This window comes from Erwinia sp. PME.40.26/001 (genome assembly GCF_055556675.1).
Genome location: NZ_JBVHNP010000013.1, coordinates 1 through 48,149, shown reverse-complemented (window position 1 = coordinate 48,149; position 48,149 = coordinate 1). Strand labels below are relative to the sequence as shown.

The following is a 48,149-nucleotide window of genomic DNA, read 5'->3' as shown; positions in this document are numbered from 1 at the left end:
GCGTTGGCTGCGCGTGCTCACCCCGGTCACTGACCGGTGTCAGCTCCCGGGGATCCTCGCGCTTGCCGCCTTCCTGCCGCAGGCATAAAAAAACCGGGCAACAGGCCCGGTTTTTTTACAGGTTTCAGCACTCAGGGATTGTTTTTCAGCGTCAGCAACAGTCCGTCACGGCGCATCGTTGCCGCTTCTTCCGGCTTGTGCTGCCGATCCAGCGTATCCGCCAGCCACGCATAGTCAAAGGCATCCGGGCGCTGCTGCAACGCCGCGCGGAAAGCTTCTTCTGCCTGCTCCCATTCGCCATGCTGCATCAGCAATTGTCCCAGGGTGCTGTGCAACAGCGGCGTCGCACCATGCTGTTTGATTTGCTGGCGCAGCGCTTTTTCCAGCTGCTCCGGGTTACCGGTTTTCAGTCGGGGCATCAGCAGTACCAGACGTTCATCGTACTGGCGCTTCAGACCTTCCAGTACAATCTGCTGCGCGGTATCGTGATCGTCGCAGACGATAAGATGATCCGCCATTGCCACCTGTAAAGCCGGCTCCTGTCGGGTTTTCCGGCTCTGATTCTGCCACCAGCGCTTAAGACCGTCGCTACCCTGATCGGCCATCGCCTGGCTCATCAGACCCAGCCAGGCCTGCTGTTGCAGACTGAGACGATGAGCTTCATCGCCAAGCCTGATTTTTTCCATCGCAGGAAGAATATCCAGTAAGGCACTCCAGGCATGCGTACGCAGATAGGCCTGTTCTGCCAGACGCAGGACTTCAGGATGACGCGGGGCAATTTCCAGCAGACGGTCGATACCGTGACGTGCCGCATGATCTTCATTGCGGGCCAGCTGAATGCGCACGCGGGTGATCTCCACCGGAAGCGGATCGCCCTTGTTCAGCTCGGTTGCACGCTCAAGGTGCTGATTGGCGCGGATCTCATCCCCGCGCTGCTGCGCGGCTTCTGCCGCCAGCAGATAGTTGACGACCGGTTGTTCCGCATGATCCGCATGGCGCGACAGCAGTTTCTCTACCTGCTGATAGTCACCTTCGGCCAGCTTGATAAGCGCGGCATTGGTCTGCTTGTGGGCGCTGCGGCGTTTACGCCCGTTAAACCAGCCACGGGTACGCGCTCCGGTACGGAAAAGGCGGCGCAAAAGCCACTCGATAGCCAGAATGACGATCATCGCCAGCACCATCATGATCACCATGGCCGTGACGCTGGTTTTGATATCCCAGTTATCGGTGCGGATCAGCACGTAACCCTGATGGCCTGCCATCAGCGGGCCAAGGACAATACCCGCCATACACAGCAGAAACAGAAGAAGAACTTTAAGCATCATTATTCTCCCTGTTGCTGGGATGTGGCAGACGGTGCCGCTGGCTGGGCCAGCAGGTTACGTACGCGGGTTTCCATCAGCTTATCCAGCAGCGGCTGGCTCTGCAGTGCTTCGGGCACATCCATCGATACACTTTGCTGGCTCAGCTCATCCAGCTGGCTGAGGAAGGCCCTGGTGCTGGCATCATTGCTGTCAAACCAGGCGCGTGTCCATGCGGATACGGTATCAATAGACTGTTTATAAATTTCATCCTGATGGCGGGGGACAGCCTGCGCTGCAATCAGCAGTCGCGAACGGATATTTTCACGCAGATAAATATCCTGATCGGGTGCCATCATCGGTTCGGCGGTAGCATCACGGCGACGGATAGTGATGAAATCGTCCATAAAGTTATGCCAGCTTTTAACCAGGTTCTGACGCCACTCACGTAAGGAGGAAGAGAGCTCTCCGCTGTCTGAATCCATCGGCGCATTATCACTGTCGTTATCGGCGATACGCAGATTATCTACGTCGTTGGACAGCTGATTCAGTTTCAGAATAATACCGTCATAGTCGACCTGACTGAGCGCCGACAGCGTACTGATATCCTGGGTCAGCGCCCGGCGGACGTCGATCAGGCTGGGATCGTTCATGTCGGCAAGGCTGGCATCCGCACTTTTCAGCAAGGCGGCGGCGGTGGTCACGTCCTGATCGCTCCACAGCTTGCGACCGGCCATTTTTACCAGATAATCAGCCTGTGCCAGCATCCAGGTTTGCGCATCGCTGCCGGAAATCGTCGCCACTTTCTGTTTCAGCTCATCCAATTGCTGACTCATCGCTGCCTGCTGCTGACGCGCAGTATCCAGCGCGCTGGTTTGCACCGCCAGTTGCTTAACCAGCGACTGGTTGTCGCTCACCGCTGACTGCTGCAGGTCAGAAAGTTGAGAGGCCAGGGCCTGGCTTGCCGCAGCCTGTTGTTGCGCCTGATGTTGTCCATACATATAGAGGCCAGCACCCACGGCCAGCGCAATAGCGATTGCCACAACACCCAGTACCGTTCCACTGTTCTTCGCTTTACGCGGTGGTTGTGGTTCAGGTGTTGAGGTATCGACCACGGGGGTAGTCTCTTCAACCATGGCGGAGGAATCTTTGTGTTCCGTCATAATGGTTCATCCCATATTAAGTGCGCGTAGTAACGCGTCATTATCGGCACCCCCGGCGACACCAATGTCCGCCCAGCCCAGGTTGCGGGCCAGAGTAGCCAAACGTTGACTGACGACAACCAGTCGACAGTGTAAAAGCCATTCATCCCGATCGACATCAGGAAAGAGGCTGTAAAGCTGCTGCAGCATTTCGCCACTGGTGACCACCAGGGTTTGAATACCGTAGTTACGCCAGCGCCGGCCTTCTTCTGCACCATGATAATTTTTTTCACAGCGCTGATAGCACTCAATAAATTCTACCTGCGCACCCCGGGCAAGCATAGTTTCTGCCAGCAACTCCCGTCCACCGTTACCGCGTAGAATAAGGGCGCGCTTACCGGCCACGGACTGAAGAGCCGGTATGCGGATCAGAACCTCGCTGGTTTCCTGCTCATGGGGCCACACCACCTCATGACCACTGACGGCGTGCAAAGCCAGCGCCGTGCTGCGACCTATAGCATAATAGTTCAGCCCAGCGGGCCATGTCATACCAGCGAGAGATAAAGCCGGGTGAGCGTAGTGGATGGCATGTTGAGACAGAATAAAAACCAGGTCTCCTGCGGTCAGAGTACTCAGTTTTGCAGGCAGGATGTCCAGCTGGGTTCCTGGAGTAAACTCAATCAGTGGGAACGCCCAGGCAACCTGTCCACGCGCGCGCAGACGGCTTACCAGCTCATCTCCAGCCGGTGACGGACGGGTTACCAGGATGCTCATGCGGGCGGATTCCCCTGATAAACCTCAGCCAGAATTTCACGGGCACCCTTATCCAGCAACTCTTCAGCCAGTGAGATACCCATCTTTTCGGCATCGGTGCGTGGGCCGCGTCGTTCGCCTTTAACCATCTGACTGCCGTCCGGAGAGCCTACCAGTCCCCGTAACCAGAGTTGATCGCCTTCCAGTACGGCATAGCTGCCGATCGGCACCTGGCAACCCCCTTCCAGTCGGGTATTCATTGCCCGTTCAGCCCTGACCCGGCAGGCCGTGTCGTCGTCGTTTAATGCGGACAGTAATCCGATGACCCAACTGTCGTCCAGCCGACACTCAATACCGACCGCGCCCTGTCCTACGGCGGGGAGTGACTCCTCTGCGGGCATGATCTGACGAATACGTTCTCCCAGACCCAGCCGCTTCAGCCCGGCAACGGCGAGAATAATGGCATCATATTCTCCCGCATCCAGTTTCCCCAAACGGGTACCGACGTTACCGCGCAGTGAGCGGATCACCAGGTCTGGTCGGCGGGCACTAATCTGGCACTGACGCCGCAGGCTGGAAGTCCCGACAATGGCACCCTGTGGCAAGGCATCCACTGATGCGTAATGATGGGACACAAAAGCATCATGTGGGTCTTCGCGCTCACAAATAGTGACTAATCCCAGCCCCTGAGGAAAAGCAACCGGCACATCTTTCATCGAGTGCACGGCAATATCGGCGCGATCTGAAAGCATCGCCTGTTCCAGTTCTTTAACGAACAGGCCCTTACCGCCAACCTTGGCCAGCGGCGTATCGAGGATCACATCACCGCGCGTCACCATAGGAACCAGCTCAACACGCAGGCCGGGGTGACAGCTGATTAAACGCTGTTGTACATATTCCGCCTGCCATAAAGCCAGGGGACTTTGACGGGTGGCAATTCTTAAAATTTTGTCTAACATGCTTGATACCGTTTTGATCGTTCACTGATTATCCTATCATTGAACCGGGAAGGCTGTCAGTTAAACGGCGGTACACGGACGTAATGCAGTGGGTTGGTCGTAAAATGTGCTAAACTGTTAACTGGCGCATCTTTCTTTACGGTCAATCTGCCAGGTGTTAGATTGATCACGTTTCCGACAATAATCTGCACGACTATTTTTAAAGCAAGCGGCAGATGTCGGATAGCGAACTTTTATATACCCTTATCAGTCAAAGAAGGGTGTAGGCACTGGGATAATCAGGCGAGACGTCTTGTACCTCTACATTGAGACACTGAAACAGAGACTGGATGCGATTAACCAGCTGCGCGTTGACCGCGCACTGGCTGCCATGGGGCCTGCTTTCCAACAGGTTTACAGTCTGCTGCCAACCTTATTACATTATCATCACCCTTTGATGCCCGGTTACTTTGCAGGTAACGTCCCCCATGGCATCAGCTTCTACACGCCTGATGATAACCAGATATCCTATCTTACTGATCTAGAAGATAAATCTGGATCGTTTGCCGCCATGCCTCCGCAGGGCGAAATGCCGATTACCGGTGTTTATTCAATGGGCAGTACCTCCTCCATCGGCCAGAACTTTACCTCCGATCTCGATATCTGGGTATGCCACCAGTCATGGCTGGATAATGATGAGCGGCTCAGCCTGCAAAAAAAATGCACGCTTTTGCAAAAGTGGTGTGCCTCGATGGGTGTTGAGGTGAGCTTCTTCCTGATTGATGAAAACCGCTTCCGCCATAATGAAAGCGGCAGCTTGGGAGGAGAGGACTGTGGTTCCACCCAGCACATCCTGCTGCTGGATGAGTTTTACCGCACGGCCGTGCGCATGGCCGGAAAACGTATTCTGTGGAATATGGTACCGCGCGAAGAGGAAGAGCACTACGACGACTACGTCATGTCGCTGTATCAGCAGGGCGTGCTGACGCCAAACGAATGGCTGGATCTGGGGGGCCTTGGTACGCTGTCAGCAGAAGAGTACTTCGGTGCCAGTCTGTGGCAGTTGTATAAAAGCATCGACTCCCCTTATAAAGCCGTTTTGAAGACGCTGCTGCTGGAAGCTTACTCCTGGGAGTATCCGGCGACGCATCTGCTGGCGATGGATATTAAACAGCGTCTGCACGACGGTGAGATTGTTTCTTACGGTCTCGATCCCTACTGCATGATGCTGGAGCGCGTTACTCATTATCTGACCAGCATTGATGACCATGCGCGTCTTGATCTGGTGCGCCGCTGCTTCTATCTGAAAGTCTGTGAAAAACTGTCGGTCAGCACGGAAGAGTCGGGCTGGCGTCGGGAGATCCTCAGCCAGCAGGTAAAAGAGTGGGGATGGGATCATGAGCGTCTGACGATGCTGGACAGCCGTGCAGACTGGAAAATCAGCCAGGTGCGTGAAGCGCACAATGAACTGCTGGACGCGATGATGCAGAGCTATCGCAACCTGATCCGCTTTGCCCGCCGTAACAATTTAAGCGTGAGTGCCAGCCCACAGGATATTGGGGTACTGACGCGTAAACTGTACGCTGCCTTTGAGGCGCTGCCGGGGAAAGTGACGCTGCTGAATCCGCAAATTTCCCCCGATCTTTCAGAATCGCATCTCACCTTTATCCATGTTCCTAACGGTCGCGCCAATCGCGCTGGATGGTATCTGTATAACCAGTCGCCGGATATGAGTTCGATCATCAGTCATCAGCCGCTGGAATATAATCGTTATCTGAATAAGCTGGTGGCCTGGGCATGGTTTAACGGCCTGCTGACCAGCAAAACGCGGCTGCATATCAAAGGAAATGACATTTGCGATCTGGCCCGCTTGCAGGAACTGGTCGCTGATGTCTCGCACCATTTCCCGCTGCGTCTGCCTTCACCGACGCCCAAGGCGCTTTACAGCCCGTGTGAGATCCGCCATCTGGCGATTATTGTTAACCTCGAATACGACCCGACGGCCGCGTTTCGTAATCAGGTGGTGCATTTTGATTTCCGCAAACTGGACGTGTTCAGCTTTGGCCAGCAGCAGCAGTGCCTGGTGGGCAGTATTGACCTGCTGTACCGCAATTCCTGGAATGAAGTGCGTACGCTGCACTTTAACGGCGAGCAGTCGATGATTGAGGCGCTGAAAACCATCCTCGGGAAAATGCATCAGGATGCCTCGCCGCCGGACTCTGTAGAGGTATTTTGCTACAGTCAGCACCTGCGCGGGTTGATCCGTACCCGTGTACAGCAGCTGGTCTCTGAATGTGTGGAGCTTCGACTCTCCAGCACCCGCCAGGAGCCGGGACGGTTCAAAGCACTGCGCGTAGCTGGCCAGACGTGGGGACTGTTCTTCGAACGTCTGAGTGTCTCCGTGCAGAGGCTGGAAAATGCCGTTGAGTTTTACGGGGCGATTTCAAATAACAAACTGCACGGCCTGTCGCTGAAGGTAGAAACGGATCAGGTCCGTCTGCCTGCTGTTGTTAATGGCTATGCCAGTGAAGGCATTATCCAGTTCTTCTTTGAAGATACGCTGGACGATCACGGTTTCAATATCTATATCCTCGACGAAACGAACCGCGTAGAGGTCTATCACCATTGTGAAGGCAGTAAAGAGGAGCTGGTAAGGGATGTCAGCCGTTTCTACTCCTCCTCCCATGACCGCTTCACCTACGGGTCGAGTTTCATCAATTTCAACCTGCCACAGTTCTATCAGATTGTGCAGGCGGATGAACGTTTCCAGGTGATCCCTTTCCGCAGTCAGACGCTGACCCAGCTCTGTGCCGCTCTACCGGATGATGCGGCCAGCGACGAGTATGCCCGACGCTATCAGATGCATTAGTATTTTTACGCTTCAATCTCATCGAAATAATATTATTGTGCGAACAACAGCATGGCGTTTACCTGACCGCATTATCGGGGGTAAACGTGACATGATAACTGGCCTGCCGACCTTCCTGATCCCCTGCCTGCATTCAGACGGCTGAATGAGAACGTACCAGCAGGGATTGCGCTTTTCCTGTTGCTTTTCGGACTTCACCTGCGATGATAGATGGCAACAGGTATCTTTAACGAGTAGAACAAGAATGAAGAAAAAACTTATCCAGCTGGCTCTGGTGTTGACGGCGGTCAGCCTGACGGGATGTGGCCTGAAAGGCCCGCTCTATTTCCCTAAAGATGAGCAGGCTAAACCGCAGGTGCAGCAGGCCACCCCAACAACGCCATCCGTCACGTCAGAGCAGACACCTGCTTCGACCCGTGGTCAGAGTGTGCAACCGGCCCAGTAATAAAACAATGACGCACCCGGCGGAGCAGAAAATGCAGTTCTCAAAAATGCACGGTCTCGGTAACGACTTCATGGTGGTTGATGCCGTCACGCAAAATGTCTATTTTTCCCCAGAGCTTATCCGTCGTCTGGCCGATCGTCATCTGGGGATCGGCTTTGATCAGCTCCTGATCGTAGAGCCGCCTTACGATCCGGATCTTGATTTTCATTACCGCATCTTTAACGCCGACGGCAGCGAAGTGTCGCAGTGCGGCAACGGGGCGCGTTGTTTTGCCCGTTTTGTTCGCCTGAAGGGGCTGACCAATAAAAGTGAAATTCGCGTCAGCACGCAAACGGGCCGCATGATCCTCAGCGTCGATCAGGATGAACTGGTGCGCGTGAATATGGGCGAACCTAATTTTGAACCTCAGCAGGTTCCGTTCCGTGCGAATAAAGCCGAAAATATCTATCTGATGCGCGCTGCCGAGCAAACTGTTATGTGCGGCGTCGTGTCGATGGGTAATCCACACTGCGTTTTACAGGTTGAAAGCGTTAAAACGGCCACGGTTGAAACGCTGGGCCCGGTGCTTGAGAGCCACGAACGCTTTCCCGAGCGTGTTAACGTTGGCTTCATGGAAGTCGTCAGTCGTGAGCACATCCGGCTGCGTGTTTATGAACGCGGGGCGGGTGAAACGCAGGCCTGTGGCAGTGGTGCCTGTGCCGCAGTGGCTGTGGGCATTCAGCAGACGCTGTTAAGTGAAAATGTGCGTGTTGATCTACCCGGTGGCACGTTAAATATCGCCTGGAAAGGGCTCGGTCATCCCCTGTATATGACCGGTCCTGCCACTCACGTCTATGACGGATTTATTCATCTATGAAAAATGTTGGAGAACAGCAGGAAGCGGGTGAGGTATTACTGGACGACCGAACGGTCAGCGAGTTCCTGCTGCAAAATCCAGACTTCTTTATTCGCAATGCCCGTCAGGTCGAGCAGATGGTGGTTCCGCATCCGGTACGTGGAGCGGTGTCGCTGGTGGAGTGGCAGTTAGCGCGCCAGCGCAATCACATTCAGCAGTTAGAAGAAGATATTACGCTGCTGATGGAGCAGGCCAGTGCGAATCAGCAGCTATTTGATCGCCTCTTTGCCCTGCAGGGACGACTGGCGGCGGCCACCAGCTTGCACGACATGCTTAATCGCCTGCACCGCTGGGCGCGAGAGTTTGGTCTGGCCGGGGCTAATATTCGCCTGTTCAGTGAAAAATGGCGCATTGGTGCCCCGTCCGACTTTACGCAGCTTGCCCTGTCGCGTCAGGCGTTTGAACCGGTACGTATTCAGCGTCTGGGTAAGCAAAACCACTATCTGGGCAGCCTCAACGGTCCTGAATTATTGCTACTGCTCCCTCAGGCCAGGGCCATCGGCTCGGTCGCGATGTCGTTGCTGGGCGAAGAGGGCGATCTGGGCGTGCTGATTTTCAGCAGCCGGGACAATCAGCATTATCAGTCCGGGATGGGTACCGTGCTGTTACAGCATCTCTCGCTGATGCTGCCACAGCTGCTGTCACGTTGGGTCGAACGGGCGTGAACAGTGAATCGCCCCTGCTGCCAGCCGTAGAGGGGTTTCTGCGTTACCTGAAGGTTGAGCGCCAGCTCAGTCCGCTGACGCTGACCAGCTATCACCGTCAGCTCAGTGCGGTCGTTACCCTGCTGGACGAACTGAAAGTGAGTGACTGGCCCCGGCTGGATGCAGCCCGGGTTCGCTCTCTGGCAGCCCGCAGCAGCCGCAGCGGGCTGAAGCCCGCCAGCCTGGCGCTTCGCCTTTCCGCATTACGCAGCTTCCTTGACTGGTTGATTAGCCAGGGCGTTATTCAGGCCAATCCGGCGAAAGGTGTTGCCACGCCGAGGGCCCCCCGGCACTTACCGAAAAATATTGATGTCGATGAAGTGAATAAACTGCTGGATATCGACCTCAACGATCCGCTGGCCGTTCGCGATCGCGCCATGCTGGAAGTGATGTACGGGGCGGGTTTGCGTTTGTCGGAGCTGGTGGGGATTGACCTTAATCATCTCGATCTGGACTCGGGAGAGGTGTGGGTCATCGGCAAGGGGAGCAAAGAGCGTCGCCTGCCGGTGGGTGGAACGGCCGTACGCTGGATCGGTCACTGGCTGGCGCTGCGTGAGTTGTTTGTACCGGATGATGAGGCGTTATTCCTGTCAAAGCAGGGCAAACGGATCTCGGCACGTAACGTACAAAAAAGGTTTGCCGAATGGGGTGTGAAACAGGGGCTGTCCAGCCACGTTCATCCCCACAAACTGCGCCATTCTTTCGCCACACATATGCTTGAATCGAGCGGGGATTTGCGGGCGGTACAGGAGCTGCTGGGGCATGCCAACCTGACCACCACGCAAATCTACACCCATCTTGACTTTCAACACCTGGCGTCGGTTTACGATGCCGCCCATCCCCGTGCAAAACGAGGAAAATCCTGATGCACTTCTACCGACCTTTACGCCCTGTCGCGGCCATGACCTTCGATCTTGATGACACCTTGTATGATAACCTCCCGGTAATCCGCCGCACCACCGAGGAGTCCCACAGCGCACTACAGGCGTATCATCCTGCTCTGAACGACTTCAGCGTGCTGCAGTATCAGCAGGTGCGTGACCGCCTGCTGGCGGCTGAACCCGACATTTACCACGACGTCAGCGAATGGCGGCGTCGTGCCGTAGAACAGTCGATGCTGGATGTGGGTCTCACCTCCGCGCAGGCGGTGGAAGGTTCCCGTGACGTGATGGCCGTGTTTGCCCGCTGGCGCAGCGAGATCGACATTCCCCAAGAGACGCACGCGACGCTGGCGGCGCTGGCACAGCGTATTCCCCTGGTGGCCATCACCAACGGTAACGCGGAACCGCACCTGTGTGGCCTGGATCAGTACTTCCGTTTCACCCTGCGGGCCGGGCCGGATGGCCGCGCCAAGCCCTATCAGGATATGTATCAGGCCGCCGCCGGGCGGTTAAACCTGGCACCAGAGCACATTCTGCACGTCGGGGATGACCTTATCACCGACGTCGCGGGGGCCATACGCTGTGGGATGCAGGCGTGCTGGATTAACCCGCATCGGGCTAACCTGATGCAGAGCAAAGATTCCCGCCTGCTGCCGACGCTGGAAATTTCGCAGTTGGCATCGCTGACTGCGCTGATATAATAAGCTGGTTAAATATCCAGTGGGCGGCCTGATGCTGCCCCCGATCCCCGACGGTGCCTTATGGACGTTTCAGACCTGCTCGACAGCTTGAATGACAAACAACGCGAAGCCGTGGCCGCGCCGCGCAGTAACCTGCTGGTGCTGGCCGGCGCAGGGAGTGGTAAAACCCGCGTGCTGGTTCATCGCATTGCCTGGCTGATGGCAGTGGAGAACTGCTCCCCCTATTCGATCATGGCGGTGACCTTCACCAACAAAGCGGCGGCAGAGATGCGCCACCGCATTGAACAGCTGATCGGCACCAGCCAGGGCGGGATGTGGATCGGCACCTTCCACGGCCTGGCCCACCGCCTTCTGCGTGCGCATCACCTGGATGCGAATCTGCCGCAGGACTTTCAGATCCTCGACAGCGAAGATCAGCTGCGGCTGCTCAAGCGGCTGATCAAAGCGATGAATCTGGATGAGAAGCAGTGGCCCGCACGGCAGGGGATGTGGTACATCAACGGCAAAAAAGACGAAGGTCTTCGTCCGAAACATATTGAAAGCTACGGGAATCCGATAGAGCAGACCTGGCTGCGTATTTATCAGGCCTATCAGGAAGCCTGCGATCGCGCCGGGCTGGTGGATTTTGCCGAACTGTTACTGCGCGCGCATGAGCTGTGGCTGAACAAGCCGCATATCCTTAATCATTATCGTGAGCGCTTTACCAATATCCTCGTCGACGAATTCCAGGATACCAACAACATCCAGTATGCGTGGATCCGTATGTTAGCGGGTGACACGGGTAAAGTGATTATCGTGGGAGACGATGACCAGTCTATCTATGGCTGGCGTGGCGCGCAGGTGGAAAATATCCAGCGCTTCCTCAAGGATTTTCCCGGTGCAGAAACCATCCGTCTTGAGCAAAACTACCGCTCGACCAACAATATTCTGAAAGCCGCCAATGCCCTGATCGCCAATAACAGCGGGCGGTTGGGTAAAGAGCTGTGGACGGAAGACAGCGACGGTGAACCGATTGCCATCTATTGTGCGTTCAACGAGCTGGATGAAGCCCGGTTCGTGGTTAACCGCATCAAAGTGTGGATGGAGAATGGCGGCGCGCTGAACGACTGTGCCATTCTGTATCGCAGTAACGCCCAGTCGCGTGTCCTGGAAGAGGCCCTGCTGCAAACCAGCATGCCGTACCGGATTTACGGCGGGATGCGCTTCTTCGAACGTCAGGAAATCAAAGATGCACTGGCCTACCTGCGTCTGATCTCCAACCGCAACGATGATGCCGCCTTCGAGCGCGTGGTGAATACGCCCACGCGGGGGATTGGCGATCGTACGCTCGACGTGGTCCGGCAGACCTCACGCGAACGCCAGCTGACGCTGTGGCAAACCACGCGCGTGCTGCTGCAGGAGAAAGCGCTGGCCGGACGCGCGGCCTCTGCGCTGCAGCGTTTCACTGAGCTGGTCGACTCACTGGCACAGGAAACGGCCGAGATGCCCCTGCACGTCCAGACCGATCGGGTCATTAAAGATTCCGGCCTGTGGCTGATGTATGAGCAGGAGAAAGGCGAGAAAGGCCAGGCGCGTATTGAAAACCTTGAGGAACTGGTCAACGCCACGCGGCAATACGCTTATCAGGACGAAGATCAGGATCTGATGCCGCTCCAGGCGTTTCTGTCCCATGCTGCCCTGGAAGCCGGTGAAGGCCAGGCGGACAAATGGCAGGATGCCGTACAGCTGATGACCATGCATGCGGCCAAAGGGCTGGAGTTTATGCAGGTCTTTATCGTCGGAATGGAAGAGGGCATGTTCCCCAGCCAGATGTCGCTGGATGAGGGTGGACGCCTGGAAGAAGAGCGCCGTCTGGCCTATGTTGGCGTGACCCGTGCGATGCAGAAGCTGACGCTGACCTATGCTGAAACCCGCCGGCTTTATGGTAAGGAAGTGTATCATCGTCCGTCACGTTTTATCGGTGAGCTACCGGAAGCGTGCGTAGAGGAAGTCCGCCTGCGTGCCAGCGTCAGCCGTCCGGTCAATCATCAGCGAATGGGGACGCCGGTGGCTAAAAATGACAGCGGTTTCGCCCTCGGCCAGCGGGTACACCACGCCAAGTTTGGTGAGGGGACTATCGTCAACCTGGAAGGCAGCGGCGAACACAGTCGTTTACAGGTGGCCTTCCAGGGGCAGGGCATCAAGTGGCTGGTGGCAGCCTATGCCAAACTGGAAGCCATGTGATGGACTGAAGGGCGCATGGCCCTGCTTGACGCCTTTTTAGTCTCAGCGTAACATGCGCCCACCATTACCCTAAGAGGACATTCGCCTTGGACACACCCAGTACATACTGGCTCATTGACCTGCATTCCAGGTGCAACTCCTAAGGCTATCCTCTTCTGCCGATAGCCTTCGTGGTTGTTGGCGACCGTCCTTCCCGTCGCTCTGAGTCAGTGGTGATCGCTGACAGAAACATCTGTTTCCCGTGTTCAAGCGCTCTGTCCCATTTTGTTACTGTGAATTGGGAGTACAGCTTATGTTGAGCGCATTTAAACTCGACCAAAATCGCCTGACCCGCCTTGAACTGGATGAGAGTGAAGCCAGGGACGAGCTGACCGGTTCCGTCTGGGTGGATTTGATCGAACCGGAAGAAGCTGAACGAGATCGGGTGCAAACCGAGCTGGGTCAGAGCCTGGCAACCCGTCCTGAACTGGAAGATATCGAGGCCTCGGCGCGTTTCTTTGAAGATGAAGACGGCCTGCACATCCACTCCTTCTTCTTTTATGAAGATGCTGACGACCACGCCGGTAACTCAACGGTGGCGTTTACTATTCGTGAAGGGCGCCTCTATACGCTGCGCGAACGTGAGCTTCCGGCGTTTCGCCTTTACCGCATGAGAGCCCGTAACCAGGTGCTCACCGACGGTAATGCCTATGAGCTGCTGCTCGACCTGTTCGAAACCAAAATTGAACAGCTGGCAGATGAGATCGAGAATATCTACAGCGACCTGGAAAAGCTGAGCCGCGTGATTATGGAAGGGCAGCAGGGCGATGCCTTTGATGAGGCGCTGTCGACGCTGGCAGAGCTGGAAGATATCGGCTGGAAAGTGCGCCTGTGTCTGATGGATACTCAGCGCGCCCTGAACTTCCTGGTGCGCAAGGCGCGACTGCCGGGCAATCAGCTGGAGCAGGCGCGTGAGATTTTGCGCGATATCGAATCCCTGCTGCCGCACAACGAATCGCTGTTCCAGAAGGTCAACTTCCTGATGCAGGCGGCGATGGGCTTTATCAACATCGAACAGAACCGCATTATCAAAATCTTCTCGGTGGTTTCCGTCGTGTTTCTGCCGCCTACGCTGGTGGCGTCCAGTTACGGCATGAACTTTGAGTTTATGCCTGAACTGAAGTGGAGTTTTGGTTATCCTGGCGCGATTACCCTGATGATCCTGGCCGGTCTGGCCCCTTACGCCTACTTTAAGCGCAAGAACTGGCTGTAAGCGTCATCAGAAAAAAATCGCCCCATGGGGCGATTTTTTTATACCAGAATTCAGACGTGTTGTGCGGTTTGCCGCCGCAGGGACCACAGGGCGTCAGCGATAAACAGTGCCAGAGCGGCCCAGATAAAACCAAAGGTGACAAGTTTATCCGGCGTCATCTGCTCGCCGTAGAACAGCACCGCCAGCAGAAACATCAGCGTTGGCCCCAGATACTGGAAAAAGCCGACGGTGGAGAGCTTCAGACGGGTACAAGCTGCGGTAAACAGCAGCAGAGGAACGGTGGTAATCACGCCTGCCGCTGCCAGTAACAGGTTCAGACTCATCGGGTTGTTACCCAGATGGCTGGTCGCGCTGTCGGTGAGAGCAAACAGGTAAACGGCTGCAGGAAGAAGAAGCCAGCTGGTTTCAATCAGCATCCCTGTCTGGGCGTCGACGGCAATTTTTTTGCGCAGTAGCCCATAAAACGAGAAGCTGATGGCCAGGCCGAGCGCGATGACGGGTACCGAGCCAAACTGCCACACCTGTATCAGCACCCCGCAGGCAGCCAGCGTCACGGCCAGCCACTGCAGGCGGCGGAAACGTTCACCAAGAAACAGCATCCCTACCAGCACGTTTAACAGCGGATTAATAAAATACCCCAGGCTGGCCTCCAGCATATGGTGGTTATTGACCGCCCATATGTACAGCAACCAGTTACTGCAAACCACTACCGCAGAAAGCGCCAGCAACAGCACTTTTCTGGGATGTTGAAGCAGCGTGCGCACGCTGCGCCAGTTACGACTGACGGTGAGCAATACCAGCATAAAGAAAAATGACCAGATTACCCGGTGAGTCATGATCTCGCCGGGTGCCACCTGCTGGATCAACTTGAAATAGACTGGGGCAATCCCCCAGATAAAATAGGCTCCCAGCGCAAATATAATGCCCTGACGCGTCTGCTGTGGGTTCATTCAGTTAACCAATCATGTAAGTGGCGGTGGCGCTGGCAATATGAACGCCAGCGTCGTTATGCAGTTCCACGCGGGCAACCGACACTTTATTCCCGCCGCGCAGCAGACTGCTGCTGGCAATGAAACGCTCTCCGCGACCGGGGCGCAGATAATCCACCCGCAGATCGATGGTGCCCATACGCGATAAACGCTGCCGCAGCTCCTCTTCTGTGATGCTTTCCTGACGCGTCAGCGCCGCGGTGACGCACACCAGGCCAGCGGCGACATCCAGTACGGAAGCAATCACGCCCCCGTGCAGAATTTTTTGCGCAGCGTTACCGACCAGCATCGTCTGGTTTGCCAGGCTCAGTTCGGCGTAGTCCGACTCCAGGCGATCCAGCGCCAGCCCCAGCGCACGGTTAAAGGGCATATGATAGACAAAAATCTCACCGATCAGGCGACGAGCGGCAGTCTGATCCATAGGTACTGCTGACATTATCGGGTCTTCCTGTAAAACAAAATGAAAGAAAATCAGGTTAATGGAATGTATATATTATGCTTCGTTACCCGTGCTTTCCACTTTCGCAAATCAGCACTAATCTCTCAGGATTTTTCTGTGTAGAATGGCGTGCTTTTTATTCACTTATTCAATTTGCCTCTCTGGGAGATCGCTATGGCTCTGCTGAAAGGATTGCTGGCGTCAGCAATTCTGTTTCCGACGTTAGTACTGGCGCAGGAAGCTACGGTAAAAGAAGTGCATGACCAGCCAGCCGTACGTGGCAGTATTATCGCCAACTTACTGGAGAAGCATGACAACCCCTTTATCCTTTTTCCTTATGAAAACAACTATCTGCTGTATACCGATACCAGCAATATTAACAAGGAAGCGATCGAGTCTTACGACTGGGGAAACAAAGCCAAACACGATGAAGTGAAGTTCCAGTTAAGCCTGGCCTTCCCGTTATGGCGCGGCATTCTCGGTGATAACTCTGTGCTGGCGGCATCCTATACACAGCGCTCCTGGTGGCAGCTTTCCAACCGGGGAGCCTCATCGCCGTTTCGCGAAACCAACTACGAGCCGCAGATCTTCCTCGGCTGGGCAACGGACTACAGCTTTGCCGGCTGGACGCTGCGCGATGTGGAAACGGGCCTTAATCATCAGTCTAACGGACGTTCAGATCCCACGTCACGAAGCTGGAACCGGGTATATGCCCGCCTGATGGCGCAGAATGGAAACTGGATGGTGGAAGCGAAACCCTGGTTCCGTCTTCCAGAAAGCGAAAATAACGATGATAACCCTGATATCACCAAATACATGGGGTATTATCGCCTGACAGTCGGTTACCAGATGGGTGACAGTATCTTCAGCGTAAGAAGCAACTACAACTGGAACAGCGGCTACGGTGGCGCTGAACTGGGCTGGAGTTATCCGCTGACCGATCATGTGCGTTTCTACACGCAGGTATTCAGTGGTTACGGCGAGTCACTCATCGACTATAACCACCGTCAAACGCGCGTCGGCGTTGGCGTGACGCTCAACGACCTGTTCTAAGGTTGTCGTGACCGGGGCGTGCAAGCGACCCGGCCAGAATTTTTGTTATTACAGATTTGGGGACGATGTGTCTACGGCAGCAGTGATCAATAAAGAAACGCTGGCAGAGCAGGTATTACGTGAGACCTTCGGCTATCAGCAGTTTCGCCCTGGACAACAGAACATCATTCAGGAGTCGCTGAACGGGCGAGACTGTCTGGTGGTGATGCCGACCGGCGGAGGAAAATCCCTCTGCTATCAGATCCCTGCGCTGGTGCGCGAAGGTCTGACGCTGGTGGTGTCACCGCTGATCTCCCTGATGAAAGATCAGGTGGATCAGCTGCTGGCCAACGGTGTATCGGCTGCGTGCCTTAACTCGACGCAAAATCGTGAAGAGCAGCAAGAGGTGATGGCCGGGTGCCGCACTGGCAGAATCCGCCTGCTCTACATCGCCCCTGAGCGCCTGATGATGGACAACTTCCTTGAGCAGCTGATGCACTGGAACCCGGCCATGCTGGCGGTGGATGAAGCCCACTGTATTTCCCAGTGGGGGCATGATTTCCGCCCTGAATACGGTGCACTGGGTCAGCTGCGTCAGCGGCTGCCTGATGTGCCGGTGATGGCACTGACCGCCACCGCTGATGAAACCACCCGTAACGATATCGCCCGACTGCTGCAGCTGGACGATCCGCTGATCCAGATCAGCAGCTTTGACCGGCCGAATATTCGTTACACGCTGGTGGAAAAATTCAAACCGACCGAACAGCTGCTGCGCTACGTGCAGGATCAGCGCGGTAAGTGCGGCATCATTTACTGTAACAGCCGGGCAAAGGTGGAAGACACCGCCGCCCGACTGCAAAGCCGTGGCCTCAGCGTCGGGGCTTATCATGCCGGTATGGATAACGCGCATCGCGCCCACGTACAGGAAGCCTTCCAGCGTGATGACCTGCAAATCGTCGTCGCGACCGTGGCTTTTGGTATGGGGATCAACAAACCCAACGTACGTTTTGTGGTGCACTTCGATATCCCGCGCAACATTGAATCCTACTATCAGGAAACCGGCCGTGCCGGGCGTGATGGTCTGCCTGCCGAGGCGCTGCTGCTGTACGATCCGGCTGATATGGCCTGGCTGCGTAAGTGCCTTGAGGAGAAAGCGCCGGGGCCGCTGCAGGATATTGAGCGGCATAAGCTGAATGCAATGGGAGCCTTTGCAGAAGCGCAGACCTGCCGTCGCCTGGTGTTGCTGAACTACTTTGGTGAAGGCCGGCAGCAGGCCTGTGACAACTGCGATATCTGCCTCGATCCGCCGCGCCGTTATGATGGTCTGGTGGAGGCACAAAAAGCACTCTCCTGTATCTATCGTGTTGGACAGCGCTTCGGCATGGGCTATATCGTCGAGATCCTGCGCGGGGCGAATAACCAGCGAATTCGTGACATGCAGCACGATAAATTACCGGTGTATGGCATTGGGCGTGAACAGAGCCACGAGCACTGGACCAGCGTGCTGCGCCAGCTGATTCATCTGGGGCTGGTGACGCAAAATATCGCCATGCATTCGGCTTTACAGCTGACGGAAGCTGCGCGCCCGACGCTGCGCGGCGAAGTGCCGCTGATGCTGGCCGTACCGCGCCTGGTCACCATTAAGCCTCGTAACAGCAGCCAGAAATCCTATGCCGGTAGCTATGACCGCAAGCTGTTTGCAAAACTGCGTAAGCTGCGTAAGTCGATAGCGGATGATGTGAATGTCCCGCCGTACGTGGTATTTAACGATGCGACACTGATTGAAATGGCTGAACAGATGCCGCTGACGGCGTCAGAGATGCTGAGTGTGAACGGGGTCGGACAGAAGAAGCTGGAGCGCTTTGGCAAGCCATTCCTGGTGATGATCAAAGAGCATGTCGACGGTGTGGACGAGGATTAATTATTAATCCGGGCCAATTTTTCCGGCCGTGATGTCGATTCAACCGTTCTCCATGATATCCCGTAGGGGCCGACCTTCTTTTCCGTTCGGCCCTTGTTGTCAGGCGATTCTGCGTGCCGACGCCAGCAGTGCCCCCACCGCAATAAACAAACCCCCAAATATCCGGTTAAGCAATTTCATCTGATGCGGACCTTTGATCCACACCGCAATGCGCGTCGCCAGCGTGGCATAACCGATCATCACGATAATATCGACCACCACGGTGGTGATGCCCAGCACCAGGTACTGCATCGCCTGCGGCTGGTGTGGCAGGATAAACTGTGGGAACAGCGCGGCCAGAAACACAATGCTTTTCGGGTTCGTCAGGTTCACCAGCACAGCGCGTTTGAACAGCCTGCGGCGTGGCATCGCTTTTGCCACTGCGTTCAGGTCGATTGCCCCGGCAGAACGCCACTGCTGGATGCCCAGCCAGACCAGATAGGCGGCTCCTGCCCACTTCAGGATCTCAAAGGCCAGGAGTGATTGTGAAAACAGTGCACCCAGACCAATGCCTACCAGCACAATGTGCAGCGACAAGCCGACCTGAAGGCCGGAAATTGACGCGACGGCACCACGGTAGCCGTGGCTGATCCCGGTACTCATGGTATTGATAGCCCCGGAGCCCGGCGACAAACTTAAAATACAGGTTGTTAACAGATAGGTCAGCCACCATTCGATGGTCATGGGTAAAGCTCCCGAAAAACGCTCATTTGTGACACAATACGTTATTGTTGAACATGGCGCTATGGGGAACCCTGATCCTTTTTTTAGGGCAATACCCCTTCTGGAAAAAGTCCGATGGAACATCATAAACACAACTGGCTGACGCGCGAAAAAGCCTTCGCGGCTTTTGCTACCGGCCCGTTGCTGGATTTCTGGAAGCTGCGCGAAGAGGACGAATTTGCGGGTGTCGAAAACGTGCCGATCCGCTATGTGCGCTTCATCTCGCCGCAACACGATAAAGTTATCCTGCTTTGCCCGGGGCGTATTGAAAGCTATGTGAAATACCCGGAGCTGGCCTATGATCTGTTCCACAGTGGCTACGATGTGATCATTATGGATCATCGGGGGCAGGGGCGATCGGGGCGTCTGCTGCAGGATTCACACCGTGGTCATGTCGTCGAGTTTGAAGATTATGTCGATGATCTGGAAACGCTCTATCTGAAAGAGATTGTGGCCCGTCACTACCGCCATCGCTATGCGCTGGCCCATTCGATGGGCGGGGCAATACTGGCCCTGATGCTGGCACGACAGCCTGCGGCGTTTAATGCCGTGGCGCTCGCGTCACCGATGTTCGGTATTTTCCTGCCCATGCCCTTATGGATGGCCCATTCGATCCTTAACTGGGCGGAAAAATACCCGGCTATGCGCGAAGGCTATGCGCTGGGCACCGGGAAATGGCATGCCCGACCGTTTGCCATCAATGAACTTACGCACAGTCGCGAACGCTATCGCCGTAATCTGCGCTTTTATGCCGACGACCCGGGACTGCGGGTGGGTGGCCCGACCTATCACTGGGTGCGCGAAGGGGTGCGTGCCGGGCACAGTATTCTAAGCCAGGCGGCGCAGATATCGACGCCCCTGCTGCTGCTGCAGGCTGCTGACGATAAAGTCGTTGATAACCGTGCGCAGGATTTGTTCTGTCAGACGATGGTGGCTGCAGGTCAGCCCTGTGAAGGCGGCAGACCGATGGTGATTGAGGGGGCCCGCCATGAGATCCTGTTCGAGAAAGACAGCATGCGCGCCAGAGCGCTGGATGCCATCCTGGCCTTTTTTTCCCGCCACCCCTGAGCGGGAAGAATGCTATACCGGTGGGTGATGCTGCCCGTCAGAAAATATTAACCAGAGGTGTTATGTACCGTATTGTTGCTTCAGACCTGGATGGCACGCTGCTGTCACCCGACCACACGCTCTCTTCCTATGCTCGCGAGACGTTGCAGTTGCTGACCCGCAAAGGCATACATTTTATCTTCGCTACGGGCCGCCACTATATTGACGTGGCCCAAATGCGCGATAGCCTGGGTATTGATGCCTATATGATCACCTCTAACGGCGCGCGCGTGCACAACACGGCGGGTGAGCTGGTATTCAGCCATAATCTTGATGAAGATATTGCGCTTGAGCTGTTTGCTCTGCAGCACAGCAACCCGGATATTTATACCAACGTGTACCGGGATGAAGAGTGGTTTCTGAACCGCCACCGCCCGGATGAGATGGATTTTTTCCGCGAGTCTGACTTCAACTACCAGGTTTATCAGCCCGGGCAACTGGCGACCGACGGCATCAGCAAGGTGTTCTTTACCTGTGCGATCCCTGAACTGCTGGTCCCGCTTGAGCAGGCGCTGATGGCGCGCTGGGGCGATCGGGTGAACGTCAGCTTCTCACTGCCAACCTGTCTGGAAGTGATGGCCGGCGGCGTGTCGAAAGGACATGCGCTGGACGCGGTCTCTAAATCACTGGGTTACTCGCTGCAGGAGTGCATCGCGTTCGGGGATGGCATGAATGATAAAGAGATGCTCAGTATGGCGGGCAAAGGCTGCATCATGAGTAACTCTCACCAGCGCCTGAAAGATATCCTGCCTGAGCTGGAAGTGATCGGTTCGAATGCGGACCAGGCCGTACCCAACTACCTGCGGACATTATTTAACGTCTGATGGGGCGGCAGATACAGAAGCAGGGCATCCCGCTGTCCGGCCAGCAATACTGAGCGGTAGCGGTCGGCCCTTTTTCCGGTCAACCTTGCGGGCCGATCCACTGTTTCGATCGGCCCGGTGGTTTAGCGTTTCAGGAAGTGAACAGCCTTATCCGGGAAGTCAGTAAACAGTCCATCGACTCCGGCTTTGTTGTACAGCAGGTCGTAGAGCTGGTCGACGTTGCTGACGTAGGGCGGTAACTGGTCTGCCCGAACGGTATAAGGGTGTACCACCAGATGATTCTGGTGGGCCTCCTGCACCATGCCGGTTAGCGTGACCTTGCCTGTTTTAGCACCGTCAGCCACCAGCATATGGTAGTCAGGTCCGATACCGTCGGCGTACTGCGCAAGAGTTTTCATCGCGCCCGGTTTAAACATCCAGTCGTAATCGTAGTTTACCCACTGACCGTTTCTCTGCTCCTGCGTTTCGTCCCATTTGGTATAGGCGATCAGCTGGACCAGTTTCAGGTTCATACCGCGCTGCGGCTCCAGTTCGGTCTTGATACGCTTCACTTCGTTAAAGTCAAAGCACTGTAAAAAAACTTTATCGTTTTTGCCGGTGTAGCCGTACTGCTTCAGCACATCCAGCACTTTTGCCGAGATATCCTTTCCTTCTTTACGGTGGAACCACGGGGCTTTAATCTCAGTATAAATACCGATGTTCCTGCCCGTTGAGTGGTTCAGCCCCTGGATAAACTCCAGTTCCTCCTCGAAGGTGTGGACGCGGAAGTCTGATTTATCCATCGGGAAACGCCCCGGGAAGGTCTGGACTTTTTTACCCTGTTCTATGCTGAAGCCTTCCGTGAAGGCCAGGCTTTTTATCTCGGCTAGAGTAAAATCAATCGCGTAATAACGTCCGTCGGCCCGCGCACGGTGCGGAAAGCGGCTGGCAACATCGGTCACCCGATCGAGATAGTGGTCATGCAGCACCACCAGGCGATCGTCTTTGGTCATCACCAAATCCTGCTCAAGATAGTCAGCCCCCTGCGCGTAAGCCATCGCTTTCGCCGGCAGGCTGTGCTCGGGCAGGTAGCCACTGGCACCGCGATGGGCAATCACCAGCGGCGAGGTACTCGCGGCTGTCGCCGCGAGTGAGGTGGTCAGTAACACGGTTGCGATAACGTTTTTCAACATAATTACCCGTCCCGATCAGAGTGAGTTCAGTCCCTGTTTGTGTTTTTTCTCGCTCATCATGGTCATCGCCAGCAGGATCACTGCCAGCACACAGCCGCCGATCATGATGATAAAGCCGCCGTCCCAGCCAAAGTAATCGACGGTGTAACCGACGATAGCGCTGGCGGCAACGGAGCCCCCGAGGTAGCCAAACAGACCGGTGAAGCCAGCGGCGGTACCCGCTGCTTTTTTCGGTGCCAGCTCAAGGGCATGCAGGCCAATCAGCATTACCGGACCATAGATCAGGAAGCCAATCACCATCATGCAGGCCATATCCACGCCAGGATTGCCTGCCGGGTTCATCCAGTACACCACAGTGGCGATGGTCACCAGTACCATAAAGAATACGCCGGTGGCACCACGGTTACCTTTGAAGACCTTATCGGACATCCAGCCACACAGCAGCGTGCCGGGAATACCTGCGTATTCGTAGAAGAAGTAAGCCCACGAGGATTTATCCAGCGTGAAGTGTTTCACTTCTTTCAGGTAGGTCGGTGACCAGTCAAGAATGCCGTAGCGCAGCAGATAAACAAACACGTTGGCCAGGGCGATATACCACAGCAGCTTGTTCGGCAGAATGTACTGCATAAAGATCTGCTTTGCGGTCAGCTCGTTTTCATGTTTCTCATCGTAGTCAGGCGGGTAATCATTTTTATACTCTTCGATCGGTGGCAGGCCACAGGACTGCGGCGTATCACGCATCAGCGCAAAGGCAATAATCGCAATGAGAATGGCCCCGAAGGCAGGCATATACAGCGCCGCTTTCCAGTCGTTAAACCAGGCCATACCCAGCAGGAACAGCAGCGGCGGGATGCCGCCACCGACGTTATGCGCACAGTTCCAGACGGAAACGATGCCGCCGCGTTCTTTCTGTGACCACCAGTGCACCATAGTACGACCGCACGGTGGCCAGCCCATTCCCTGGAACCATCCGCAGAGGAATAACAGAACAAACATCACCATAATGCTGGATGTGGCCCAGGGGACGAAGCCCATAAACAGCATCACGGCAGCGGCCAGGATCAGACCGGCAGGCAGGAAAACGCGTGGGTTGGAGCGATCAGACACCGAACCCATGATGAATTTTGAAAAACCGTAGGCGATAGAGATACCGGACAGCGCAAAGCCCAGATCACCGCGTGAGAAGCCCTGTTCAACCAGGTAGGGCATTGCCAGGGTGAAGTTTTTACGCACCAGATAATAGGCAGCATAACCGAAGAATATCCCCAGAAAGATCTGCCAACGTAGCTTGCGATATAACGGATCAACGCGGCTGTCATCAACGCGGGGCTGATGTGCAGCGGGTTTGAAAAAACTTAACATTTTGGCCTCCCATGGCTCGAAAGTCTGTTATCCGGCTTCGAATGCGCAGATAAAGGAAACATTAACCCGAGTCATCAGGGGTAAATGTTCTATTTCGCGCATAGCGTAGTCGTTATCAGAAAAGCTGACTGTGAAGAAAGGCGCAAATGTTACAGTTTTATGACGGAATGGCTATATCTACATCACAAAATGGTGATTTATTTTCACCATGAAACTATAAAGTGTGATTATAGTCACAAAAGTAATTCCGCACAGTGAGTGTGGCTTTCGTTTGATGAGTGAAAATGTTCTAAAAGGAAGGTGGCGGGTTCGCTGATGAGCGCAAAGATTAACGCCATCAGGTGACGTTAATCTGTCATGAAGAACTTAGACTTTTTTGGCCGGGCGGATTTTCATGGTCAGGCCCTTAAGGAAATTACGCAGGATCTGGTCGCCACACTCACGATAATTTTTATGCCCGGGTTTACGGAAGATCGCACCAATCTCGGACTGTCCAACCGCAAAGTCTGCACTTTTCAGCAGTTCCAGAATATCAGTGGTTTTCAGGTCAAAGGCCACACGCAGCTTCTTCATCAGAATATTGTTGGTCATTTTACGTTCAATTGAAGGCGCGGGGGCATCTTCGCTTTTCCCGCGACGCTCAAAAATAAGGCCATTGAGAAAATAACCCATGATGACATCGGGGCAGGGGCGGAAGCCGGCTTCATCCTCTTTTTTCAGGAAGCTGTGTACTTCGGCTTCGGTCACTTCGCTCTCTGCCAGCGCCAGAATGCTTACCACTTTAGCATCGCTTAAATTCAGCATGTAACGCACGCTGCGCAGGACATCGTTATTGGTCATAGGGTCTCTCTGTAGTGAAACAATTGCAGTGCGCGCAGTATAACCCGTCATACCTCAGGCTGCATCTGCGATAGCGGGTGGGTCTGACCTGAGCCCTCCTCTCCGCCAGCGCTGCGCTGACGCCGAAAACCTACGGATGGCTGACGGAAGGGTGTGGAATGCCAGGGCGCGAAGCATCGCGCACCCGTGGCAGATGATCGCAGGCGTGCTGGCGGGCAGAACGAATAAAGGCCTCCACGACCGGCTGGCGCTGTTCACCGTCGCGTACTGCAGCGTACAGGCGGCTCCAGAGCCCTTCCCCCAGCGCCTTGGTGACCACCAGTCCCTGATGCTCGAAACTCTCCACTACCCAGTGTGGCAGCGCGGCAATCCCCATCTGCGCTGAAACCATCTGGATCAGCAGCAGCGTATTATCCACGCTTTTCAGCGTCGGGCTGACGCCGGCGGGCTGCAGAAAATGCCGCCAGATATCCAGGCGCTGTCGCTGTACCGGATAGATCAGCAACACTTCCCGGGCCAGGTCCTCGGGGGAAATATGGTCTTTCTGCGCCAGAGGGTGGTCAGGTGCCAGCACCAGGCGTACCTCAAAATCAAACATCGGCGCATAGAACAACCCGCTGCGCGGCAAAATATCCGATGTCAGTACCACATCGAGTTCCCCCTGCTGAAGGGCAGGTTGCGGGTCGAACGTCACCCCCGATTTGAAATCCATCACTACCTGCGGCCAACTCTGGCGGAAATTGTTCAGCGCGGGGGTCAGCCACTGAATGCAGCTATGGCATTCGATCGCGATACGCAGCGTGGTCTGGTGAGGTTCATGGCAGGCCTGCAGCGCCTGCTGGATTTGGGGCAACACCTGCTCCGCCAGCTGCAACAGTATGTCGCCCTGGGGGGTAAAACGCAGAGGCTGGCTTTTACGCACAAACAGCCGGAAACCCAGACGCTGCTCCAGGTCACTGAACTGATGAGATAACGCTGACTGCGTTTGATGCAGCTGAGCCGCTGCTGCGGCAAGCGAACCCGTTGTTCGCAGGGCCTGCAACGTCCGCAGGTGTTTAAGTTCGATCATGAGAGTCCTTCACATCGACGGTGAATATTTTGCGCTTGTGGATAATACAGTACCTGCACAATATAGCGGTGTAAACATCTGGATGGCTAAATGCACTGACTGGTGCAGCATAGGTTAACTAACGAGGCACAACTGATGACGATTCTTAACCATACTCTCGGCTTCCCCCGCGTTGGTCTGCGTCGCGAACTGAAAAAAGCGCAGGAAAGCTACTGGGCAGGCAACAGCTCGCGGGAAGCGCTGCTGGCCACCGGCCGCGAACTGCGTGCCCGCCACTGGCAACAGCAGAAAGACGCCGGCGTTAACCTGCTGCCAGTGGGCGATTTTGCCTGGTACGATCATGTTCTGACCACCAGCCTGCTGCTGGGTAACGTTCCGTCGCGTCATCAGAATAAAGATGGCTCAGTTGACCTTGATACGCTATTCCGGATCGGGCGTGGCCGTGCGCCGACCGGTGAACCGGCGGCAGCGGCAGAAATGACCAAATGGTTTAACACGAACTATCACTATATGGTTCCGGAGTTTGTTCAGGGCCAGCAGTTCAGACTGACCTGGGCCCAGCTGCTGGAGGAAGTGGATGAAGCACTGGCGTTGGGACATAACGTGAAACCCGTTTTGCTTGGTCCGGTGACCTATCTGTGGCTGGGCAAGGTGAAAGGGGACGCTTTTGACCGCCTGAGCCTGCTGAACGATATTCTGCCGGTCTACCAGCAGGTGCTGGCCGAACTGGCTAAACGGGGTATTGAATGGGTGCAGATCGACGAGCCTGCCCTGGCGCTGGAGCTGCCCCCTGAGTGGCTGGCGGCCTTTAAACCTGCTTACACTGCCCTGCAGGGGGAGACGCGACTGCTGCTGACCACCTACTTTGACAGCATCGGTCAGAACCTCGACACCATTACCGCGCTGCCGGTACAGGGCCTGCACGTTGACCTGGTTCACGGCAAAGACGACATCACGGTACTGAACCGTACGGTGCCGGCAGACTGGGTACTCTCCGTTGGTGTGATTAACGGCCGTAATGTCTGGCGTGCCGACCTGAGCCGCTGGTTTGAGCGCCTGCAGCCGCTGGTGGCCACGCGCAAACAGCTGTGGATCGGATCGTCCTGTTCACTGCTGCACAGCCCCATTGACCTCAGCGTCGAAACCCGTCTCGATGATGAAGTGAAAAGCTGGTTCGCGTTTGCCCTGCAAAAGTGTGCCGAGCTGTCGCTGTTAAGCAACGCCCTGAATCATAATGATCCTGGCTCCCTGGAAGCCTGGAGCGCGCCGATCCGTGCCCGCCAGCACTCCTCCCGTGTACACAATGCGGCAGTGGGTCAGCGCCTGGCCGCTATTACGGCCCGAGACAGCCAGCGTAACAGCCCCTATCCGGTACGTGCGCATGCCCAGCGCCAGCGTTTTCAGCTGCCAGCCTGGCCCACCACCACTATCGGTTCTTTCCCACAAACCACTGAAATTCGCGGCCTGCGGCTTGATTTTAAACAGGGAAGACTGGACGGCAGCCACTATCGTACCGGCATCGCCAGCCACATCAGACAGGCGATTGCAGAGCAGGAGCGACTGGGGCTGGACGTGCTGGTTCACGGAGAGGCAGAGCGTAACGATATGGTGGAGTATTTTGGTGAAAACCTCGACGGGTTCATCTTCACCCAGAATGGCTGGGTGCAAAGCTACGGTTCACGCTGTGTGAAACCGCCGGTGATTATCGGTGACGTCAGCCGTCCTGACGCGATCACCGTTGAGTGGGCGAAATACGCACAGTCCCTGACTGATAAACCGGTGAAAGGCATGCTGACCGGTCCGGTCACCATTCTGTGCTGGTCGTTCCCACGCGAAGATGTGTCCCGGGAAACCATTGCTAAACAGATTGCGCTGGCGCTGCGTGATGAAGTGGTAGATCTTGAAAACGCCGGCATTGGTATTATTCAGATCGATGAACCGGCCCTGCGCGAAGGGTTACCGCTGCACCGTTCCGACTGGTCTGCCTATCTGGCATGGGCGGTAGACGCCTTCCGCCTCAACGCCGCCGTGGCGAAGGATGACACCCAGATCCACACCCATATGTGTTACTGCGAGTTCAATGACATCATGGAGTCCATTGCCGCCCTGGATGCGGATGTGATCACCATCGAAACCTCACGTTCGGATATGGAACTGCTGGAGTCGTTTGAGGAGTTTGAGTATCCGAATGACATCGGCCCCGGGGTGTACGACATTCACTCGCCGAACGTGCCTGATGTGGCGTGGATGGAAGCACTACTACGCAAGGCCGCACAGCGCATTCCGCCTGAGCGACTGTGGGTGAACCCGGACTGCGGCCTGAAAACCCGCGGCTGGACTGAAACCCGTCAGGCACTGGCCAACATGGTCAAAGCGGCGCACAACCTGCGTAATGCACAGAGCGCATCATTCCCGGTGTTGTGATGGTGGTTATCAACGAGGGGCGCATGGCGCCCCTGTTTTTTTACGCTTTAGGCGCAACGCCATGCTGCTTAAACCAGGCCAGCATACGCTGCCAGCCGTCCTGAGCGGATTCGGCATGGTAGCTCGGGCGATAGTCGGCATTAAAGGCATGGCCGGCATCAGGATAAACGATAATTTCCGCCGTGGCATTGGCCGCCCGCAGTGCCTGGCGCATGGTTTCCACGCTCTCCTGCGGAATGCTGTCGTCTTTGCCGCCGTACAGGCCCAGCACCGGGGAGTTAAGATCCACCGCGATATCGACTGGCTGTTTCTGCTGTTTCATGGTTTTTTCACCCACCAGTTTGCCGTACCAGGCTACCGCCGCTTTAAGCTGGGGATTGTGTGCGGCGTACAGCCAGGTAATTCGTCCCCCCCAGCAAAAGCCGGTAGCGGCCATATTGCGCATATCACCGCCATGACGGGATGCCCAGTTGGCAACATGGTCAAGATCGGCCAGCACCTGAGTATCCGGAACCTGACTCACCAGTTCACTGAACAAGGTCGGAATATCGTTATAGTCCGCCGGGTCGCCCTGGCGAAAATAGAGTTCAGGCGCTACCGCAAGGTAACCTTCAGCCGCCAGACGACGGCAGATATCGCGGATATGTTCGTGAACCCCAAAGATCTCCTGAATCACCAGCACCACCGGCAGCAGCCCTTCGGCATGACGCGGTTTTGCATGGAAGGCAGGCATGTTCTCACCCTGGGTCGGAATTGACGTCTCACCCGAAAGAATATCCGCGCTGTCCGTGGTAATCGTAGTGGCGGCAGTGGGAAGCGTGGCTGGCGCGAAGCCGTTATTGTTCTGTTCTTGCGTCGTGTTATCGTCGGTTTTCATTATCCTCTCCATGCGTGCACAAATACGATCGGCATTAAGGGTTTAACTATAGCCCGAAATGCGCCGGGGTCAGACATCACCTCTGGTATCTCTTATCATCAGATCACCCCAAACGACAGGGTCAGGCGTGTGAAAGCGGTCAGGCTGGGTTGTATGATGTGATGGGTGTCACTATTTATAATGTAATCAATGTAATTTTCATTTGTATTGTCGACGCTTATCACATAAAAGTGCGACGGATTTCCTTACAGTAGTCTTAAGTTCATTCTTCCCTCTTCCCGTGACAGGAGTTTCAAATGGCACAGTCTGACGTTTTCCATCTTGGCTTAACTAAAGCCGACCTTCAGGGCGCCACGCTGGCCATCGTGCCGGGTGACCCGGAGCGCGTGAAGAAAATTGCCGCCCTGATGGACAATCCTGTCCACCTGGCCTCACACCGTGAATTCACTACCTGGCGTGCTGAACTGTCTGGCACGCCAGTGATCGTCTGTTCCACCGGCATCGGCGGCCCGTCGACCTCCATTGCGGTGGAGGAACTGGCGCAGTTGGGTGTGCGGACCTTCCTGCGCGTCGGGACCACCGGTGCGATCCAGCCGGGTATTAATGTCGGTGACGTGCTGGTGACCACCGGTTCCGTTCGCCTCGACGGGGCCAGCCTGCACTTTGCTCCACTGGAATTCCCGGCCGTCGCCGACTTTACCTGCACCACGGCGCTGGTGGAGGCCGCGAAAGCGGCGGGTGCCACCACCCATATTGGTATCACCGCCTCGTCGGATACCTTCTATCCGGGCCAGGAACGCTACGACACCTTCTCCGGACGCGTAGTGAGCCGCTTCCAGAACTCAATGAAAGAGTGGCAGCAGATGGGCGTACTGAACTACGAGATGGAGTCTGCAACGCTGCTGACCATGTGCGCCAGCCAGGGCCTGCGCGCCGGGATGGTGGCCGGGGTGATTGTGAACCGCACCCAGCAGGAAATCCCTGATGCGGAAACCATGAAACGTACCGAAAGCGATGCCGTTAAAATCGTCGTCGAGGCCGCACGTCGCCTGATCTGATAGCTTATGCTTTGGCCGTGCTGTGGCACGGCCTTTACTCTCCCGTTTTCCTGCCTCTGAATTCAGATCCCTCTCGATAATTCTGCGTTTACAGACCAGACCGCTGCTTTTTATCTGGACATTCATACAGTGCGCCTCTATTTTTCCCCTGTCAGGGTTTCAGCAGGAGAAGTAAGGTGGATGTATCAATCATTTATGGCGCGGGGATTGGCCTGGTCGGGTTACTGGCTGGCTGGCTGATAGCCGGGATCCGCAGCCAGCAACAGCTGGCGAAGGCCGAAACGGAACGTCGTCTACAGCAGCAGGCAGCTGAACAGGCTCAGTCCGGACTTCAGCGCCAGCAGCAGTTACTGGATGCTCACCTCCACACGCAGAAACAGAATGAACAGGAGCTGCGTCAGCTGCACGGTTCGCTGGCGGCCGCCGGTGAGAAGCTGCATCAGCTCGATCACTGGCGTGGGGAAGCAGAGCAATTGACCCGGGAACTGCGAAATCAGCTGGAAATTAATGCGTCTCAGGAAGCCGAACTGCGGGAAGTCACTATCCGGCTGGAAGAGACGCGGATGGCGGCCGAAGAAAAGCAGCGCCTGTTGGTTAATAGTGAACAACGCCTTAATGCGCAATTTGAAAACCTGGCGAACCGTATCTTTGAGAACAGCGGCCGGCGGGTGGATGAACAAAACCGGCAAAGCCTGCACGGTCTGATCACACCGCTGCGTGAACAGCTGGAGGGTTTCCGCCGTCAGGTACAGGAAGGCTTTGGGCAGGAGGCGCGTGAGCGGCATACCCTCGCGCATGAAATTCGTAACCTGCAACAGCTCAATGCTCAGATGGCACAGGAAGCGATAAACCTGACGAAAGCGCTGAAAGGGGATAACAAAACCCAGGGGAACTGGGGTGAGGTGATCCTTAGCCGGGTACTGGAAGCGTCCGGGCTGCGGGAAGGCCATGAGTATGAAACCCAGGTGAATATTCAGCTTGAACAGAAAGGGCGAATGCAGCCGGATGTGATAGTGCGGCTACCCCAGGGCAAAGATGTGGTGATCGATGCAAAAATGACGCTGGTCGCCTACGAACGCTATTTTAACGGCGAGGACGACGCCGCACGTGAGCTGGCCATTAGCGAGCATATTGCCGCGATACGCGGGCACTTGCGGCTGCTGAGTCGAAAAGATTACCAACAATTACCTGGTTTACGTTCACTGGATTATGTGTTGATGTTTATCCCGGTTGAACCGGCATTCCTGCTGGCCATCGATCGGCAGCCGGAGCTGATCAACGAGGCGCTGAATCAGAATATCATGCTGGTGAGTCCGACCACGCTGCTGGTGGCGCTGCGCACGATTAATAATCTGTGGCGTTATGAACATCAAAGCCGCCACGCCCAGCGTATTGCCGATCGCGCCGCCAGGCTGTATGACAAAATGCGCCTGTTTGTCGATGATATGAGTGCAATCGGTCAGAACCTTGATAAGGCTCAGGACAGCTACCGCCAGGCAATGAAAAAATTGTCGGAAGGGCGCGGTAATCTGATTGCCCAGACCGAAGGGTTCCGTCAGATGGGCGTTGAAGTGAAGCGTCCGATCAACCCCCGGCTGGTGGGGCAGGCGCTGCCTGAAGCTGATGACGAGGGAGACGAGGACGACGACTCGCCTGCTGACAAGCCGGAGTTTGCGGCAGATGCCCTCACTCGCCGCGTCAATGAATAAACCTTCGGCAAGTGCCTGGTCTTCATGACTCTGGTACACTTGGCAAATATTTGATTGTAGAGCAGGCAAAACAAATGGCAGATGAATCAAAGGACACTACCCACTTTGGCTATCGCACGGTTGCGAAAGACGAAAAGGCCGATATGGTGGCTGATGTTTTCCATTCCGTTGCGGCCAAATATGATCTGATGAATGACCTGATGTCATTCGGTATTCACCGTATCTGGAAGCGTTTCACCATTGATTCCAGCGGCGTGCGCCGCGGGCAGCGCGTGCTGGACCTGGCCGGTGGCACGGGCGATCTCACCGCAAAATTCTCGCGTCTGGTGGGGGAAACCGGTGAGGTGGTACTGGCGGATATCAACAGCTCAATGCTGAAGGTGGGCCGCGATAAGCTGCGTAACAAAGGCATTATCGGTAATGTGAATTATGTTCAGGCGAATGCAGAAGCCCTGCCGTTCCCCGATAACTACTTTGACTGTATTACCATTGCGTTCGGCCTGCGTAACGTCACCGAAAAAGAGAAGGCCCTGGCCTCGATGTTTCGCGTGCTTAAGCCAGGCGGGCGTCTGCTGGTGCTGGAGTTCTCCAAGCCGCAGTTCGAACCCCTGAGCAAAGCCTACGATGCTTACTCCTTCCACATTTTGCCGCGCATTGGTGAAATGGTGGCAAAAGACGCCGGCAGCTATCGCTATCTGGCTGAATCCATCCGTATGCATCCCGATCAGGAAACCCTGAAGCAGATGATGATGGATGTGGGCTTTGAAAATACGACGTATCACAATCTGACGGGCGGCATCGTTGCCTTGCACCGCGGATTCAAGTTTTAAGCAGGGAAACGCATGACATTAACGCCGCTATTAACTGCCAGTCTGGAGACCGCGCTCAATCATCTGCTCTACCGCGATCGTGGCCTTAAGGCGGCGCGTCAACGTCTCAATGGTCGCAGTCTGGCCATCTTGCTGGCTGAGCTGAAGCAGCCCCTGATTTTTATTTTCAGTGAACAGCAGGTTGATGTGATAGGTGAGTGGGGTGATACGCCGGACTGTACGGTGAAAACACGCTTTTCTACGCTGTCAAAACTGCGTGACCGTCAGCAACTGACCACGCTGATACGCAGCGGTGAACTCGACGTTGACGGTGATCTCCAGGTGGTGCAGCAGTTTTCCGCGCTCCTTGACCTGGCTGAACTCGATCCTGCCGAATATCTTGCCCCCTGGACCGGCGATATTGCTGCTCAGGGGATGACTCAGTTTGCCCGTCGCGGCTTCAATGCCGTACGCCGTGATGTGCAGCGCAAGCAGAACTACCTGTCACAAACGCTGACTGAAGAGTGGCGTGTGGCACCCGGCTCCCTTGAGCTGGCCTGGTTTGCTGAAGAAGTGGATGCCGTGTCCCGTTCACTGGATGCGCTGGACGCACGCCTTAACCAGATGGAGGCCAAATGACCTTTGGTGAACTGCGTCGTCTTTATCTGATTATTCGGGTTTTCCTCAGCTATGGCCTGGATGAACTGATCCCCAAAATACGCCTCACACTGCCATTACGCTTCGGCCGTAAATGCCTGTTCTGGATGCCTAATCGCCATAAAGACAGGCCACTGGGTGAGCGTTTACGCCTGGCGCTTGAGCAGTTGGGGCCGGTGTGGATTAAGTTTGGTCAGATGATGTCGACCCGGCGCGACCTGTTCCCGCCGCTGATCGCCGATCAACTGGCCATGTTGCAGGATCGTGTTGCGCCATTTGACGGTAAAAAAGCCCTTAAACTGATCGAACAGTCACTGGGTGCGCCGATCGAAACCCAGTTCGACGATTTTAATATCGTCCCGCTGGCCTCCGCCTCCATCGCCCAGGTTCATACCGCCACGCTGAAAGAAAACGGTCGTGAAGTGGTGATCAAAGTGATTCGCCCTGACATTTTACCGGTGATAAAAGCGGATATGCGGCTGATTTATCGCCTGGCACGCTGGGTGCCGCGTTTGCTGCCTGACGGGCGACGTTTGCGGCCACGGGAAGTGGTCGCGGATTACGAAAAGACACTGCTTGATGAACTGAACCTGCTGCGTGAAGCGGCGAATGCGATCCAGCTCAGACGTAACTTTGACAGTAGCCGCATGCTTTACGTGCCGGAAGTGTATTCAGACTACTGCACGGAAAACATGATGGTAATGGAGCGTATTTACGGCATTCCCATTTCCGACGTGGTGACGCTGGAACAGCATGGTGTCAATATGAAACTGCTGGCTGAGCGCGGTGTGCAGGTGTTCTTTACCCAGGTGTTCCGTGACAGCTTCTTCCATGCGGATATGCACCCGGGGAACATTTTTGTCAGCTATGAACACCCGGAAGACCCGCAATATATCGGCATCGACTGCGGCATCGTGGGGTCACTGAACAAAGAAGATAAACGCTACCTGGCTGAAAACTTCATTGCCTTCTTTAATCGTGACTACCGCAAAGTCGCCGAGCTTCACGTTGATTCGGGCTGGGTGCCGCCGGATACCAACGTGGAAGATTTTGAGTTCGCTATACGCACCGTGTGTGAACCTATTTTTGAGAAGCCGCTGGCCGAAATTTCGTTCGGACATGTGCTGCTCAACCTGTTCAATACGGCACGTCGCTTTAATATGGAAGTCCAGCCTCAGCTGGTTTTGCTGCAAAAAACGCTGCTGTATGTTGAGGGCGTCGGTCGCCAGCTCTATCCACAGCTGGATTTGTGGAAGACGGCCAAACCGTTCCTGGAAGACTGGATTAAAGATCAGGTCGGTATCCCTGCCATCGTGCGGGCACTGAAAGAAAAAGCGCCATTCTGGGCGGAAAAACTGCCTGAGCTGCCCGAGCTGTTTTATGACAGCCTGCGTCAGCACAAGCATTTACGGCACAGCGTTGACCGGCTGGCGAACGATCTGAAAGGGGAGCGTGCTAAGCAGCATCAGTCACGTTATCTCTTTGGTGTCGGCGCAACATTGTTGCTCAGTGGGACGGCAATCCTGCTGTCGCGCCCGGAATGGGACGTGTTCTCTGCCGGACTGATGGCCGCAGGCGTTGTTGCCTGGCTGGTTGGCTGGCGCAGAACAAACTGATTGTCATGAAAGGTAAATAGGCAGCTTATTGCGCGGGGGGTGTGGTTTGTACATCGTCAGCACGACATAAGCTGTTATATACTCGAAACTCGCATCAATTATTGATATCAGAGGTAATAATGGGTGGCATTACACTTCCACACTTGTTAATCATCGCCGTACTCGTCGTCCTGCTGTTCGGCACCAAAAAGCTCCGTTCCCTGGGGTCTGATCTCGGTTCGTCCATCAAAGGCTTTAAAAAAGCGATGAGCGATGAAGACGATAAAGAGAAAGACAAAGCGAACGCTAACGATGCTGACTTCAATGCCAAACTGGCTGATCAACAGCATACAGAAGCAAAGAAAGAAGACGTCAAGAACGACAAGGTATAAACCGTGTTCGACATAGGCTTTAGTGAACTGGTACTGGTATTCGTTATTGGCCTGGTCGTACTGGGCCCGCAGCGTTTACCCGTAGCAGTCAGAACGGTGATGGGCTGGATCCGTGCGCTGCGTTCTCTTGCAACCAGCGTTCAGAATGAACTGGCTCAGGAGCTGAAGATTCAGGAGCTGCAGGACGGTCTGAAGAAAATTGAACAGGCCAGCAAAGACAGCCTTTCTCCTGAGCTTAAAGCCTCGGTAGAGGAATTGAAGCAGACGGCCGATTCGATGAAGCGCTCTTACCTGGGCGAAAATGAAAAAGCCGACGATGAAGCGCACACTATCCATAATCCGTTAGTGAAAGATCCGCAGGAATCGCATGATGGTGTGACCCCTGCGGCAGCGGACCACCAGGCCAGTGCGCCAGCACAGGCACCGGTAACGGTCACCCAGTCTGCCTCTTCACCTCCGCCGGAACCTCAGGAGCCGCCAGCGTCCGCCGCTCCGCGTGCATCCGTACCCCCTGGACAACCAAGCGATGAACGATAAACATGGCTGTTGATGATACCCAACCGCTTATCAGTCATCTGATTGAGCTACGTAAGCGCCTGCTGAACAGCATCATCGCTGTTCTGGCCATTTTTTTGTGTCTGGTGTATTTCTCTAACGACATTTACCAGCTTGTCTCGGCCCCGCTGATCAAACAGTTACCTGCCGGGGCCAGCATGATCGCAACGGATGTGGCCTCTCCGTTCTTTACGCCGATTAAGCTGACGATCATTGTTTCACTGTTCCTGTCAGTGCCGGTCATTCTTTACCAGGTCTGGGCCTTTGTCGCCCCTGCGCTGTATCGTCATGAGCGCAAGCTGGTTATGCCACTGCTGTTTTCCAGTTCATTCCTATTCTACCTGGGGATGGCTTTCGCCTACTTTATTGTCTTCCCGCTGGCGTTTAGTTTCTTTTCCAAGACGGCGCCACAGGGTGTACAGATTGCCACCGACATTAATAACTATCTCGATTTTGTGATGACGTTATTTATGGCGTTTGGCGTGTCGTTTGAAGTACCGATTGCTATCGTACTGTTGTGCTGGACGGGGGTCACCACTCCGGAAGACCTGCGTGAGAAACGCCCGTATGTGCTGGTAGGGGCCTTTGTGGTTGGCATGTTGCTGACACCGCCGGATATCTTTTCCCAGACGCTGTTGGCCATTCCGATGTATTGCCTGTTTGAGGTGGGGGTGTTTGTTTCCCGTTTCTACGTTGGCAAAAACCGCCGCGATGAAGATGCAGAGCAGGACGCAGAATCAGAGTAACGTTGCGCGAACGGCTGCCACGGCAGAACAGTTTGAATTGATTAACCGCCCGTCAGGGCGGTTACTGTATGGATGAAACTATGTTTGATATTGGTGTAAACCTGACCAGCACGCAGTTCGCAAAAGATCGTGAAAAGGTGGTTAAACGTGCGCGCGAGGCGGGTGTCACCGGCATGTTAATTACGGGCACCAACGCGCTGGAAAGTCAGCAGGCCCGCAGCCTTGCGCAGCAGCACCCGGACTATTGCTGGTCAACGGCGGGTGTTCATCCTCATCATGCCAGCGAGTGGTCGGCGGAAACTGCCGCCACGCTGCGCCGGCTGGCTGAAAACGATCGGGTTGTTGCCATCGGCGAGTGTGGGCTTGATTTCAACCGCAATTTCTCAGAACCTGACCAGCAGGAATATGCCTTTAATGCTCAGCTGGCGCTGGCGGCCGAGCTGTCGCTGCCGGTGTTCCTACACTGTCGCGAAGCCCATGAACGGTTTATCGCCATTCTGGCTCCCTGGCTGCCTCAGCTGCCTGCTTCTGTGCTGCACTGTTTTACCGGAACGCGCGAGGAGCTGGAGGCCTGTCTGGCGATGGGATTATCCATTGGCATTACCGGCTGGGTATGTGATGAGCGGCGGGGACAGGCGTTGCGGGAGCTGATGCCGTTAATTCCGGCAGATCGTCTGCTGCTGGAAACCGATGCGCCGTGGTTATTGCCAAGAGATATGCATCCACGCCCGGCTTCACGTCGCAATGAACCCTGCTTTTTACCGCATATTGTACAGCAGGTGGCGCTGTTGCGTGGGGAGGATGCCGGTGAGCTGGCAGAACAAACGGCATTAAATGCGCGGAAACTGTTTCGTCTTTAAGCCGGTCAGAGGGGGCACCATTGCTCCCCGATCGCTTTCCGTTACAGCTTCTGGAACTGGCGGTTACCTATGCTGCGTACCACCTGCTTATTGAGCAGGTTCAGCAATAACATTGAGCGGGCTTCACCATCCGGCTCGGTAAATATGGCTTTCAGTCCTTCAAATGCCCCTTCAGTAATAAGCACGGCGTCACCCGGCTGCGGCAGTTCACTGTCGATGACCACATCAACCGGATCGCTCTGCAGGGCGGTAATAACATCCAAAGGTACAGTAGCAGGTTGGTTACCAAAACGGACAAAATGACTGACGCCACGCGTCGCACTAATGGTCGTGGTATGAATGGATTCGGGATCGAATTCAATGAACAGGTAATTAGGGAATAACGGCTCATCCACCCGGGTACGTTTGCCACGCACGGTTTTCTCTAAAGCAATCATCGGGCTCAGGCAGTGTACGGCCTGGCGCTCAAGATGCTCCTTTGCTCGCAGCAGCTGACCTCGTTTGCAGTAAAGTAAATACCAGGATTCCATAACATCGCTTTCCAATTATCTGGTCGATAAGGATATCAAAATCGCTAAGATAGATATAGCGAGATTGGCGGTATCCGTTCGTTTTCACCTGCTGCCTTATTCAACCGGCTGCTGTCGGGATAACTTCAAATTAGCAGTAATTATCGGATCGGGTAATAACCTTTTCGTACCGATAAATAGTGCTTCCCGATCTGCGTTATAGCCACCGGCGGCTCTGATGGCTGAGATCCACCGGCAGCGCGGTCTGGAAGCAGCCTCATTTTTGGCTGTGGCGTAAACCTGGTAACAAAACTACCCCCCTGGCAGAGATCGGCACTATAATGGCCTTCTCACTGACCGTACTGATGGAAAGTCATGAAATACCACGACTTACGCGACTTCCTTTCTCTGCTTGAACAGCGTGGGGAATTAAAACGCATCAAACAAGAGATCGACCCCGATCTGGAAATGACCGAAATTGCCGACCGCACGCTGCGTGCCGGTGGCCCTGCACTGCTGTTTGAGAACCCAAAAGGTTACAGCATGCCGGTTCTGTGTAATCTCTTTGGTACACCGGACCGCGTCGCGATGGGAATGGGCCAGGAGGATGTTAAAGCGCTGCGTGACGTTGGCCGTCTGCTGGCATTCCTTAAAGAGCCTGAACCTCCGCGTGGTTTCCGCGACTTCTTCGATAAAATGCCGCAGTGGAAGCAGGTGCTGAACATGCCGACGAAACGGCTGCGCAGTGCCCCCTGTCAGGAGCAAATCTGGCAGGGAGATGACGTTGATTTAAGCCGTATCCCGGTCATGAAATGCTGGCCGGATGATGCCGCCCCCCTGGTCACATGGGGACTGACCGTCACCCGTGGGCCGCTGAAAGAACGACAGAACCTGGGGATCTACCGTCAGCAGGTGATTGGCAAAAACAAGTTGATCATGCGCTGGCTCTCACACCGTGGCGGTGCGCTGGATTTCCAGGAGTGGTGCCAGCAGCACCCCGGGGAGCGCTTCCCCGTCTCTGTAGCCCTGGGGGCTGACCCGGCGACCATTCTGGCGGCAGTGACGCCGGTGCCCGATACGCTGTCAGAATATGCTTTCGCCGGTCTGCTGCGCGGAACCAAAACGGAAGTGGTGAAGTGCGTTTCCAACGACCTGGAAGTACCCGCCAGCGCGGAAATCGTGTTGGAAGGGTATATTGAACCCGGTGAAATGGCCCCTGAAGGACCCTACGGTGACCACACGGGCTACTATAATGAAGTGGACAGTTTCCCGGTGTTTACCATCACGCATATCACCCAGCGCCGTGATGCGATTTATCATTCGACCTTTACCGGGCGTCCACCGGATGAGCCTGCCGTACTGGGCGTCGCGCTGAATGAAGTCTTTGTGCCGATCCTGCAAAAGCAGTTCCCGGAAATCGTGGATTTCTATCTGCCGCCGGAAGGATGCTCCTATCGGCTTGCGGTTGTGACCATCAAGAAACAGTATGCCGGGCACGCTAAACGCGTCATGATGGGCGTCTGGTCGTTCCTGCGACAGTTTATGTACACCAAATTTGTTATCGTTTGCGATGATGACATTAATGCACGCGACTGGAACGATGTTATCTGGGCAATCACCACGCGAATGGATCCGGCACGTGATACGGTGCTGATAGAAAATACGCCGATTGATTACCTGGATTTTGCGTCGCCGGTCTCTGGCCTTGGCTCAAAAATGGGGCTTGATGCCACCAATAAATGGCCGGGTGAAACCCAGCGCGAGTGGGGTACGCCGATCCGTAAGGATCCTGCCGTCACCGCACGCATTGATGCGATTTGGGATGAGTTAGGCATCTTGAGTGATACACCTGCGCGCTGACGCGCAGGTGGTCAAATGATAATGACGACCCGACAGAGGGAACGCATGACAACCTTAAGCTGTAAAGTGACCTCAGTAGAGGCGATTACCGATACCGTGTACCGCGTAAGACTGATCCCGGAAGCTGATTTCAGCTTTAAAGCGGGTCAATATTTGATGGTCGTGATGGATGAGCGTGACAAGCGTCCATTCTCTCTGGCTTCAACGCCCATGGAAAAAGACATCATTGAGCTGCACATCGGGGCCTCTGAACTGAATCTCTATGCCATGGCGGTGATGGAACGTATTCAACAGCAGCGCGAGATCACCGTCGATATTCCCCACGGTGATGCCTGGCTGCGTGAAGAGAACGACCGCCCGCTGGTTCTGATTGCTGGCGGCACCGGCTTTTCCTACGCGCGCTCTATTCTGCTGACCGCACTGTCGCAGCAGCCCGATCGGCATATTGCGATCTACTGGGGCGGACGGGAGTTGAAGCACCTGTACGATCTGGATGAACTGAATGCGCTGGCGATTAAGCATCCTAACCTGAGTGTCATTCCGGTGGTTGAACAACCTGAAGAGGGGTTCACCGGTCGTAACGGTACGGTTCTGACCGCCGTAATGCAGGATTATGGCTCTCTGGCCGATCACGATATCTATATTGCGGGTCGTTTCGAGATGGCAAAAATTGCCCGTGAGCGCTTCTGTGCTGAACGGGGTGCGCAGGAAGCCCGTATGTTTGGCGATGCGTTTGCCTTTATCTGACCGTCAGGGGCAGTCCCGCTGCCCCTGCGTTTCTTGTCAGCAAAAAAACCGCCCCTGACAGGCGGTAATAACATGCAATAGTACTTCCAGATCAACGTATTAAACCCGTTCGAATACGGTAGCGATCCCCTGTCCCAGCCCAATGCACATGGTCGCCAGACCGAACTGGGCATCCTTCCTTTCCATCAGATTGAGCAGGGTGGTACTGATACGTGCCCCGGAACAGCCCAGTGGATGGCCCAGCGCGATGGCTCCGCCGTTCAGATTGACCTTCTCGTCAAGTTTCTCCATCAGCCCCAGGTCTTTAATGCACGGCAGGGTCTGCGCGGCAAAAGCCTCATTCAGTTCGAAGACTCCGATATCGCTGATAGTCAGACCGGCACGTTTTAATGCAAGCTGTGAAGCCGGAACCGGTCCATATCCCATAATGGAGGGATCGCAGCCCACGACGGCCATGGCGCGGATCCGTGCGCGGGCCTTCAGGCCCAGCTCCTGCGCTAACGACTCACTCATCACCAGCATCGCTGCGGCACCGTCGGAAAGGGCTGAACTTGTCCCTGCAGTCACGGTCCCTCTGACCGGATCAAAGGCCGGACGCAGTGCTGCCAGGCTCTCTACCGTCGTATCCGGACGGATCACCTCATCGGTGTCATAGCGTTTCAACACGCCGTCGGCATCGTGACCTGACACCGGTACGATCTCGCGGGCAAAGTGCCCGGCTTCCGTCGCAGCCCATGCCCGCTGATGCGAGCGCGCTGCAAATTGATCCTGCATTTCCCGACTGATACCGTGAATTTTCGCCAGCATTTCAGCCGTCAGGCCCATCATACCTGCGGCCTTCGCCACGCTGCGGCTCAGACCGGGGTGAAAGTCCACGCCGTGGTTCATCGGGACGTGTCCCATATGCTCAACGCCGCCAATCAGGCAGGAACGGGCATCACCCACCATAATCGCACGGGCAGCGTCGTGCAGTGCCTGCATCGACGAGCCACACAGGCGGTTGACCGTCGTTGCAGGCACGCTGTGGGGGATTTCTGCCAGCAGTGCGGCGTTACGGGCAATATTAAAGCCCTGCTCCAGTGTTTGCTGTACACAGCCCCAGTAAATATCATCCAGGGCTGCGGCATTCAGCGCCGGGTTACGGCTCAGCAGGCTGCGCATTAAATGGGCAGAGAGATCTTCCGCCCGTACATGACGAAACGCACCGCCTTTTGATCGTCCCATCGGCGTACGGATGGCATCAACGATGACAACTTTTTCCATTTTTTTTTCCTCACGCCGTTTTCAGAGATAAATCGTCGAGCGGGGCTGCCAGGGGATACCAGCTTCCCCCCTGTGCCGCTTTTTCGCGTAATGTGTCCGGTACCTGATAAAGCGCACCAAGAGAGGTAAAAGGTTCGGTCATGGCGACAAATGTTGCACTCCCGAGCGTGTCGAGATAGCGGAATGCTCCTCCATGGAACGGCGGGAACCCCAGACCATAGACCAGCGCCATATCGGCTTCTGCCGGACTGGCAATCACCCCTTCCTCCAGACAGCGAACCACTTCGTTGATCATCGGGATCATCATGCGGGCGATAATTTCCTCATCGCTGAAGATCCGCTTGGGCTGACAGACGCCTTCCAGCAGGCGGTTGGTCTCCGCGTCGGCGACTTTTTTTGCCTTGCCTTTGGCATCGGTTTCCCAGCGCCAGAAACCCTGCTGATTTTTCTGGCCGAAACGTTTAGCGTCAAACAGTACGTCGACAGCATCACGGTAAGCTTTCTGCATACGGTCTGGATAACCTTCCGCCATCACTTGCTGAGCGTGATGCGCCGTATCAATACCCACGACGTCCAGCAGCCAGGAAGGGCCCATTGGCCAGCCAAACTGTTTTTCCATCACTTTATCAATCTGGCGGAAGTCCGCCCCGTCGCGCAGCAGCAGACTGAAGCCGGCGAAGTAGGGGAACAGCACGCGATTGACAAAGAATCCCGGGCAGTCGTTGACCACAATGGGCGTTTTCCCCATTTTGCTGGCCCAGGCCACCACTTTGGCAATGGTGGACCCGGCGGTTTTCTCCCCACGGATCACCTCAACCAGCGGCATACGCGGCACAGGATTAAAGAAGTGCATCCCGCAGAAGTTTTCCGGGCGGGTTAATGCCTTGGCTAACTGGGTAATGGGGATGGTTGAGGTGTTCGAGGCCAGGATAGCATCGGGTCGGATGTGGCTTTCTGCTTCCGCCAGCACGGCGGCTTTAATCTGTGGATTTTCCACTACCGCTTCGACCACCACATCGACACGCTCAAAGCCAGCATAGTGCAGGGTGGGCTGGATCGTGCCAATCACGCCAGCCAGCTTCATCCCGTCGATCTTGCCGCGCGTCAGCTGCCTGTTCAGCAATTTAGCGGCCTCGCCCATTCCCAGCGCCAGTGATTGCTCACTGATGTCTTTCAGGATAACCGGTACGCCTTTCCAGGCTGACTGGTAGGCAATACCGCCCCCCATAATCCCTGCACCCAGCACGGCGGCCCGTTTCGGTGTTTCCACATCGCGGGTGAGTTTTTTTGCGCTGGCTTTGACGGCCTGATCGTTAAGGAAAATACCTACCAGCGCACGCGCCACACTGGAGCGTGCCAGTGGCACAAAGGCCGCCGTTTCCAGTTTCAGGGCTTCGTCTCGGCCCAGACGGGCAGCAGCTTCAATGGTTTTGACGGCAGTCACGGGAGCCGGATAGTGTTTTCCGGCGGTCTGCATCACCATCGCCGTGGCTGTCGTGAAGCTCATGGCGGCTTCAATTTTGCTCAGTTTTAACGGTTCCAGCTTTGGCTGGCGGCGCTCACGCCACGGTTGCCTGCCTGAAATGGCCTCTTTCAATACGGACAGTGCCGCCGCCTGCAGCTTATCTGCCACCACAACGGCATCGACCAGTCCTACTTTCAACGCCTCAGAGCCATCGATATCCTTACCGGCGGCAATAATTTCCAGTGCGCTGTCAGCGCCCAACAGACGGGGAAGACGAACCGAGCCGCCAAAGCCTGGCATAATGCCGAGTTTCGTCTCTGGCAGACCAATGCGTGCATCAGGGGTCGCAATGCGGAAGTCCGTTGCCAGTACGCATTCACAACCGCCACCCAGCGCATAGCCGCTGATGGCAGAAACGGTGGGAACCGGCAGGTCTTCCAGGCGGTTGAAGATGCTGTTGGCATAGGTCAGCCACTGGGCCAGTTTTTCCTCACTGGCCGTAAACAGCGAAAGAAACTCGGTAATATCGGCCCCGACAATAAACGCAGGCTTACGCGAACTCAGTAGTACACCGCGCAGCCCGGGCTGCTGTTCCAGCACAGAGAGGGCTTCACCGAGGCTGGCCACTGTCTTTGTATCCAGCTTGTTCACCGAGCCGGGCGCGTCAAATACCAGTTCGGCAATGCCGTCTTCCAGCCAGTCGAGGGAAAGGGTTTCGCCTTGGTAGAGCATGTCTGTCTCCTGAGCTGCGATAAAAGGGATCTGGTCATACCAGATGATCGTGAGTGTGGAAGCCGTGTTAATTATTTGCAAACGATACGTTGTCGATTTGCAAACAAGATCACAACTGCGGCAAAACGCCATCCCCCTGCAGGCTGTGATAAGATGCCGACAATTTCGTGATATCGGAGGCAGGATAATGGAGTCACTGGTTACGCTTTATCAGCAGCATGTGAATACGTTACAGCAGCGCGCTCAGCAGGTGCTGGCACGGCACAATCTTGATGCCATGCTGATTCATTCCGGGGAATTACTGACGGTATTTCTCGACGATCACACCTATCCGTTTAAGGTCAATCCGCAGTTTAAGGCGTGGGTGCCGGTGACTCAGGTACCGAATTGCTGGTTGTGGATCGATGGCGTGAATAAACCCAGGCTCTGGTTCTATTCACCGGTTGATTACTGGCATAACGTCGAGCCGTTACCTCACAGTTTCTGGACCGGTGAAATCGACATTATTGCACTGAAAAACGCGGATGATATTGCACAGCAGCTTCCTGCGCAGCGGCAGAACGTTGCGTATATCGGTCCGGTCCCTGCGCGAGCGACTCAGCTTGGGCTAAAGGCCGAGGCGATTAACCCGCAGGGCGTGATCGACTTCCTGCACTATCATCGCGCTTATAAAACCGGTTACGAGCTGTACTGTATGCGTCAGGCGCAAAAGACGGCCGTGACCGGCCACCGTGCCGCGAAGGAAGCTTTTCTGTCCGGGATGAGCGAGTTCGATATTAATGTTGCTTATCTCAGTGCCACCGGCCACCGGGATACGGATGTCCCCTACGGTAATATCATTGCTCTTAATGAACATGCGGCGGTATTGCACTACACCCGGCTTGACCATCAGCCTCCCGAGCAGAGTCGTAGTTTCCTGATCGACGCCGGGGCCGAATATAACGGCTATGCTGCTGACCTGACCCGTACCTATGCGGCCAGTGATAAAAGTGAATATGCGCAGCTTATCCGCGATATGAACGCCGAAGAGCTTGCGTTAATCGCCACCCTGAAAGCGGGTGTGCGCTATACCGAGTATCATCAGCAGATGCACTATCGTATTGCCAGCCTGCTGCTGAAGCACCAACTGGTGCAGGGAATGAGTGCAGAAGCGATGGTTAAAGAGGATCTTACCGGGCCGTTTATGCCACACGGTATTGGCCATCCGCTGGGGCTTCAGGTACACGATGTCGCAGGCTTTATGCAGGACGACAGGGGAACCCATCTGGCGGCTCCCGCGCAGTATCCGTATCTGCGCTGTACCCGAATGCTGGAGCCTGGCATGGTGCTGACGATTGAACCGGGTATTTACTTTATCGACTCTCTGCTGGCACCGTGGCGTTCTGGTAAGTTCAGCCAGCACTTTGACTGGGCAAAAATTGATGCTCTTAAGCCTTACGGCGGGATTCGAATCGAAGATAACGTGGTGATCCAGGCTAACGGCGTGGAAAACATGACGCGCGATCTGCATCTGGACTGATGGACGCTTACGACATTCCTGCTGAGGACTTTAGCTTCAGCGAAGAGATAAAAAAAAGCCGCTTTATCACGCTGCTCGCGCATACAGAAGGCGTGGAGGCAGCGAGGGGCTTCGTTCAGCAGGTTAAACAACAGCATCCCACGGCCCGGCATCATTGCTGGGCTTTTGTGGCCGGCGCACCGGATGATTCGCAACAGCTTGGGTTCTCCGATGACGGGGAACCTTCGGGTACGGCGGGTAAGCCCATGCTGGCCCAACTGATGGGCAACAACATTGGCGAAATTACGGCGGTGGTCGTGCGCTATTATGGTGGCATCCAGTTGGGTACCGGTGGGCTGGTCAAAGCCTATGGCGGTGGGGTACAGCAGGCGCTGCGTTTACTGCCCCGCAAAATTAAAGTTCCCATGCTGCCTTTTAGCCTCGTCTGTGATTATGCTCAGTTGGGGGAGATTGAACGTATGGTGGCGCGTTTCGACGGCCAGGTACTCAATACGGATTTTTTGCAGAATATAACGCTTCACCTTGCCTTACCTCATGCACAGGTGGCCGGGTTCAGACAAAATCTGTCAGACTTTAGCCGGGGCGCTTTGCAGTTAGCCTCGCTCAAATAACACTTCATGTCAGGAAAGGAACGGCAGAATGCATTTTCGCGCCATCACCCGCATAGTGGGTTTACTGGTCATCTTGTTCTCAGGCACCATGATCGTGCCCGGGCTGGTGGCATTGATTTACCGCGATGGTGCAGGGCGAGCATTTACTCAGACGTTTTTCATGGCACTGATGATTGGCACCTTGCTGTGGTGGCCGAATCGTAAAAAGAAAAGTGAGCTGAAGCCAAGAGAAGGATTCCTGATTGTCGTGCTGTTCTGGACGGTACTGGGCAGCGTGGGTGCCATGCCGTTCATTTTTTCTGAGCAGCCTAACTTGTCCATTACGGATGCGTTCTTTGAGTCTTTCTCCGGCCTGACAACGACCGGAGCGACCACGCTGGTGGGGCTGGACTCATTGCCAAAGGCAATTCTGTTTTACCGGCAGATGCTGCAATGGCTCGGTGGCATGGGGATCATTGTGCTGGCCGTGGCGATTTTGCCTATTCTGGGCGTCGGCGGAATGCAGCTTTATCGTGCTGAAATGCCCGGGCCGCTGAAGGATAACAAGATGCGGCCGCGTATTGCGGAAACGGCGAAAACCCTCTGGCTGATCTATGTCCTGCTGACGGTCGCCTGTGCGCTGGCTCTGTGGATGGCAGGCATGCCGATGTTTGATGCGATTGGGCACAGTTTCTCGACCATTGCCATTGGGGGGTTTTCCACCCATGACGCCAGCGTAGGCTACTTCAACAGCCCCACTATTAATACCATCATCGCGGTTTTCCTGCTGATTTCCGGCTGTAACTATGGCCTGCACTTCTCACTGCTGAGCGGACGCAGTCTGCGCGTCTACTGGCGCGATCCTGAATTTCGCATGTTTATTGGGGTGCAGATTACGCTGGTGATCATCTGTACGCTGGTACTGTGGTTCCACAATGTCTACAAGACCGGAATGGAAACGCTTAACCAGGCCTTCTTCCAGGTGGTCTCGATGGCGACGACGGCGGGCTTTACGACTGACAGTATTGCCCGCTGGCCACTCTTCCTTCCGGTATTGTTACTCTGTTCGGCCTTTATTGGCGGCTGTGCGGGCTCGACCGGCGGTGGTCTGAAGGTGATCCGTATTCTACTGTTATTTAAGCAGGGGTCGCGTGAGCTGAAGAGACTGGTCCATCCAAATGCGGTTTACACGATTAAATTGGGTAACCGTGCCTTACCTGAACGTATTCTCGAAGCCGTGTGGGGGTTCTTCTCTGCCTATGCACTGGTCTTTATTCTCAGCATGCTGGCGATCATCGCCACTGGCGTTGATGACTTCTCCGCATTTGCTGCCGTTGCAGCAACGCTGAATAACCTTGGGCCAGGACTTGGGGTGGTAGCAGACAACTTTACGTCAATGAATGATACTGCCAAATGGATACTGATTTTGACGATGCTGTTCGGGCGTCTTGAAGTCTTCACCTTGTTAGTTCTGTTTACGCCAACTTTCTGGCGTGAATGAGTGAGAGTGCAACAATGAAAGCATTAATCCTTTTTTCCAGCCGTGATGGTCAGACCCGCGAAATCGCCTTCTATATTGCTAACCAGCTGAAGGAGGTGCGGGAGTGTGATGTGTTCGATATCCAGCTGGTTAACGAGATTGACTGGTCACAGTACGATCGGGTGCTCATTGGTGCTTCTATTCGTTATGGTCACTTCCAACCAGCGGTAGCGAAATTTGTCAAAACACATCTTACGTCGTTGCAGCAGCGCGTTAGTGGTTTTTACTCTGTCAATCTGACCGCTCGTAAACCCGAGAAGCGTACCCCTCAGACAAATGCTTATACGCGTAAGTTTCTTTTGCAGTCTCCGTGGGAACCGGACTGCTGTGCCGTATTCGCCGGTGCGCTGCGCTATCCGCGTTACGGCTTCTTTGACCGTTTCATGATCAAGCTGATTATGCGTATGACTAAAGGTGAAACGGATACCAGTAAAGAAGTTGAGTATACCGACTGGCAGCAGGTTGCCCGTTTTGCTCATGAATTTGCTGATTTCCCAGGCAAATTGTCGTAAAAAAAGACGCTTCGCTGAAAAATAACGCGCCCAGTCATTTTTTTGCAATAAACCCTTGTCACCCGTCCAGAACTCCCTATAATGCGCAACCACTGAGACGGCACAACGG

General features: G+C 55.2%; 43 protein-coding genes. 28 read left to right on the top strand and 15 right to left on the bottom strand.

Annotation, left to right across the window (positions count from 1 at the left end):
- Nucleotides 1-131: 131 nt before the first annotated feature.
- Genes hemY through hemC form a run of 4 tightly spaced genes read right to left on the bottom strand, consistent with a single transcriptional unit; the run spans nucleotide 132 to nucleotide 4,155 of the window.
- Nucleotides 132-1,322, bottom strand: a complete 1,191-nt coding sequence (gene hemY, locus ACZ3HG_RS21615) for a protoheme IX biogenesis protein HemY (protein WP_191935673.1) — start codon at nucleotides 1,320-1,322, stop codon at nucleotides 132-134.
- Nucleotides 1,323-1,324: 2 nt separating this feature from the next.
- Nucleotides 1,325-2,464 carry a uroporphyrinogen-III C-methyltransferase gene (gene hemX, locus ACZ3HG_RS21610; protein ID WP_191935641.1) on the bottom strand — a complete coding sequence of 380 codons (1,140 nt, stop codon included), beginning with the start codon at nucleotides 2,462-2,464 and terminating at the stop codon, nucleotides 1,325-1,327.
- A gap of 6 nt (nucleotides 2,465-2,470) precedes the next feature.
- Nucleotides 2,471-3,217, bottom strand: coding sequence for a uroporphyrinogen-III synthase (gene hemD / locus ACZ3HG_RS21605; protein WP_191935642.1), 747 nt, complete (start codon nucleotides 3,215-3,217; stop codon nucleotides 2,471-2,473).
- Complete coding sequence (gene hemC, locus ACZ3HG_RS21600) at nucleotides 3,214-4,155, bottom strand: hydroxymethylbilane synthase (protein ID WP_191935643.1); 942 nt, start codon at nucleotides 4,153-4,155, stop codon at nucleotides 3,214-3,216. The genes hemD and hemC overlap by 4 nt, the downstream gene beginning before the upstream one ends.
- A gap of 292 nt (nucleotides 4,156-4,447) precedes the next feature.
- Here hemC and ACZ3HG_RS21595 point away from each other — a divergent pair, with 292 nt between their 5' ends.
- The 8 genes from ACZ3HG_RS21595 (at nucleotide 4,448) to corA (ending at nucleotide 14,104) form a co-directional block, all read left to right on the top strand.
- A complete protein-coding gene (locus ACZ3HG_RS21595) occupies nucleotides 4,448-7,003 on the top strand; it encodes a class I adenylate cyclase (RefSeq protein WP_191935644.1) in 2,556 nt (851 codons plus the stop codon).
- A 244-nt stretch (nucleotides 7,004-7,247) separates the two neighbouring features.
- Nucleotides 7,248-7,448 carry an LPS translocon maturation chaperone LptM gene (gene lptM / locus ACZ3HG_RS21590; protein ID WP_191935645.1) on the top strand — a complete coding sequence of 67 codons (201 nt, stop codon included), beginning with the start codon at nucleotides 7,248-7,250 and terminating at the stop codon, nucleotides 7,446-7,448.
- A gap of 31 nt (nucleotides 7,449-7,479) precedes the next feature.
- The gene (gene dapF, locus ACZ3HG_RS21585) at nucleotides 7,480-8,304 is read left to right on the top strand and encodes a diaminopimelate epimerase (RefSeq protein WP_191935646.1); all 825 of its coding nucleotides are present in this window, start codon (nucleotides 7,480-7,482) and stop codon (nucleotides 8,302-8,304) included.
- Nucleotides 8,301-9,008, top strand: a complete 708-nt coding sequence (locus tag ACZ3HG_RS21580; protein WP_191937351.1) for a DUF484 domain-containing protein — start codon at nucleotides 8,301-8,303, stop codon at nucleotides 9,006-9,008. The genes dapF and ACZ3HG_RS21580 overlap by 4 nt, the downstream gene beginning before the upstream one ends.
- Nucleotides 9,005-9,913, top strand: a complete 909-nt coding sequence (gene xerC, locus ACZ3HG_RS21575; protein WP_191935648.1) for a tyrosine recombinase XerC — start codon at nucleotides 9,005-9,007, stop codon at nucleotides 9,911-9,913. The genes ACZ3HG_RS21580 and xerC overlap by 4 nt, the downstream gene beginning before the upstream one ends.
- Entirely contained in the window at nucleotides 9,913-10,629 is a 717-nt protein-coding gene (gene yigB, locus ACZ3HG_RS21570; protein ID WP_191935649.1) for a 5-amino-6-(5-phospho-D-ribitylamino)uracil phosphatase YigB, read from the top strand. The genes xerC and yigB overlap by 1 nt, the downstream gene beginning before the upstream one ends.
- A gap of 60 nt (nucleotides 10,630-10,689) precedes the next feature.
- Nucleotides 10,690-12,852 (top strand): DNA helicase II, encoded by a 2,163-nt coding sequence (uvrD, locus tag ACZ3HG_RS21565; RefSeq protein ID WP_191935650.1) that lies wholly within the window; start codon nucleotides 10,690-10,692, stop codon nucleotides 12,850-12,852.
- Nucleotides 12,853-13,144: 292 nt separating this feature from the next.
- Entirely contained in the window at nucleotides 13,145-14,104 is a 960-nt protein-coding gene (corA, locus tag ACZ3HG_RS21560; RefSeq protein ID WP_191935651.1) for a magnesium/cobalt transporter CorA, read from the top strand.
- A gap of 50 nt (nucleotides 14,105-14,154) precedes the next feature.
- Here the strand turns inward: corA and rarD are convergent, their stop codons facing one another.
- Nucleotides 14,155-15,054 carry an EamA family transporter RarD gene (rarD, locus tag ACZ3HG_RS21555; RefSeq protein ID WP_191935652.1) on the bottom strand — a complete coding sequence of 300 codons (900 nt, stop codon included), beginning with the start codon at nucleotides 15,052-15,054 and terminating at the stop codon, nucleotides 14,155-14,157.
- A 4-nt stretch (nucleotides 15,055-15,058) separates the two neighbouring features.
- Nucleotides 15,059-15,529 (bottom strand): thioesterase family protein, encoded by a 471-nt coding sequence (locus tag ACZ3HG_RS21550; protein WP_062748619.1) that lies wholly within the window; start codon nucleotides 15,527-15,529, stop codon nucleotides 15,059-15,061.
- 177 nt (nucleotides 15,530-15,706) lie between these two features.
- On the opposite strand from ACZ3HG_RS21550, the gene pldA reads away from it, so the two are divergent.
- Both pldA and recQ read left to right on the top strand, forming a co-directional pair.
- Entirely contained in the window at nucleotides 15,707-16,585 is an 879-nt protein-coding gene (pldA, locus tag ACZ3HG_RS21545; RefSeq protein WP_191935653.1) for a phospholipase A, read from the top strand.
- Nucleotides 16,586-16,652: 67 nt separating this feature from the next.
- On the top strand, nucleotides 16,653-18,485 hold the full coding sequence (recQ, locus tag ACZ3HG_RS21540) for an ATP-dependent DNA helicase RecQ (RefSeq protein ID WP_191935654.1): 1,833 nt from the start codon (nucleotides 16,653-16,655) through the stop codon (nucleotides 18,483-18,485).
- 99 nt (nucleotides 18,486-18,584) lie between these two features.
- Here recQ and rhtB read toward each other — a convergent pair whose 3' ends face one another.
- Complete coding sequence (gene rhtB / locus ACZ3HG_RS21535; RefSeq protein ID WP_062748625.1) at nucleotides 18,585-19,208, bottom strand: homoserine/homoserine lactone efflux protein; 624 nt, start codon at nucleotides 19,206-19,208, stop codon at nucleotides 18,585-18,587.
- 114 nt (nucleotides 19,209-19,322) lie between these two features.
- On the opposite strand from rhtB, the gene pldB reads away from it, so the two are divergent.
- Nucleotides 19,323-20,315 (top strand): lysophospholipase L2, encoded by a 993-nt coding sequence (gene pldB, locus ACZ3HG_RS21530; protein WP_191935655.1) that lies wholly within the window; start codon nucleotides 19,323-19,325, stop codon nucleotides 20,313-20,315.
- Between the two features lie 62 nt (nucleotides 20,316-20,377).
- Nucleotides 20,378-21,178: a sugar/pyridoxal phosphate phosphatase YigL gene (gene yigL, locus ACZ3HG_RS21525; RefSeq protein ID WP_191935656.1), complete on the top strand. Its 801-nt coding sequence runs from the start codon at nucleotides 20,378-20,380 to the stop codon at nucleotides 21,176-21,178.
- Nucleotides 21,179-21,300: 122 nt separating this feature from the next.
- Here yigL and glpQ read toward each other — a convergent pair whose 3' ends face one another.
- The 4 genes from glpQ to metR all read right to left on the bottom strand — a co-directional run bounded on the left by glpQ (nucleotide 21,301) and on the right by metR (nucleotide 25,621).
- Complete coding sequence (gene glpQ, locus ACZ3HG_RS21520) at nucleotides 21,301-22,350, bottom strand: glycerophosphodiester phosphodiesterase (RefSeq protein WP_191935657.1); 1,050 nt, start codon at nucleotides 22,348-22,350, stop codon at nucleotides 21,301-21,303.
- A 15-nt stretch (nucleotides 22,351-22,365) separates the two neighbouring features.
- Nucleotides 22,366-23,712 (bottom strand): glycerol-3-phosphate transporter, encoded by a 1,347-nt coding sequence (gene glpT / locus ACZ3HG_RS21515; protein ID WP_191935658.1) that lies wholly within the window; start codon nucleotides 23,710-23,712, stop codon nucleotides 22,366-22,368.
- A gap of 366 nt (nucleotides 23,713-24,078) precedes the next feature.
- A complete protein-coding gene (locus ACZ3HG_RS21510; protein ID WP_191935659.1) occupies nucleotides 24,079-24,552 on the bottom strand; it encodes a YehS family protein in 474 nt (157 codons plus the stop codon).
- Nucleotides 24,553-24,682: 130 nt separating this feature from the next.
- Nucleotides 24,683-25,621 carry an HTH-type transcriptional regulator MetR gene (gene metR, locus ACZ3HG_RS21505; protein WP_191935660.1) on the bottom strand — a complete coding sequence of 313 codons (939 nt, stop codon included), beginning with the start codon at nucleotides 25,619-25,621 and terminating at the stop codon, nucleotides 24,683-24,685.
- A gap of 135 nt (nucleotides 25,622-25,756) precedes the next feature.
- On the opposite strand from metR, the gene metE reads away from it, so the two are divergent.
- Complete coding sequence (metE, locus tag ACZ3HG_RS21500; RefSeq protein ID WP_191935661.1) at nucleotides 25,757-28,045, top strand: 5-methyltetrahydropteroyltriglutamate--homocysteine S-methyltransferase; 2,289 nt, start codon at nucleotides 25,757-25,759, stop codon at nucleotides 28,043-28,045.
- A 40-nt stretch (nucleotides 28,046-28,085) separates the two neighbouring features.
- Here metE and ACZ3HG_RS21495 read toward each other — a convergent pair whose 3' ends face one another.
- On the bottom strand, nucleotides 28,086-28,922 hold the full coding sequence (locus tag ACZ3HG_RS21495; RefSeq protein WP_062748643.1) for a dienelactone hydrolase family protein: 837 nt from the start codon (nucleotides 28,920-28,922) through the stop codon (nucleotides 28,086-28,088).
- A gap of 296 nt (nucleotides 28,923-29,218) precedes the next feature.
- On the opposite strand from ACZ3HG_RS21495, the gene udp reads away from it, so the two are divergent.
- The 9 genes from udp to tatD all read left to right on the top strand — a co-directional run bounded on the left by udp (nucleotide 29,219) and on the right by tatD (nucleotide 37,303).
- Nucleotides 29,219-29,980 carry a uridine phosphorylase gene (gene udp, locus ACZ3HG_RS21490; protein ID WP_062748645.1) on the top strand — a complete coding sequence of 254 codons (762 nt, stop codon included), beginning with the start codon at nucleotides 29,219-29,221 and terminating at the stop codon, nucleotides 29,978-29,980.
- Nucleotides 29,981-30,156: 176 nt separating this feature from the next.
- Nucleotides 30,157-31,689 carry a DNA recombination protein RmuC gene (gene rmuC, locus ACZ3HG_RS21485; RefSeq protein ID WP_191935662.1) on the top strand — a complete coding sequence of 511 codons (1,533 nt, stop codon included), beginning with the start codon at nucleotides 30,157-30,159 and terminating at the stop codon, nucleotides 31,687-31,689.
- Between the two features lie 74 nt (nucleotides 31,690-31,763).
- Nucleotides 31,764-32,519: a bifunctional demethylmenaquinone methyltransferase/2-methoxy-6-polyprenyl-1,4-benzoquinol methylase UbiE gene (gene ubiE / locus ACZ3HG_RS21480; RefSeq protein ID WP_062748649.1), complete on the top strand. Its 756-nt coding sequence runs from the start codon at nucleotides 31,764-31,766 to the stop codon at nucleotides 32,517-32,519.
- Nucleotides 32,520-32,531: 12 nt separating this feature from the next.
- Nucleotides 32,532-33,137, top strand: coding sequence for a ubiquinone biosynthesis protein UbiJ (gene ubiJ / locus ACZ3HG_RS21475; protein ID WP_191935663.1), 606 nt, complete (start codon nucleotides 32,532-32,534; stop codon nucleotides 33,135-33,137).
- Nucleotides 33,134-34,771, top strand: coding sequence for a ubiquinone biosynthesis regulatory protein kinase UbiB (ubiB, locus tag ACZ3HG_RS21470; RefSeq protein ID WP_062748654.1), 1,638 nt, complete (start codon nucleotides 33,134-33,136; stop codon nucleotides 34,769-34,771). Before ubiJ ends, ubiB begins: the two co-directional genes overlap by 4 nt.
- Nucleotides 34,772-34,890: 119 nt before the next feature.
- Nucleotides 34,891-35,142: a twin-arginine translocase TatA/TatE family subunit gene (gene tatA, locus ACZ3HG_RS21465; RefSeq protein ID WP_062748656.1), complete on the top strand. Its 252-nt coding sequence runs from the start codon at nucleotides 34,891-34,893 to the stop codon at nucleotides 35,140-35,142.
- Between the two features lie 3 nt (nucleotides 35,143-35,145).
- Complete coding sequence (gene tatB, locus ACZ3HG_RS21460; protein WP_191935664.1) at nucleotides 35,146-35,679, top strand: Sec-independent protein translocase protein TatB; 534 nt, start codon at nucleotides 35,146-35,148, stop codon at nucleotides 35,677-35,679.
- Between the two features lie 2 nt (nucleotides 35,680-35,681).
- Nucleotides 35,682-36,443: a Sec-independent protein translocase subunit TatC gene (gene tatC / locus ACZ3HG_RS21455; protein WP_062748661.1), complete on the top strand. Its 762-nt coding sequence runs from the start codon at nucleotides 35,682-35,684 to the stop codon at nucleotides 36,441-36,443.
- Between the two features lie 80 nt (nucleotides 36,444-36,523).
- Nucleotides 36,524-37,303 (top strand): 3'-5' ssDNA/RNA exonuclease TatD, encoded by a 780-nt coding sequence (tatD, locus tag ACZ3HG_RS21450; protein WP_191935674.1) that lies wholly within the window; start codon nucleotides 36,524-36,526, stop codon nucleotides 37,301-37,303.
- Nucleotides 37,304-37,344: 41 nt separating this feature from the next.
- Here the strand turns inward: tatD and rfaH are convergent, their stop codons facing one another.
- A complete protein-coding gene (gene rfaH / locus ACZ3HG_RS21445; RefSeq protein WP_191935665.1) occupies nucleotides 37,345-37,833 on the bottom strand; it encodes a transcription/translation regulatory transformer protein RfaH in 489 nt (162 codons plus the stop codon).
- Between the two features lie 354 nt (nucleotides 37,834-38,187).
- Between rfaH and ubiD the strand changes: the two genes are divergently transcribed.
- Nucleotides 38,188-39,672 (top strand): 4-hydroxy-3-polyprenylbenzoate decarboxylase, encoded by a 1,485-nt coding sequence (gene ubiD, locus ACZ3HG_RS21440; RefSeq protein ID WP_062748669.1) that lies wholly within the window; start codon nucleotides 38,188-38,190, stop codon nucleotides 39,670-39,672.
- A gap of 45 nt (nucleotides 39,673-39,717) precedes the next feature.
- Nucleotides 39,718-40,419, top strand: a complete 702-nt coding sequence (gene fre / locus ACZ3HG_RS21435) for an NAD(P)H-flavin reductase (RefSeq protein ID WP_191935666.1) — start codon at nucleotides 39,718-39,720, stop codon at nucleotides 40,417-40,419.
- 99 nt (nucleotides 40,420-40,518) lie between these two features.
- On the opposite strand, the gene fadA is transcribed toward fre, so the two are convergent.
- On the bottom strand, nucleotides 40,519-41,682 hold the full coding sequence (gene fadA / locus ACZ3HG_RS21430) for an acetyl-CoA C-acyltransferase FadA (RefSeq protein ID WP_191935667.1): 1,164 nt from the start codon (nucleotides 41,680-41,682) through the stop codon (nucleotides 40,519-40,521).
- A gap of 10 nt (nucleotides 41,683-41,692) precedes the next feature.
- Nucleotides 41,693-43,879, bottom strand: a complete 2,187-nt coding sequence (fadB, locus tag ACZ3HG_RS21425; RefSeq protein ID WP_465334358.1) for a fatty acid oxidation complex subunit alpha FadB — start codon at nucleotides 43,877-43,879, stop codon at nucleotides 41,693-41,695.
- Nucleotides 43,880-44,066: 187 nt separating this feature from the next.
- On the opposite strand from fadB, the gene pepQ reads away from it, so the two are divergent.
- From pepQ to hemG, 4 genes are read left to right on the top strand one after another with little or no spacing between them, the layout of a single operon-like run.
- Nucleotides 44,067-45,398, top strand: a complete 1,332-nt coding sequence (pepQ, locus tag ACZ3HG_RS21420) for a Xaa-Pro dipeptidase (RefSeq protein ID WP_191935669.1) — start codon at nucleotides 44,067-44,069, stop codon at nucleotides 45,396-45,398.
- The gene (locus ACZ3HG_RS21415) at nucleotides 45,398-46,009 is read left to right on the top strand and encodes an IMPACT family protein (RefSeq protein ID WP_191935670.1); all 612 of its coding nucleotides are present in this window, start codon (nucleotides 45,398-45,400) and stop codon (nucleotides 46,007-46,009) included. Before pepQ ends, ACZ3HG_RS21415 begins: the two co-directional genes overlap by 1 nt.
- A gap of 28 nt (nucleotides 46,010-46,037) precedes the next feature.
- Nucleotides 46,038-47,489, top strand: coding sequence for a Trk system potassium transporter TrkH (trkH, locus tag ACZ3HG_RS21410; protein ID WP_191935671.1), 1,452 nt, complete (start codon nucleotides 46,038-46,040; stop codon nucleotides 47,487-47,489).
- Nucleotides 47,490-47,503: 14 nt separating this feature from the next.
- Nucleotides 47,504-48,040, top strand: a complete 537-nt coding sequence (gene hemG / locus ACZ3HG_RS21405; protein ID WP_191935672.1) for a menaquinone-dependent protoporphyrinogen IX dehydrogenase — start codon at nucleotides 47,504-47,506, stop codon at nucleotides 48,038-48,040.
- The last annotated feature ends 109 nt before the right edge of the window (nucleotides 48,041-48,149 follow it).

Excerpts from the sequence above, each read along its gene's own strand:
- metR (WP_191935660.1), bottom strand. The coding sequence starts at position 25,621 with ATGATCGAACTTAAACACCTGCGGACGTTGCAGGCCCTGCGAACAACG.
- tatA (WP_062748656.1), top strand. The coding sequence starts at position 34,891 with ATGGGTGGCATTACACTTCCACACTTGTTAATCATCGCCGTACTCGTC.
- ACZ3HG_RS21495 (WP_062748643.1), bottom strand. The coding sequence starts at position 28,922 with ATGAAAACCGACGATAACACGACGCAAGAACAGAACAATAACGGCTTC.
- glpT (WP_191935658.1), bottom strand. The coding sequence starts at position 23,712 with ATGTTAAGTTTTTTCAAACCCGCTGCACATCAGCCCCGCGTTGATGAC.
- ACZ3HG_RS21580 (WP_191937351.1), top strand. The coding sequence starts at position 8,301 with ATGAAAAATGTTGGAGAACAGCAGGAAGCGGGTGAGGTATTACTGGAC.
- dapF (WP_191935646.1), top strand. The coding sequence starts at position 7,480 with ATGCAGTTCTCAAAAATGCACGGTCTCGGTAACGACTTCATGGTGGTT.
- tatC (WP_062748661.1), top strand. The coding sequence starts at position 35,682 with ATGGCTGTTGATGATACCCAACCGCTTATCAGTCATCTGATTGAGCTA.
- ACZ3HG_RS21415 (WP_191935670.1), top strand. The coding sequence starts at position 45,398 with ATGGACGCTTACGACATTCCTGCTGAGGACTTTAGCTTCAGCGAAGAG.
- hemG (WP_191935672.1), top strand. The coding sequence starts at position 47,504 with ATGAAAGCATTAATCCTTTTTTCCAGCCGTGATGGTCAGACCCGCGAA.
- fre (WP_191935666.1), top strand. The coding sequence starts at position 39,718 with ATGACAACCTTAAGCTGTAAAGTGACCTCAGTAGAGGCGATTACCGAT.
- yigB (WP_191935649.1), top strand. The coding sequence starts at position 9,913 with ATGCACTTCTACCGACCTTTACGCCCTGTCGCGGCCATGACCTTCGAT.
- rarD (WP_191935652.1), bottom strand. The coding sequence starts at position 15,054 with ATGAACCCACAGCAGACGCGTCAGGGCATTATATTTGCGCTGGGAGCC.
- hemC (WP_191935643.1), bottom strand. The coding sequence starts at position 4,155 with ATGTTAGACAAAATTTTAAGAATTGCCACCCGTCAAAGTCCCCTGGCT.
- ACZ3HG_RS21510 (WP_191935659.1), bottom strand. The coding sequence starts at position 24,552 with ATGACCAATAACGATGTCCTGCGCAGCGTGCGTTACATGCTGAATTTA.
- metE (WP_191935661.1), top strand. The coding sequence starts at position 25,757 with ATGACGATTCTTAACCATACTCTCGGCTTCCCCCGCGTTGGTCTGCGT.
- ubiE (WP_062748649.1), top strand. The coding sequence starts at position 31,764 with ATGGCAGATGAATCAAAGGACACTACCCACTTTGGCTATCGCACGGTT.
- tatD (WP_191935674.1), top strand. The coding sequence starts at position 36,524 with ATGTTTGATATTGGTGTAAACCTGACCAGCACGCAGTTCGCAAAAGAT.
- ACZ3HG_RS21550 (WP_062748619.1), bottom strand. The coding sequence starts at position 15,529 with ATGTCAGCAGTACCTATGGATCAGACTGCCGCTCGTCGCCTGATCGGT.
- fadB (WP_465334358.1), bottom strand. The coding sequence starts at position 43,879 with ATGCTCTACCAAGGCGAAACCCTTTCCCTCGACTGGCTGGAAGACGGC.
- hemD (WP_191935642.1), bottom strand. The coding sequence starts at position 3,217 with ATGAGCATCCTGGTAACCCGTCCGTCACCGGCTGGAGATGAGCTGGTA.
- udp (WP_062748645.1), top strand. The coding sequence starts at position 29,219 with ATGGCACAGTCTGACGTTTTCCATCTTGGCTTAACTAAAGCCGACCTT.
- ubiJ (WP_191935663.1), top strand. The coding sequence starts at position 32,532 with ATGACATTAACGCCGCTATTAACTGCCAGTCTGGAGACCGCGCTCAAT.
- ubiD (WP_062748669.1), top strand. The coding sequence starts at position 38,188 with ATGAAATACCACGACTTACGCGACTTCCTTTCTCTGCTTGAACAGCGT.
- pldB (WP_191935655.1), top strand. The coding sequence starts at position 19,323 with ATGGAACATCATAAACACAACTGGCTGACGCGCGAAAAAGCCTTCGCG.
- fadA (WP_191935667.1), bottom strand. The coding sequence starts at position 41,682 with ATGGAAAAAGTTGTCATCGTTGATGCCATCCGTACGCCGATGGGACGA.
- lptM (WP_191935645.1), top strand. The coding sequence starts at position 7,248 with ATGAAGAAAAAACTTATCCAGCTGGCTCTGGTGTTGACGGCGGTCAGC.
- yigL (WP_191935656.1), top strand. The coding sequence starts at position 20,378 with ATGTACCGTATTGTTGCTTCAGACCTGGATGGCACGCTGCTGTCACCC.
- hemX (WP_191935641.1), bottom strand. The coding sequence starts at position 2,464 with ATGACGGAACACAAAGATTCCTCCGCCATGGTTGAAGAGACTACCCCC.
- rhtB (WP_062748625.1), bottom strand. The coding sequence starts at position 19,208 with ATGACCATCGAATGGTGGCTGACCTATCTGTTAACAACCTGTATTTTA.
- hemY (WP_191935673.1), bottom strand. The coding sequence starts at position 1,322 with ATGCTTAAAGTTCTTCTTCTGTTTCTGCTGTGTATGGCGGGTATTGTC.
- ubiB (WP_062748654.1), top strand. The coding sequence starts at position 33,134 with ATGACCTTTGGTGAACTGCGTCGTCTTTATCTGATTATTCGGGTTTTC.
- pepQ (WP_191935669.1), top strand. The coding sequence starts at position 44,067 with ATGGAGTCACTGGTTACGCTTTATCAGCAGCATGTGAATACGTTACAG.
- glpQ (WP_191935657.1), bottom strand. The coding sequence starts at position 22,350 with ATGTTGAAAAACGTTATCGCAACCGTGTTACTGACCACCTCACTCGCG.
- uvrD (WP_191935650.1), top strand. The coding sequence starts at position 10,690 with ATGGACGTTTCAGACCTGCTCGACAGCTTGAATGACAAACAACGCGAA.
- corA (WP_191935651.1), top strand. The coding sequence starts at position 13,145 with ATGTTGAGCGCATTTAAACTCGACCAAAATCGCCTGACCCGCCTTGAA.
- trkH (WP_191935671.1), top strand. The coding sequence starts at position 46,038 with ATGCATTTTCGCGCCATCACCCGCATAGTGGGTTTACTGGTCATCTTG.
- pldA (WP_191935653.1), top strand. The coding sequence starts at position 15,707 with ATGGCTCTGCTGAAAGGATTGCTGGCGTCAGCAATTCTGTTTCCGACG.
- rfaH (WP_191935665.1), bottom strand. The coding sequence starts at position 37,833 with ATGGAATCCTGGTATTTACTTTACTGCAAACGAGGTCAGCTGCTGCGA.